Consider the following 55,903-nt stretch of genomic DNA (forward strand, 5'->3'; position numbering starts at 1 on the left):
CCGGCTGGCATTACCACGGTCTCGATTCCTCCCAGGGCCTCTGGGTCTTTACTCCCCGACCAAGGCCCAGGCTTTAACGCAGATAAGCATAGAGCAGAACTCCAACGTCTAAGGGTAGAACATCAGGCGAAAGAAGCACAACGACTAGCTAGTCTTCCTACCATCCCAAAACGCCATCAGAAAATTCTGGGTTATAAGGCCCAACTCACCCCGACTCAGAATGCTGATTTATTACAGCGGGGACTAACCCAAGCTGAGATTGACTTTGCCCTTTCTAAGCACTGCTCTTTGCCTGTCAGGGTGGTTATGGCATCACAGCGCTAGATTCCATCACCAGAATGTTCTGCGGTGCCCAGCGAGCTTTAGACGACCGTACTCAACGGAAATATGACTGGGCCATTTTTGCCGGACGTAACCACCTCAAGGAAACAGGTGAAAATCCCTTATTCGTTTGGCGATCGCCCCAGTTCAACCCAAGCCAACCCTACGAGGTGAAGTTCTGCGAGGGAGCACTCAAATCCCTAATCCGAGCCTTCCTCGAATGGCGGCATAATCCCCAGGTGATTCTGGTGGGTGCAGCAGGCGGTATTTTTGGGAGCAGTCTGTCCAGCGATTGTTAGGGTCTATGACAAAGTTCGGCGTTTTACCCTCCTTCCTGATGCTGATAGCCAGAATCTGAAGAAGAAAAACCTCTATACAGGCTACGGCAAACTGGTGAAAGCCATCCCCGTCATCAAGTTCGCCGATTGGGACAGTGGCGGATAAGGCTAAAAAAGACTGTGATGAATACTTTGGCCGCTACAGGAGGAGATCGCCCTGGGATTGGCTTAAACCCTTTGCCTTTGAGAAAACTCGAAGAAAAGCCAAGGAAAGACTAGCAACCAGTGACCAGCTCACCGCTGACTTGGTACTTTCCCAGGAACAATTTGAAGCCCTCAAGCGGGTGATATTTCCCTGCGAGACTTAACCAACCAGTCTCGGGATGTATTCCTCCAAGCAGCACGAGGTCTTGGCAAAACGGAATTTGCGGGACGCTATGTTAACGCTTGGCTCCGAGGCATTGCTCCATTCCACCGAAAAGCTCTGGCTATTGATGGCGGTGGTAAATTGGGCTTTACCTACCGGACTGATCTGACTATTCACAATGGTCAATTGTTTGATGGCCATGGCCAGTTCACCGACCACCTCGCCTACTGTTCTGAATCTCGCCTTAGCCTAACCCGCCCGATCAATAATCTTCTAGACCGGGGTGCGGGTTGCTTTATTGATGAGTTTGACCAACAGCTTAAAAACCTGTTGATGTCCGCCACCCATGGCAGGGATGGTCAACGGCAAACCAATATCCAAAATTTTTGGCAAGATACTATCCGCGCTAAGGAGACCCTCGGCGTCAGTGCTGACCTCACTGATTTTGAGGTGAAACTCTTTGAGAAACATACAGGCCGCAAGCCTTTTGTCGTTAAGGTCGAACATGTCAAAAAACAACGAATTGATACAGTCTTTGAACATGAAGCCCAATGGTGCAGAAGTTCTACCAGTTACAGGATGAAGGCCAGCGAGTCTTGGTTCTCTGTAGCCGTAAATCTGATGCAAAACTTCTCGCCCATGCCTGCGGTGCCATGGCTATCCATGCTGACAATGCCCATGGGTACAAAGATTTTCTGAGTAATCCTAACCAATGGTTACGACAAAACCGCCCGGGACTATTCGCCGTTTCCCCGATCCTTGGTACTGGTTTTTCCATCACTGCCGATGCTTTTGATGCGGTACTGCTCTATGGCTGGGCTGATAACCTCACTGCGGCTGATTTGATGCAGTTTCTCGACCGCTATCGCCTTAATGTTCCTCGCTATATTTGGGTAGAGGAAACCAACCATCAATATAATCAGCTCACCCCAGACGCTTGTTTTAAAGCTCGACTGGCTAAAGCAAAAGCAAGTCGTCTTGATGATGAGTGGCGCTGGATTGATCCAGGTGATCCCTACTTCCACTACCAGGCGGAAAAGAATTGGTCACTGGCTCACCTTCGGGCAGACCTGCTGGCTCGACTAGAACGGGATACAAAGACCGTCAACTATGAACTGTGTCAGCTTCCAGCGGATGAGGTCAAAGACATCATAGCCGGGTCGCTGCTATCCGTAGCGAGTTTAAAAAGCATGATGCAACCCTCACAGCCCAAGCCAATAACCTCACCCTAGAACAGGCTAAACAATACCGAGACAGGGAAGATGAACTGACAGAAGTGGAACGGCGATCGCTCTATAAATTTGACCTGGCTGATTGGCGTGTATCTGAACCCGAAACAGTCACTGCTGATGATGTCCTTAAAGACCGGAAGGGGCGGCGGCGAAAGGAATTAGAAAAGCTAGAAATGCAAGCTTTCCCTCAAATTGCCCAGGCCCTCGACCAAGCCAGCATCCACAAACAAAAGGGTGGAGTCTGTCAGCAAGATATTTCCCACCATAGCCTCAGGGTTCAAACCCTCGAAAATATCGGCATTGGCAAAATCCTTGACCACGTTTTATCAGGCCAGGAGTGGCATGCCAATCACCCCATCGTTAGAGAAGCCGCGCAGATTCTGGCGAGTCAGCGTGATGAACTAGCTTTGATGGGAGTTAGGCTGACCTGCGGGAAAAATGCCACCCCATCAGCCTACTTTGGAGCACTCCTCAGAATTTTTGGCTTACGGACTGAGTCAAAGCAAATTACGATGAACAATCGCCGGATACGAGTCTATTGTCTTGATGGAGATAACTTAGCTCTCACCAAAGCGGATTTAGTCGCTCGATTACCCCGAAATATTGAGCGGTATGGTGAGTTACAGATGAACTCTGAAACCCCGTGGATACAGGAGATTTATAGTCTGCACACACCTTTTGAAAATAATAATAATCGGGGTGTGTGCAGCCGTTAAATTCACTACAGGATATTGGTTGTAGTAATCTTGAACCTGAGCCAGATCCACTACCTCCACTCATAGAAAGAACTCAAAAAGCACCCATTGAGCTTTGCCATGGGTCAAGAACTGTCATCGAGGGTTTAATTCGTGCCTACAACGTCAAAACCATCAGGAAAATTGCTCTGTGGTTCGACAATTATGCTGGCTCTGAGTGGGTTGATGCCTTTAATTTATGATTTTTACTGCGCTAAAAACACTACAAAAACTAGATTTATATCCCTATACTCCTGAGATACTTAAATCTTCATGATTAAAAGGTTTCTCGTCGGGAGAAAGTCGCTTCTGGAAGAAGGATTTCATCAAAATAGAAGCGACTCGTGCACTATTGTGAGGCAGTCTACTTATTTTTCATTGCTTCAACCTGGGCGATCGCCGCTTCTCGAAAGAAGAGAGTCGATTGTGTTTCCACTGGACGAGTACTTACGGTCGAGAAAATGAGAGTCGCTCCCATGAGCGCCATGATGGCATTCTCCGCAAAGCTCACAATTCCTAGGGGTGCTTTAGAATTCCCACCAATGCAAGCACAATTCAACGCAATTTTATCAATATAAACTGCCTTGAAAACCGATACCGCACCACTCATACCAATTGCCAAAGAGCTGATACCGGTTGCTAAAGGAGCGATTCCCGAAAGAAAGCCCAGACCGATCAACAATTCCGCAAAAGGATAGACCTTGCCATAGGGTTTAAACTTTTGAGTCACGAGATCGTATTTCGCAAAGCTTTCCGAAAAGGAATTAATATCCATCAACTTCAAGGAAGCCAACATCGATAAAGAAACACCCATAAAACCAGAAACACCGATCGATGTCGCCGCAGCAATCAAACCAGCAGTGGAGAATAAAGCCGCCACAGGTGTATAGGAATAATCTGGTTTTTCAGGTTCAATATCAAAATAATCAGCTAAATCGCTATACCCACCAATGCGATAGTCACCAAAAAAGATTTGTGGCGTTGTAGGTACATCATGCTTTGTTTTAAAAGCAGCAACTTCTTCTGGTGAAGTTAAGCGTACATCTTCAAAATCAATGCCATGTTCGTTAAGAAGATTAATTGCCCTCAATCCCCAAGGACATTCATGTTCAGAAGTTGACATACGATATAGTCTGACGGCTTTTGGCTCAATACTTACGTTGCCGTGAGGGCTTGTCATAGTTTTTGTGATTGTAGACATGGGTTTGTCTCCTTCAATAGAAAAGGTAGTTGTTAGTTCCATGCATCAACCCTAAACCCTGTAGTGAGCTGTAGAGTCAAGAGGATCAATGGCTTTTTTTGAAAAAATCTTTTTGCTTTACTCTCTAGTTAGGTGCAAGGTTTAAGATGGAAGAAAATAAAAGGAATTTTCTATGGCGGTTATTACTGGCTTAAAAATAGGCGATGTGGCGAAACAAACAAAAGTAGCTGTAGGAGCATTACGCTATTACGAAGATCAAGGACTGATCAATTCGGAGCGGGGTGATAATGGCTACCGTTACTACTCACCAAACATTGTGCAGCAGGTGCGATTCATTAAAAAAGCCCAATCCCTCGGTTTATCCCTGGAGATATTCGAGAAATTTTGACGGTACATCGCCGTGGTGATCTACCTTGTGATTTTGTTCAGCACCTATTGCAAGAAAAGATTCAGCAGCTTGAGGTAAAAATTCAAGAAATGATCCTTTTTAAAACTGAGTTAGAGGCTTATCGCGACCGTTGGAGCAGTGATCAGATTCATTCACAGCCGGAAGATATTTGTCCTTTGATTGAAATGGTTCCCTTAACGCAGGTATCTGATCGTAAATAGGTGTGACGAGAATGTGACATTGTCTTTTTGGGGTAGCCGATGAGGTGCTTGGGTTACGATGAGTCGCTTTGGTAATCTTCCCATTCGGTTGGCGATCGCCTGTGGTGTTTGACGGATACCCTCGCAAAGGACAGTAGATAGCTTAGGCCCAACTAAGTATTGTGATTTTCTAGAATGGTTTTCCTGCGAGGTAAAGGTAAGTGAAGAGTAAATGTACTACCTTGGTTAGGGCGACTGATGAGGTGGATATTGCCTTGGTGAGCGCGGGCGATCGCCTGGGCAATGGCCAGCCCTAAACCTGTACCTCCGGTATGGATGGCACGGTCTGCATGCACCGATAGAAACGATCAAAAATATATTTCTGGTCTGCAAGGGGAATACCAACACCTGTATCGGCGACCTCTACTAAAATTTCTCGGCTTTGGCGTCTGAGGGTAAGGGTGATTATGCCGCCAACGGGGTGTACTGAATAGCATTGGCAATCAAATTGGCGAGGAGTCGATATAACTGCTCTTCGTTGCCAAGGATTTCAAAGGGGTCATTTGGAGGGATCTCAGCGAGGAGGGTGAGGTGGGCGGCGATCGCCATTGCTGAGAATTCTTCGATCAAGTCTGTGGCGATGGTCGCCAAGGAGCAGGGTTGCTGGAGGGGTATCGGTTCCAAATCTAGGCGCGACAACAGCAATAAATCCTGCACCAAGTGGGCAAGACGATTATTTTGACGCTCAATAATTTTTAAAGTTTGACGACTGTCTACCTCCGTCAGTTGTGGTTCCCCAAGGATAAAGTCAATGGTCGAACGAATCACCGTCAGCGGCGTGCGGAGTTCATGGGCGGCGTCGGCGGTAAATTGTTGAATCTGTAGATAGCCGCGGTAGGCCGGAGCCATCGCTAAATTAGATAGCCACCAACTGGCGGCGAGGACTAAAACCATAACAGTGGGTAGCCCCAGCATTAACTGCCAGCGCAGGTGGTGGAGAACCGTTTCATATTCTGTGAGCGATCGCCCCACTTGGATATAACCCCAGGGTTGCTGATCATTGGTTTTAAGGAATAGTGTAATTTCGCGGTAGGCAATTCCGTCAGTGTCTATGCGAGTTTGGGGTTGTTCTGACGAGGGAGAATAAGCATTTTGTTCGTAATCTGGCACCTGACCCACAGTTGCCAACAGTTTGCCTGTCTGATCAATGAAACGCACATAATAATTTTCTTGCTGCACCATCCCCACAATGTGGCGTTGCTCACCAGCAATTGCTGTTTCACATGACTTATCCGCTACACACACCACACCTGGTAAAAAATGTTCTACCACGGGTTCTACTTGGCCCACCTCTGCTAAAGCAGGTTCAATGCCGTCATGGAGAGTTCCGGCAATGGTTACTAATTTCCGGTTCAGAGATTGCCACTGGTCATGGGCGATCGCCCGATAGAACCCCAGCCCAAAGACTAATAAAATCAGCCCCATCGTCCCAGCGTACAACCCCGCTAGTCGTTGTCTAGTCCGTAAAAAAGCCGGGTTACGATTCATTGACCGCCTTTCCCGGAGCCAAGCGATAGCCCAAGCCATGTACCGTTTCAATCAAATCTTCCGCCCCACAGGCTATCAATTTACGCCGCAGCAAACGCATCTGCGCCGACACCACATTGCTTTTTAGGTCAGCATCCATTGACCACACGTGGTACAAAATTTGATCTCGGCTCAAAATTTGTTGGGGATGTTGCATCAAAAATTCTAACAACTGAAATTCTTTTGCTGTCAGTGTAACTGTTGCACCGTTGTCCGCCCTAATCGTGAAACTGTCATAGTCCAAGGTGAGGGGCCCCAAAGTTAAGCGCCGTGATTGGAGGTGGGGCGATCGCCGTTGTAAGGCCCTCAGTCGCGCCAACAATTCCGCATTACTAAAAGGCTTTACTAAATAATCATCCGCCCCAGCATCCAGACCCTGCACGCGATCTTCTACTCGATCCTTTGCCGTCAACATCAACACCGGCAATGTATAGTTTGTCTCCCGCAACCGCTGACAGAGCGCTAACCCCGACAACTTCGGCAGGAGCCAATCTACCACCAATACCGTATATTGCGCCCAAGGACTTTGCAGATAATCCCATGCCGCCTCGCCATCCCTCGCCCAATCCACAATATATTTTTCCCGCGTCAGGGTGCGCTCAATAATTGCCCCTAAATCTGGCTCATCTTCTACCAATAAAATTCTCATTGCCCTCGTTTCTACAAAATTTCATTGCCATTTCATTTTTGCCCACTACCATCAAGACCATCATCACAAATTTAATCGAGATTTCATGCGTCAATATATCTTTGCTCTCTTAACTTCCCTGGCTGTTCTCCCCACAATCACACCAGCGGCGATCGCCCAGTCGACCCATGGCAATATGCACCATGCTGAACCCATGGGGACTATGGAAACCATGGACCATAGCGAGCACATGGAAAATATGCACCATGCTGAGCAGATGGAGTCCATGGAAGAAATGAATCACGCAGAACACATGGAAGGCATGAACCATTCTGAACATATGGAGCATTCTCCAGAAGCAAATTCTGACTGTTCCCATAAAACCATGGCAGAACCGACTAGCAGTCTGAACAATACTGATCTCGTCGCCCATGCTGGCCATCAACATGGTCGCCGTAAAACTCCTCCCACAAACAACGGATAACCCAATTCATTAGTTCGGGCTAAATCAGGTGGGGGTTATTCGCCCCTACCCAAGCCCCAATAGCCCCGTTGTTCCCCTGGTATTTAAGAGATCTAGCCCAAGACCATGCGTTTTTTTAATCAGTCTTATATTCGCTATATTCACTATGCTCTTGTGCCTATTATTCTCCTGCCTTTCCTCCTGACTCTGATTACAGGTTCCCTCTTTCAAGTTGCTGTCCTAACCGACAAAGTTGATCAGTACATTTGGCTGCTGGACTTGCATCGAGGCACATTCGGCAATGTCAATCTTGATTTTATTTATCCATTCTTAAATGCTTTTGGCCTGCTTTTCATGGTCGTGACAGGTTTTGTCCTGTGGCTTTTGAAATTTTTGAAAATGATCCAAAAAAGAAAAACAATTTAACTGTTTAATCTCAGTAAATCAAAGAAATAATTATTAAAAATTGACCACGATCAACCCCTACGGATAACAAAATCTGTGATGAAGGAACGATATACAGCTATCAGTCGGCGACAACTATTAAAATTAGCAACGGGATTTGGCGTTAGCGTCGGTTTACATCCCCTACTCCACCGATCAGCCCGTGCCACGGGGGTTGCTTCACCGATGTTAGGGGAACTCCTGCCGATAGATCGCTATCCAGATCAGATTGATCTCAGAGTCTTTCAGGAGCAAATCAAAATCGGCGATCGCCAAAGTAATGCCATCACCGTCAACGGCACAGTCCCCGGCCCGGTGATTCGCCTCAAAGAAGGACAAATCGCCAAGATTAATGTGAGCAACGAACTCGACAGCGAAACATCGATCCATTGGCATGGGTTAATCCTGCCTGCCACCATGGACGGCGTACCGGGCATTAGCTTCAACGGCATCAAGCCCAAAACCACCTTCAGCTACGAATTTCCCGTCAACCAAAACGGCACCTACTGGTACCACAGCCACAGTGGCTTACAAGAACAACAGGGACATTTTGGTGCCTTAATCATCGACCCACTGAAACCCGAACCCTTTAGCTATGACCGCGATTACGTCGTGATGCTCTCGGACTGGACAGAAGAAGATCCCCATCAAGTTCTGAGTAATCTGAAGAAAGTCAGCACTTTTTATAACTACCAACAACGCACGATCGCCCATTTTGGCGAAGATACTGACTGGGCAAAGATGCGCATGGATCCTACTGATATTGCTGATGTCACTGGGGCAACCTATACCTATCTGATGAATGGCATGGCGCCAGCGAATAACTGGACAGCATTGTTTAAACGGGGAGAAAAAGTCCGTCTGCGATTTATCAATGCCTCTGCCATGACCTATTTCGACGTGCGAATTCCGGGGCTAAAAATGACTGTTGTGCAGGCGGATGGTCAAAACGTTCAACCTGTACCCGTTGATGAATTTCGGATTGCGGTGGCAGAAACCTATGATGTGATCGTCGAGCCAGAGGAAAGCAAACCCTACAGCATTTTTGCAGAAACAATGGATCGTAGCGGCTATGCTAGGGGAACTTTATCGCCTCAAATGGGCCTGGTTGCGGCGATCCCTCCCTGAGAACTCGTCCCCTCCGCACAATGGAAGATATGGGCATGGATCACGGTTCCCACGGTGACCATGGGGGACACGGCTCGAAACAGCAAGCCAAACCCACTGACCATAAGAACTATCAAATGGAGCATTCTGGGCATGAGATGAATGCCATGCCCAATGAGGATCATTCCCATTCTGGGCACAATATGCCTGAGATGAGTCCGTCATCAGCGATGGATCACTCCAGCCACGATATGCACAACATGGATACAGCCCCAGCGATGGGTCATTCTGGACATGGTATGCACCAGATGGATCATGGGGGCCTGATTTAGGTGAGGCGGTGCCCCATGGCCCAGATCACCATGGGGTCGGTAATGCAGGTGTACCGATGATGGTGAAAAATCGTCTCCATGAGCCGGGAATCGGTTTAGAAAGTATCCCCGACCATAAAGTCTTGGTCTATACAGATCTACGTAGTTTAGAACCAGGATCTGATCGGCGATCGCCCGAGCGAGAGTTAGAGCTACATCTGACGGGCAACATGGAACGATATATGTGGTCTTTTGACGGCAAAAAATATTCTGAATCACCCATTTTGCAGTTCTACTATGGCGAACGGTTACGCCTAACTTTTGTTAATGACACCATGATGGAGCACCCGATCCATCTCCATGGCATGTGGATGGAAATTGACAATGGTGCAGGGGCTTATAAACCTCGCAAACATGTCCTCAATGTCAAACCTGCCGAAAAATGTTCCGTTGAAGTCAATGTGGATGTGACAGGAAACTGGGCTTTCCATTGCCATCTGCTCTATCACATGGAAGCAGGTATGATGCGCACCGTCACAGTTGTAGAACGTCCCCTGGGAGAACAGTCGTGAAGCATTATCTTTTAAACAAAACCCTAGGGGCGATCGCCTTCAGTTTAGGACTGCTGCCCATGAACCCAGCCGCCGCTGAACACGGTCCATTACCAGAAACGGCGATCGCCCAACATAACCATGGCGCTGATCATTCAGATATCCCCCCAAGATTTACCCCCCTCCCCGGCGTAGAACCGAAGTATCACGGCGATGAAACCTATGGACTCTTGCTCTTTGAACAATTGGAATACCGTAACCAATCAGGGGAAAACAGTGTGAATTGGGAAGTTAACGGCTGGCGTGGCGGTGATTACCAGCGGCTATGGCTTAAATCTGAAGGTGAAATTGGTACGGAGACAGGCGACGGCGAACAGGAAACCCAAGTGCTCTATTCCAAACTAATCGCACCATTTTGGGAACTGCAAACGGGACTTCGTTATGACTCCGAATGGGAAGAAAATGGCAGCAAAGATCGTTTTTTAGGCGTGATTGGCCTTCAGGGTTTGCTGCCCTACAAACTAGAAACCGATGCTGCACTATTTATCAGTGAAGCTGGGGATATTTCTGCCCGTTTTAGTCTAGAACGACAATTACTGCTCACCCAACGACTAATTCTGCAACCAGAACTAGAAGTGAATCTTGCGGCTCAATCCGTGGAGGAATTCGGCGTCGGTTCTGGTTTGAATGATATTGGCCTGAGTGCCCGTCTCCGCTACGAAATTAGTCGCAATGTTGCTCCTTATGTGGGAATAGACTGGTCACGCAAATTTTTTGGATCTGCGGACTACAGTCGAGCAGAGAGTGAAGACGTGGAAACTTGGGCGGCTGTGGGAGGAATAAGACTTTTATTCTAAAAAAACGATAAATCGTTCACTAATGAATTGGAAAGAACTAAATGATTAATATGAGAACAGCATTATTAATGTTATTAGCTACACTGGCAATTCCTCATTCGGCTTATTCTCATAAGCAAAAATATCATATCAAGAAGCCAAAATCTTCTAAGTCAGTGCTTAAAAAAGATGATGTTTTTGAACGACAAGAAGTACATCAAAATATCACTAAAAATCATAAAGTGGGTGAGCAAAATCAAAAGAGTCCCCCACCAAATACCCAAATCCCAGATGGTTTAGGAGAACTCCTATTTGCGATGACTATCGCAGTTCCGGCCACTCTCTATGGTCTCAGTAGCAGCAACGATTAATAGATTTTGATATGAATAAGTGTTTACTTAATAATCTATTTGAATCACATTAAGATGCTGCCGCTAAAATCACTGGGGGGATGTTAATGCTGGTACATTCCCAGCTCCAGCCTCGCATTATACCGCCACGCCCGATCATTCCCCCCATCAATAGAACTCCAACAAGTAAAGAAACAAGAACACCGCCAGCAAATCCAGCTGCAATAAAAGCTAAAACTTTGGTATCCATGGTCAAACCTCTTTTTAATTTAAGACTCCTAAAGAGAGACCTGTAATGGCCTAAAAGGCATACTATGATCATAGATCCAATAGTCAGCTTTAACGTGAGTTCGGGTTAAGCCGAAGGCTGTAATGCCCAGTCTAACTGTAGCGAGGGCTTTTTCGGCTGATGGCAGTAGGCGATTAAGCCACAAAGTATATTCACAAAGCAATTCACCGGACTACGATGGCGGGAATGCTCAATTTGTGAAATATTCTTTAACTGGTCAATCACTGTCTCAATAATGAAGCGCTTTCTCGATAATAATTTATCTGTCAAACGCATTAATCTGTTCTTCATGTTGCGTTTTGGCTTCGCAAAAAACTCAATCCCATAGGTTTCCCGTAACTTCTCCGTTAACGGTTGAGAAACGTAGCCTCTGTCTGCAAAGACTTTGCCAAATAATTGCTGCACTAACTCCTCTACGGGTTTTCTGTCATCTACATTACCTGCGGTGATTTGAACATTGAGCAACTCTCCCAGTTCATTGACCACTAAATGAAGCTTAAAACCATAGAACCAACCCACGGAAGTTTTGCCGAGAGCCACAAGACCATCAAAGACCTTGTGACTGTGAATACGCCTACTGTGACAGACTTTTAGGCTTGTCGCATCAATGAAACTGATACCTGTGCAGCTCCCGAAACAATGCTTTAAATACACACATAAAGGCACAATCGTCGAAGGTATCCACTCGATAAAACGCTGATAGCTGACGAGGTGTGGAAAGGCTTCTCGCCAATGTTGACAAACATACTTTTCGTAGAAATGTTTGAAATTACGGTAGGATTCGCGATGAAAGGAGATCAAGATTGTCAGAATTTCGCTGAGGCATAAACGACGGGAGCGAAGTCGAGTCACTGTACCGCCTTGAATTAACTCTTGATGCCAGAGAGGCTCAAAGATTTGACAGAAGTCATCCACATTACAGAAAAGTTCTTCTAGACTAGACATGGGGTGAGTAGATTGGTTTAGTTTGGACACTTCCAGACTACTCTACCCCTCTTCCCTTATCCCGAACTCACGTCAGCTTTAATCTTTCCCCTAAAGAAAAGGTAAGACAACGCAAAACAATGCAGAATTATCTCGAAAATTGTAATGAATCATTCCCATTCTCAGGATCACCATTCCAAGCATCAGAATCATCATAAAGGCAGTAAACATGGGCACCATGGTGGCCACAGCGGCCATGGACACCACAGTCCAGGGATGTTTAAACAGCGTTTTTTTGTCTCACTAATTTTGACGCTACCAATCTTATATTTTTCCCCACAGCTTCAAGGCTGGCTGAACTATGAAGCGATCACCTTTCCTGGCTCTGGGTGGATTAGTCCGATTTTGGGGATTGCCCTCTATTTCTATGGTGGTTGGCCTTTCCTCCAGGGAGCATGGCATGAATTTAAAAGTAAGATTGGCATGATGACGCTGATTGCTCTGGCGATCACCGTGGCTTTTATCTACAGTGTGGCTGTCTCCCTAGGTTTAGAGGGCATGCCTTTTTACTGGGAACTGGCAACATTAATTGACATTATGCTGCTAGGCCACTGGATCGAAATGGCTTCGGTACAGGGAGCCAGTAAAGCCCTGGAAGAACTCTCTACTTTAGTACCTAATGAAGCTCACCGTATGCAGGATGGGCAAATTGAGGATGTGCCTGTAGATGAAATTCAGACCGGAGATGTGATTCTGATTCGTCCAGGAGAACAAATTCCCAATGATGGGGAAGTGATTGAGGGGCACACCAGTATTAACGAGTCATTTTTAACGGGGGAATCAAAGCCTGTTCATAAAGAAGTTGGTGATGAAGTTGTGGCGGGCTCTGTGAATACAGATGGCTCTGTGCAAGTGAAAGTGACGCGGATTGGAGAAGATACTGCCATCAGTCAAATTATGCGATTGGTGGAAGAAGCTCAATCGTCCCGAAGCCGCTACCAAGTATTAGCCGATCAAGTTGCCTACTGGCTGACCATCATCGCGATCGCCTCTGGTACCCTCACGTTTATTGTCTGGCTCAGTCTCACTGATCTCATTTTTTCTATCAATCGAGCGGTCACAGTCCTAGTGATTACTTGTCCCCATGCCCTAGGGTTAGCGATCCCTTTGGTGATCGCCAATTCCACGGGGTTGGCTGCCCGCAATGGCATTTTAGTCCGCAATCGAGACTCTTTAGAACGAGCAAAAGATATTAAAATTGTCGCTTTTGATAAGACAGGAACATTGACCCAAGGCCAATTTGGGGTGCAAGCGGTTACCGCGGATGGCATGGAAGATGATCAGGCATTGGCGATCGCTGCCGCCTTAGAAAATCCATCCGAGCACCCTCTAGCGAAGGCCATTGTTGGTGCAGCCAAAGATGATCAGTTGCAACTCCCCCAGATGCAAGATTTTCAAACGATTACTGGACGGGGAGTGCAAGGCATCATTGAGGGTCAAGCCTATTATGTAGGGCGTCCTGAGTGGGTAACAGAGAGAAACTTATCTTTTCCTGATTCGTTACAACAAGCGCTAGATAGAGCTGATGATCGTGGTGAAAGTGCTGTTGTCTTGATGGCGGATGATCGTGTTATTGCCGTAATCTCCATGGCTGACCAAGTTAGGAAACGTGCTCGTACCACTATTGAGCGTCTCCATCAGATGAATATTCAGACAGTGATGATCACGGGTGATGCAGAGGCTGTAGCTCGGGCCGTCGCTGAGGATTTAGGCATTGATCGCTATTATGCTCGTGTATTACCAGAAGACAAGGTTAAGCGTATTAAAGACCTCAAAAAAGATGCCCCCACTGCGTTTGTCGGAGATGGAATCAATGATGCAGCAGCACTCCTGGAAGCCAACATGGGGCTGGCGATTGGAGCAGGTACTAATGTGGCAATCGAATCTGCTGACTTGGTATTAGTGGAAGATGATCCTTTGGATGCGGTGAAAGCTCTAGTGCTAGCCAAAAAGACCTACAGCAAGATGCTGCAAAATTTATTTTGGGCCACAGGGTACAATATTGTCGCAATCCCCTTAGCAGCCGGGATATTATCGAAATGGGGAATTGTGCTCTCCCCTGCAGTGGGAGCCTTACTGATGAGTCTTTCTACTGTAATTGTGGCGGTTAATGCTGTGCTGTTGCGCCGTGTTAAGCTGGCATGATGATTACCTGATTCTTCTTTCGTGTGACCTAATTTTTTTTAAAGAGAGAAGATAACTACTTGATTGAGTTGGCCCTTACCACTGTTTTTACTTGTAAATAAACGAAGTCTGATTGTGTGGATGAAATTTGGTGAGAGTGCTTTAACCCGAATTATCGTAAGCTTCCTGAAATCGCTGAAACTACTGCTATACATGGCTTTTAGGAAAAATAGCTGCAAATTATCGTAAGCCTGGGCTATTTTTTGTCTACTCTTAAATTAATTCTATCGCCGGGGATCATTGCCCCATAAGTTTTTCAGAGGGGCGATCGCCGAGAAATATGCTTTGTGGAACGTTATTAGATTTCATCATCACTGCTACTCATTTGCTTTTCAAAAGATTGCCGTACTAGACCAATGACATAGGGAAGTTGCTCTAAATTTTCTAAACCAACTTCGACATCACCATTTCCCCAACGACCTAAATTAGTTACATCTTTGCATAAGCCTTTAGGATCACTGATTTCAGGAAATTTCATATTAAGGGATAATCTTAATCGTTTGGCTTGAGGTACGACATCAACAAAGTTAGTTTCTGCTTTATAAGCCACATAAAGCTTTAAAAACTCTTCTGCAATGCAAGGGTCGAGAGCTAAAACTTGATTTCTGAATTCTTGAAATAGTTTTTTAATATTACCGGAAAGTAAGTGCGGATGATCATCAATGGAATAATTGTCATTACTCTGATCCTTTTGTTGATAAACATCTAAAATATCCTGACCAAGTTTAGGAGAAGACCAAACTACAAGTGCTTTATTGGATAGTGTTTCAGCTCTTTTGATAATTTCTTCTTCAGTCCATTCTTTAATTTGACCTAATCCCTGATTTAGTGATAAAGGACTATATTTAAATCCAATTTCTTTTGCTGTTCCACCATCAACTTCTATTGTTAATTCTCTTTTTTCTGGAAATGGACGATCACTATATTCTGAGTTATAAGCTGTAAGTGTTAGGTTTCCTAATGTATGTAACCATTTCGCTTGAATTGCTTGCCAATTTTCGCCAAGAGCTTTCTGCCACTCATCAGATAATTTTTTATTCTGTGGCATGATATGTTCAATTGTATATTCATCGACAATGACTGACGATTTTTTGTTATGATTTTCTAAGCGACGAAGCCAATATGAACGGTTACGAAAGTTATATAAGTCACGAATTGCTAGTTCTCTCTTAAACTCTTCATCACTAGGAAATCTTCTGTAAGAGGGAAGGGTCAAAAATCGAGCTTTAATGCTTTCTATATACCTGTCTTTTTTGAGGAATTTATGAAAATTGGCAAATGTTTTATTCAATGAGTTTGTGGGAATTGAACAAATAGCTCTACGAAAAACATAACTTTCAATGAGCCTCGTAGCTTCTAGCAATTCATTTTTAGAAAGAATTTTATTCTGATAATCAGCGTACAATTCGAGGAGTAGTGGGTAACATACATCGACTTTTAATTCTCTTAAATCTCTGAAAGCATTTTTCAAGTCTTTGTCTGTTTCTCTCCCAAGAGCAATGGCACAATAATATTTTGAGAATCGATATAAATCTTCGACGGTTTTATTTATGATATTGGAATCTATAATCTTTGAATTTATAAGTTTTTTGAATGTGACATACACATCCGTTTTCTTAGGCAATTCGCCTAACTTTACTGTTAAATAATATCGCATGAAGCTGTCAAAGTAGCTACTATAAGCTTCTTGACCAAATTCCAACTCCATTCTACGCCAATAATTTTCATAGAGACTCGTTTGCTGTTCCGGTTCGAGTCCCATAAGGATAAAATTACGTATTAAATCAGCTTGGCTCAACTCTCGCCCTGTTGAGTTCATGCTTTCAAATATGAGTTGAGGATTATCAGATTTTCGGTCTAAGGCAATGTCAACAACCATTAATTTTTTCAGACCCTTGCACAACTGGTAAAGATTATTATTAATTCCCCTAATCTTTTGAGTAAAAAAATCAAAGTTAGTGGAAATTTTAAGAGATTTGTTATGTGGAAAATCCTGATTCTTCAGCAACGATAGCCATGTATCTTTATCTGTTTGAGTTAATATTAGCTTATATTTTTCAGAAGGATCATCAGGATAAGGATTCGTGAGATATTTGCCACGAATTTGAGAAGAAGAAAATCCCTTTGGTATTTTTTCTTCGGAATAATTTTCCAATTCTCTTGCTAAAGCTTCTAATAAAATAGAAATAGTTGTCAGTCGTTGTTGACCATCAATGATCAATAGGGGAGAAGTTGCACTTTCATTCGACATTATATAAACAACTGAACCTATAAAGTGTACTTCTATTTTGTCACTTTTTCCTGCTCTAATAATGTCATCCCACAACTGTTGACATTCTTTGATTTCCCATGAATAAGTACGTTGATAGATGGGGATATTTAATTGCAGTGAGGTTTGCAGAAATTTTAGTAACTGTGTTGCTTGTGCTTTCATTGAAATTTTGAAATTATTAAGAATCTTGGATGATGTATGTAATCGCCGTCTATTTATGAATTCTGCTTTGTGAAGTAATCAGTCATTACTCGCTCTACCAAATCGGACATATCTTCTTTTTGACTGACAGCGTAAAGTTTGATTTGGTGATGTAGCTCGTTACTGAGATAGAGAGTTGTTCTGGTGAAATCAGGACTAGCACTTTTCCCAATAGGTCGTTTGTTCTTGTTGAAGTGTGTTTTCGGAGGCATTCTGTGTTCCTCAAAGGCGATCGCCACCTATACTTTAACCTTTATTGCAATTTATAAATGTTTAAATGTTTAAAGTTTTATTCGTATTACACTATGTCTTAAGTGACATTTTATATGTCGGCGATCGCTCCCATTCCACGTCTAATTAATGTCGGCTATCTACGATAACTGTGACTTTCCATTACTCCCAGAACTTAAGCACTGCCTGAAGGAAGGCTACCGCTCTGATTTCTGCGTGGGTTACTTCAACCTGCGGGGTTGGCATGAACTCGAAGATGAAATAGAGCAGTTCGGGGTAATAGGAGGGCAAAATTGCCGCTTGTTGATTGGCATGCAAAAGCTCCCTAATGATGAGTTAAAGCAAAAATTTGCAATCGGACGTCGTAAGGAACGTATCTCCAATGAAACAGCCAATAAATTAAAGAAAATTATGGCCCAACAGTTTCGGGAGCAATTGACCTATGGTGTTCCCACTGCAAGAGATGAGGCAACTCTAAAGCGTCTACAGGCACAATTACAGGCCAATAAGTTAGAGGTACGTTTGTTCTTGCGTCATCTCCTCCATGCCAAACTTTATCTGATTTATCGCGAAGATAAAATCACGCCACGCATTGGTTATGTGGGCAGCAGTAATCTTACCTTTTCTGGTTTGAGTGGCCAGGGTGAACTGAATGTTGAGGTGACTGATCGGGATGATACAAAAAAGCTGGAGGAATGGTTTCAAGACCGCTGGGAAGATAAGTTTTCTCTCGATATTTCCCAAGACCTGATTGAGGTCATTGACGAAAGTTGGGCTGGTCGCCAGCTCAAGCCCTTTTACATTTATCTCAAGATGGCTTATCACCTCTCGCAGGAGGCGCGGGATGGTTTAAGTCGGTATCAAGCCCCGAAGAATTTTGGTTTATTGGAGTTTCAGGAACAGGCTGTACGGGTGGCGATGCAGCATATCGATAAACGCAATGGGGTGATTATTGGTGATGTGGTTGGTTTAGGAAAAACCTTAGTGGGCACGGCGATCGCCCATGTATGCGAAGAGGAATACGGGACAAGCACCCTAATTATCTGCCCTAAAAATCTAGAGTCAATGTGGCAGAGCTACGTGGAACGGTATGGTCTACGTGGAAAAGTAGTTCCCATTAGCCAAGTGGAGAAAGTTTTACCAGAGGTTCCGGCCCGTTTTCGTTTGGTACTGATTGACGAAAGCCATAACCTCCGTAACCGTGAGGGGAAACGTTACCAGGCGATTAAAGAATATATGGAACAGAGTGGGGCACGGTGCATCATGCTTACGGCAACGCCCTACAACAAAGGCTACTTAGATTTATCGTCTCAACTACGCTTATTTTTGCGGGAAGAAGCTGATTTAGGGATTAAGCCAGAAGCTTATATTCGCGAGCTTGGGGGGGAAATGCAGTTTCGGCGGCGTCACCAAGCCCCTGTGCGATCGCTCATGGCATTTGAACATAGTGATGAGCCAGAAGATTGGCAGCAGCTCATGAGTCGCTATATGGTGCGACGGACGAGGGGATTTATCAAAAACACCTATGCCAAGCAAGATGAGCGCGGTTCCTATCTGGAGTTTCCTAATGGCGATAAATTTTATTTTCCTATCCGTCGCCCCTGTACGGTGAAATTCAATACAGTCGGTGATTCAGACCCCTATGCGCGGTTGTATGGCGATCGCGTGGTGGACATCATCAATAGCCTTTGCTTACCTCGATATGGTCTAGGTAATTACGTGATTCAACCGCCTAGCAGTCGCAAAAAAGCCCGGACGAAATCCCCTGGTCAGATGAGTTTAGAAACTGGCTTTGAGCATTTGGACATCACCGAAGCGGAGCGAAAAATCCTCGCGAATCTTTCCCATGCGGGCCAGCGGTTAATGGGCTTCTGCCGGACAAATCTGTTTAAACGCCTCGAAAGCAGTGGAGCCGCATTTATCCAGTCCATTGAGCGCCATATTCTGCGGAATTATGTTTATCTCCATGCGATCGCCAATGAATTAGAGATTCCGATTGGGACGCAGGATGCCGCATTGCTGGATGATACTACCGATGAAGATCAAGATTCTTTGTTGGGACAGGATTGGGAAACAGCAACGGAATCAAGCGAAGATAGTTTTGACGAGGATACCTTTACGCCGAGTGTGGAACTGAAACAACGGGCTTCCATTATCTATGAGCTTTACAAAACCCAATACCCCCGTCGATTTAAGTGGATTCGTTCTAATTTATTTCAGCCAGAGTTGGCCCAGGATTTAGCCCAGGATGCTCAAGCTTTGGTGCAGATTCTCAAAATTGCAGGACGTTGGGAACCGGATCAAGATGGAAAATTGACGGCTCTCGCGGAGTTGTTAACGCAGCAACACCCCGATGAAAAGATTCTAATTTTTACGCAGTTTGCAGATACCGCCCGATATTTAGCAGAGACTTTAGGGGCTAAGGGCATCACTCATATTGGGCTCGCAACGGGAAATACGCAAAATCCAACCCTGTTGGCCCAACGGTTCAGCCCGAAAAGTAATGGCAAGAATATTCCATCGGCGGAACAGCTACGGATTCTCATTGCCACGGATGTGCTGAGTGAAGGCCAAAACCTACAGGACAGCAGAATTATCCTCAACTATGATTTGCCCTGGGCGATTATCCGGCTCATTCAGCGGGCAGGTCGTGTAGACCGGATTGGACAGGAAGCGGATGAAATTTTTTGTTATTCCTTCCTACCAGCAGAGGGGGTTGAACAATTAATCAATCTGCGGGGTCGGTTGCGTGATCGCCTCCAAGAAAATCAGGAAGTGGTCGGTACAGATGAAGCTTTCTTTGAGGATGAGGAAGAGCGGTCAATGCTACTCAATCTCTACCATGAAAAATCGGGTGTCCTCGATGATGATGACGATGAAGGGGAAGTCGATTTAACTTCTGAGGCTTTACAGATTTGGCAAACGGCAATCGATGCGAACCCTAAATTAAAACGATTAATTGCAGAACTTCCGGATGTGGTGTTCTCGACCCGTCGCCATGAACCAAATACTTTAGATCCAGAGGGTGTCTTGCTTTATTTGCGCACCTCGGAGGGAACAGACGCTTTGGCCTGGGTAGATAAGTATGGTAACAGTGTGACCCAATCCCAGATGCGTATTCTGCGGACGGCCCGCTGCAGCATTGAGACTCCAGCTCAAGCACGCCACCCCCAGCATCATCATTTAGTCCAAAGAGCGTCCCAGTTGATTACAGAACAAACCAAAAAAGTGTCTGGTGTTATGGGGAGTCGGCGTGGAGTCAGGGCAAGAGTCTACGACCGTCTGATGTTTTACTGTCAAAAAGTGCAAGAAAAAACACCCTTATTGGCTCAAGGTCAGACTTGGGAACAGTTGGAACAAGCTATCGAGATGATTCACACCTATCCCCTGAAGCAAAATGCGATCGCCTCTTTGAACCGAGAATTGAGGGCTGGAATTTCTGATGAAGATTTGGCCCAAAAAGTGACTTACCTCATGGAGCATGATGCCCTCTGTGTGGTGACAGCGGACGGTACATTCGAGGGGGCGAGGGTCATTTGTTCGATGGGCTTATTTCAGGGCTAGGATCGTCAAATTACTGCTTAACTACATTGAGGAAAAAATGATGACAACAACACAGATGGAAATTGTCGAAATGCTGGAGGCTTTACCAGAAACCGCTTTAGATGAGGTGCGGGGCTTCTTGCTGACATTACAGGATCGTTACCGTACAGAACGTGCCACAACGCTCAGTGAGGGGATGGCCTATATCGAGCAAGTTCGCGGACAGATGAAATTTGATATGACCACCGATGAGATTATGGCGTTGACAAGGGGTGAGGATGATTAAGATTTTGGTAGATAGTAACGTCTTAATTGATGTCTTTTCGGATGATTCTGCTTGGTTTGCTTGGTCACATCAACAGCTTGCCCATTTTATTGATCGGCCTGAAATCTATCGGCTTGTGATTAATCCTGTGATTTATGCGGAAGTATCCATTGGGATTGAGTCTACCCAGAAGCTTGACCAACTCCTACCGCCCAAATACTACACCAGAGAACCACTGCCTTATGATGCAGCTTTTATTGCTGGGAAGGCTTTTTTACAGTACCGACGCAATGGCGGCAAAGGGCGATCGCCGTTGCCAGATTTTTATATTGGGGCACATGCTCTGACGGTGGGTTATCGGCTGTTGAGCCGCGATCGCCAACGTTACCAAACCTATTTTCCTGATCTTGATTTGATTGCACCCTAGGGGAACTACTGATGAAACTAAACCGCAAGCGTACTGAAAAATATCTCAAAAATTTTGATTTTGAATCCCTTTTTATTGAAGAGTTGGGCTGGGATACAGTCGATGCGGTGACGGTTCCCCTAGAGGTGGATGAGGCTTATTTTGAAGCGATCGCCATTGCCCAGAAGCGTGGTTTTACGGTTTATCAGTGTATCTGCGAGAAGATTCCCCTGCGAAAAATTCAAAAGGAACTGGATACCCAATTGGCTACGGTGTCGAAATCCCATTTGTTGATTTTTAGCGATGAGGCACAGACGGAACAGGTCTGGATGTGGGTAAAGCAGCAGGGTAAAAAGCGTAAGCCTGTTTTTCATCCCTATAAAACAAAGCAGTCGGCGGAGGGGATGATCCAGAAGCTGGAGCCGTTGGTTTTTAGCTTGGATGAAGAGGATTCAGCAACCCTTGTTCAGACTGTTGGAAAAGTGGGTAGGGGTTTCAATATTGAGGAAGTAACCAAGCAGTTTTTCCAAGATTTTGAGGGGTTACATCAGAATTTTTGTCTGGAGATTGAGGGGATAGAGGATGAGGGCGATCGCCGTTGGTATGCGTCGGTGGTGTTGAACCGTTTAATGTTCGTCTATTTCCTCCAGAAGCGGTATTTTCTGGATCAGGAGAACCCCAATTATTTGGACGATCACCTCAAGGATTGTCAGGCGCAGGGGGAACCCTTTTATGGTTTCTTGACGGATTTATGTTTTGAGGGATTTGCGAAACCGGAGGATGATCGGGCGGGTGACATCAAGGCTCGGCTAGGGAAAATCTGTTATCTCAATGGGGGTCTATTCCTGCGCCATTCCATCGAGCAAAAGTATGCTCAGATTTCCATTGGCGATCAGGCATTTGAGGAGGTTCTAAAACTATTTTCGTCCTACTCGTGGCACTTGGATGACCGCCCGGATGCGGAGAAGGACAGCAACGAGATTAACCCTGATGTGTTGGGCTATATCTTCGAGAAATATATTAACCAGAAGGAGTTTGGGGCTTATTACACCCGCCCGGAGATTACGGAATATCTTTGCGATCGCACGATCAATAAGGTGATTGTGGATAAGGTCAATAAGGCAGCAGGTAAGGATTTCAAGGATATTGAGGCGTTAAAAAGTAATCTAAATAATGAGCTTTGTCATCTGCTCCTAGAAAAGATTTTGCCGACCTTGACGCTACTGGATCCGGCTTGTGGGTCGGGGGCATTTCTGGTGGCGGCGATGAAGACTTTAATTCCGATTTACCAGACCATTATCGGGAAGGTAACGTTCTCTCATGATGAGGAGCTAAAGGCTTGGTTTGAGGAGATGCAGCAAGCCCACAGTTCGCTGGATTATTACATCAAGAAGCGCATCATTACGGACAATCTCTATGGGGTGGACATCATGGAGGAGGCAACGGAAATTTGTAAGTTGCGGCTCTTTCTCTCGCTGGTGTCTTCGGTGGAGAAGGTGGATGACCTCGAACCGCTGCCGAATGTGGATTTTAATATCATGGCGGGCAATTCCCTCATTGGTTTGATTCGGGTGGATGGCAATGCGTTTGATTCTCTTAACTCTCCCTTGATAAGGGGGCGGGGGGGAATCTTCCGTTCAAGGGAATCTTTTAAATGCGCTGGCGGCTTCGGAATATCAGCGAATCCTAGAGGATAAAAATAAGAGTATTGACCTCTACAAGAAACATGCTTTTCTGCCGGATAGGTCGAGGAGTGCGGATGAACGGTCAAAGGATCAGAGTGTGTTGGCGTTGCGGAATCATATCGATAAGCTCAATGCGGAATCTCAGGCGAAGTTAAATCAGCTTTTGTTGAAGGAATTTAGCTGGAAACTGGGGATTAAGTATGAGGAAGCTCAGCTTAATTCCAAGAAAACAAAAAAACGGGATGTGACAATTGCTGATATTGATGCGCTGGAGCCGTTCCATTGGGGTTATCACTTCGATAAGGTGTTTGAACGGGGTGGGTTTGATGCGATTATTGCGAATCCGCCTTGGGAAATTTTTAAGCCGCAAGCTAAGGAGTTTTTCGCCCATCATAGTAATTTGGTGACGAAAAATAAAATGGATATTAAAACCTTTGAGAAGGAACAGAAAAAGCTTTTGCAAAATCCAGAGATTGCAGCGGCTTGGTTAGCTTATAAAAATCGATTTCCCTATGTAAGTAGTTATTATCGTTCGGCGGAAGATTATCGTAATCAAATTTCTGTGGTGAATGGTCGTAAACAGGGGACGGATATTAATCTCTATAAGCTATTCCTAGAGCGGTGTTTTCATTTACTGCGGGATAGTGGAGAATGTGGCATTGTCATCCCTAGCGGTGTTTATACGGACTTGGGCACAAAGCAACTACGGGAAATGCTCTTTTCTCAAACTGAAGTGACGGGTTTATTTTGTTTTGAGAATCGAAAATCAATTTTTGAAGGGGTTGATAGTCGTTTTAAATTTGTGGTGCTGAGTTTTGAAAAGGGCGGTAAAACCCAAGCTTTTCCCACAAGGTTCATGCGCCATGAGGTGAAGGAATTACAGGATTTTCCGAACTCGGATGATATTGAATTGGATGTGGATCTAATTCGTCGCTTGTCGCCGGATTCTTTGTCGATTATGGAGTTTAAACAGACGATCGATGTGGGAATTGCGGAAAAAATGACTCGTTTTCCTCTCCTCGGTGAACAAATCGAAGGGAAATGGAATTTAAAGCTTACTCGTGAATTAGATCCAACAAATAAAAAATATAGTTATCTTTTACAATCAGAATTCTTTCAAGAATCATTCCCTATTTATGAGGGGAAAATCATACATCAGTTCGACCATAAATTTGCTTTAGATCAGGTCAAAAATTGGCTAAAAAAAGAAGACGAAAAAGAATTCAGGCAAATAATTTTAGGAGAACGCGAGTCCGATCTTGGTCAAAAAATGGACTATCAAGATTATCGATTGGGTTTTCGTAAGATTGCTAGAAATACTGATATTAGAACAATGATTTCTACAATTATTCCAGCAAATAATTTTTGTTCTGAAAATTTCCAAGTTGCTCTAAGCTTTGATGAAAATGGAAATCGTAGAATTAAATATGCAGAAATGTTAATGCTCTGCGCTTTATGGAATAGCTTTGTCGTTGATTTTATGTTACGTCAACGGGTATCAGCAAACATCAATTTTTTCTATGTTTACCAATTAACAATTCCCCGCTTACAAAAAGGCGATCAATGGTTTGATGAGATAGTAGAGAGAGCCGCGAAACTGATTTGTACCACCCCCGAATTTGACGATCTCGCCGCAGAAGTCGGTTTAAGCTCCCATAAAAACGGCGTAACCGACGAAGCAGAACGAGGCAAACTCCGCGCCGAACTTGATGGCATCATTGCCCACCTCTACGGACTCACAGAATCAGAATTTACCCATATTCTCAGCACCTTCCCATCGTTGCCGAAGAAACCAAACAAGCCGCCCTCACCGCCTTTAAAGACCTTGCCGACGACCCCGAAATCGTTGCCCTAATCATGTCCGGCGAAAGCAAGACCCTTGAATTCAAGTCCACCACCTTCTATGACATAAAGACCGAGGACTTTAGTAATAAAAAATTCCGTTGCCACGACATCCTCAAAGCAGTAGCCGGATTCCTCAACTCCCATGACGGCGGCACATTACTCATCGGCGTAGAAGATGACGGCAATATCTTGGGCTTAGAAGACTATGACTACCAAGACAAAAGCATCAAAAATAAAGACAACAAACAGGATGCCTATGGCTTGTACCTAGAGAACAACCTGATTTTCCCTGAACTCGGTAAAGACATTTCCCCATTTATCAACCTCAGCTTTCATAGCCTCAAGGGCAAAACCATCTGCTGCATCAAAGTCAAACCCTCATCCCACCAAGTCACCTTCAATTACCTCGACCAAAAGACAGGCAACAAAACCAATACCTTCTTTATCCGTAGCGGTCGCCAAACCAGCAAACTCACCGACCCAGTAGAAATTGCTAATTACTGCAAAGCCCGCTGGAAATAACCTGCTATGAGGCCTAAAGGTAGCGAAGCTGCAACGAAGTGCCACGCAACTCCTGTAACCTTTACCATGTAGTCATTTCAGAAAAATTTTCATACTATTGCACCCTAAGAAGGTGTGACTAATGCCCTATAGTCTGAAATTCTGCCGAGTCGCCGAATGAGTAGGCGATCGCCCCTGACTAAAGCGTTATTACAAATCCGTTCTTCCCTTTTTCCGAGAAGAAATCTGCACCTCTAGCTTTTGCCGCGTTACTAAACCCTTTCACCTCCTTGGGAAACTCAGTCTTAGTGTTTGTATTGATTAGAATGGCTAAGTCCTCTAACCTCCTGGGGTGATTGGCAACGGCTTCACATACCGCATCAATAATTGAACTAGCAGCAGCATCAGCAAAGGGTGCTATCGGTGCGCCGCCACGGTAAATCCCTGATGAGAGCATCGTGATACGGAAGCCACTGATTTTTTTATCACTCTGGGTAATCTCATTCATCGCGTCCCTATAGATTTGGGTATAACAAGCGTATTCATTGGATGTCAAACCTGCTGCGGTTAGCCTTGGCCCCACGGAATACATCATACCGATACACTCTTTTTCCACTTCTTCAGAAGGCTGGACTGATACCAATAAAGATGTCAGAACTGGGGGAGATGGTGGATTGTTAGAGTGTTTTGCCCAACAACCGTCACCGAACTTTGCATCATAGGCCAACCTAAGTTCTTCGTTGACTGTCGAGATTTGACTTCTCAGCCCTTTTGCAAAGGCACCATTCAGCCCTCCACCACCGACTTGATAGTAGATGCCGTAGTTTGTACTGCCAGCATTTTGCGAAACGATGGGGCCAGATACTAATGTACTTTCAGACAATGCGTTGATGTATCCACCTTCAGCGTTACTTTCAAAAAAAAAGGAGATTTGTACCATGGCTAACTTTATTACAACAATTTTAGGGAGAGATAGAATAAGGCGATCTCCCAGGAAACCAGAGTCATGTGCCCTGAGTTCATCCTAACCTCGATTTTCCTGCCGAGCTAAAGCCTGTTCAATTAGATTTGGATTCTCCTCAAGTTGGTCTAAAAAGGTGGCGATCGCCTAAAACTCATTATCACTTAAGTTCTCTTTAACTCTCTTATCAATCAATGTCTCCAAATTTTTGATTATTCTGCCTAGATCACGCCGAATTTTCTGTAGTTCTGGAGCTTGAGTATCCTCCATAGTTCGCTCCATGATCTTCCTATGGAATTTCTCAGATTGTCGAAGGAAGGTCTCATACTGTTTAAGGTCTTTAGAAAGTGCGCATGGGTGCTCACTTTTTTCTGAGGGTTCATTTAAGATTTCTGTAATGCGACGGCGACTCAGACGAAAAACAGACATCAGCTCCCTATTCAAAGACTTTTGCCCATCCGCTGGTCTGCCCCGAAGCCGTTCATATCCAGCTTCTTCTAACTTTCGGGCAGCTTCTCGAATTTCCTCTGTTGTGTAATTTTTCCGTTGCGTATTTTCCTCTACTTCAATTTGCAGCGCATCAACAACATCAGTTGTGGCATCAATATCAATGATATAAACAGGAACGCCATTTTTAAATAACTCGGCGAATCTATCAGGCCATGCTTGCCTAATGAATTGCAAGGCAACTCTACGATGCCCCCCAGCTAAAAGTCGATAATGGCGGTCTACTGTCAGTGGCGCAATCAAACCAATAACAGCGATGCTTTCTGCTAACTCTTGAGCGTGTTTTTCGTTAATCACTCTTGTATCTGACCCGATGCGATCTGATATTTGTTCTAAAGGAACAAATTGTTTGTTTTGATTCTGTTCTGTGAGAAGAGTACGGGCTGCATCAGGGGTCGCTGACCGTTTGATTGCCTTACTAAGATCTAGGGGAGAACGTTTGGACATAACTAAATTAAATCTCTGTTTTAAGCCAATTCCATACTTGAGTAATTTCTTGTGCTGCTTTTCCTTCAGGGGCAAGTTCAGTAACGCCAATGCCTTGGGTAGCAGCGGTTTGAAAGTCTGCTCTAGAACAAATTGCTGTAGGAACAATTGGAAATCCCAAGTCCGCTTCTTGGAGATTCTTGATTAGATCTTGGGCGTTACTGTTGGGATGAAGAAGATTGAGAACAACTGCTGCTGGTTTTTGAGTGAGTTTCACAGCCGATAGGGTTGTCGATACAGAATCAAGCTCAAATTGTCCATAGCGCAAAACGACTAGGGCAAAATCAGAGGCTTGGATCACTTCGATAATATTGGCATCGAGAGTACCCGGAGTATCAATAAAATTCCAATCAGTGTTTGTTTGCTTAATCGTAGCAACTGCTCGTCTCGCTGGTATGGCAATCACTGGAGGAGTATCTTGTTTGCGGCGATCGCCCCAATCAGCTAAGGAAGCCTGATCGTCACAATCAAGGATTGTTGCATCTCCAGCAATTACGGCAAGATTGGAACAAAGGGTACTTTTCCCTACTCCTCCTTTCCTGCTGACAATTGAGACTGTTTTGGGCATTGATCCAAAGTTTTTAGAGTTCGATATCTCTAAGAATAAAAGCTGAACCTCAAAAAAGGAAAAAGTTTTACATCAATATCGACAATGATGGCGATCACCCCACATCCCTGGTTTAAGTTCGAGGGGACAGGAAATAAGGTGTCGTCCGCGCAAAGCGCCGATGACGGTTGTCTTTGATTATTCAAAAAGCCGCATACTGCCGCTTTACCTGTCCCCATTCAGGTTATTGCCTACCTTCCGCTCACTGCCCACCAAGTCTCATCCTGCTATCCCAGAAAGTCCTGTTCCCGAAAGGTTACTTGCCGCCAACGTGACTGCTACTTTCTAAATCCCAATCCCCTACTGATGGGTATAGGCGGAGCGACAGGATAGAAATAAGGATGCCGCACGATTGCGGCGTAATTACGCTTCCTTAGCCGCGAAAAGGCATTTTAGCAACACCAGTCCGCCGGAGTCCGTTAGCCCGTGTCTTTTTACGTTGGCCTCCTACGTCGGCGATCTTCGGCTGTCGGGCAGTTTTTATACGTTGGGGCCTAAGCAAGCTACGTCCCTATCCCGGCGTTTGTGGCGTGCTTTTTTTGTTTCTTGGGCGGCACGTCGCTAGTAGAAAGAGAGAGGGTGGGTTGGAGGGGGTAGGGGCGCGCGTAGCGTGTGCTTTTGCCCTTTTGTGTGTTGGTCGGCTGTTTTCGTGGTCGGGGCTGTTTGTTTTTGCCGTAGCCCCCTGCCGCTCGTGGGCCTTGCGGCCCTGCGGGTTTAGATCAAAGTTAGCTGTCTTTGTTCTGCCCAGCTCGGCACTTGGCTACCGTCGAGAGGGTAGATTGTCACCCTTAGCCCTTTCTTTACGGCATAGGCGATCGTCCCCCAGGTTCCTGACCCATGGCCGCTGAAGGGTTTAGCCGGGGTGCAGCTTTCTGGACAGGGTTTATTCGGGAAGGCGATTAGCTCAGTGGCATCGTTTACCATGCGTTGACTGCGAGCGGCGAACTGCCATCTTTCTCGGCCTTCTACATGGTAGATGGTGAGGTCTGTTTTTCCTGCGTAGTGTTCTGCTACTAGGGCGTCTAGTCCTTTGGCATCTCCCACCCCGACCGCTGGAGGGTTTGCGGGGAGTAGGTTTAGCACTTGTTTTGTTTCTTGCGGTGTGAGTTTTCTAGGGCCGCTAAATGCGAGCATAGCTTGTTCTCTCTCTTTATTAGCTACCTCTATATTTTACCTTGTATACAAGGCTTATTAGTTTATTTTTATATTAGATTTTCTTATCTATTTTTTGTTTATTTTCCTTGTATACAAGGGTATAATGTAAGAACAGGCGAGGAGAGAACTGCAATTCTCAACCCCGCCCTAACAACCACAACTAGGAGAAGCTAGTTATGACTGCTTTAGATATTTTACGGCAGCTATCGGAGATGGCTGACCGGACGGCCTATAACACTACGATTGGCCGTTACCAGTTTGAGTCTAGAGACGAAGAACTTCCGGCAGGGGTTCGGGTTTGCTGGAATACCCGTTATCGTTTCAGCTTTACCGCTGTTACCAGTTTTCATGGGGAAATTTGCGCCGAATCAGACATGGAGTTTTCCCAGCCCCTCACCAACGCAGACATCGAGAATGAATGGCGTGACCTTGCCTATGGTTGCAGCTATTTTGAGGCGCACAGCTTAGAGATTAAATATCCTTGCTGTGACCTGTTTCCTTCTGATTGGTTGCCTTACTAGGGGAGGGATTGGTGATGCTTTATTTCGTCCATGATTCCCAGGGCGGCCACTTAACCACTAGCCCCCATCCCGCTGACTTTGCCGAGCCTATTGTGATCATCCGACGCGGCGATCGCCCGGCCATTGTTGACCACGGGAAAGCAGTAATCGCCCTATTCAAACAGCACCCCAAAAATACAGCGCATATTCCCTTAGAGGATCTGCCCTTTTAGTCACCTGTTGGAGGCACTGTCCCCCTCAACTTTTCAAGAATTTTAGGAATTTAAAAATTATGTTGACTCTGACCGATACCCCTCGGATCTATGTGGCTTGCCTTGCGGCCTACAACAACGGCTTTTTACATGGAGCTTGGATCGATGCTGACCAAGACGCCGATGATATTCAAGCGGAAGTACAGGCCATGCTCAAGACTTCCCCGGCTTGGCAACTTGGCGACATTTGCGAGGAATGGGCGATCCACGACTATGAAGGATTTGGCGACATCCAGATCAGCGAATGGGAAGATTTCGAGACTGTGGCCGCTTTAGGAGAGGCGATCGCCAACCATGGCCCTGCCTTTGCTGCTTTTTATGGCACTGCTCGATATGGTGATGTTGCCTCAACAGTTGAAGCTTTCGAGGATGCTTATCAGGGTATTTACGACGACAAAGAAGACTTTGTTTATTCCCAGCTTGAAGACCTTGGCACCCTTGACGCCTGGGAGAAAGCCGGAATGATGACCTGCTACATCGACTTTAAGGCGATCGCCCGTGACTGGTTCATTTGTGACTACTTCTCAGAACCGACATCCAAAGGTCAAGTTTACGTTTTCGCCTACCTATAACCATCACCCCCAAAACCTAGCCCTCCTTGGGGAGGGTTGGGAGGGGTCATATTCACTTCTCAGGAATCACAACGATGAAATATCAAGACTGGCTTAATTTATTGACAACCCTTGAAACCGCCAACAAGCATCTGTATCCCTTGACCCTAGATATTGAAGCAACTATCGACAGCGACATTGTAAAAGTGATTTTTACAGCCCCCAACGGAAAACGCCAGACAGATTACTTCCCAGCCTGTGAAGCTGTGGCGATCACCCAAGAAGTCGCCAACGGGAATCTATTCACAATCATTTGGGGCTGGATGGAGTATGGCGCACTCCCACGGGAACAAACCCAAGCACACCTGAACGAACTCCATGCCGAAGATGAACCGAACCGTGCCTGTGATGAAGCCTATCTGATGGCTTATGAGTAACACCCATGCGCTCCTATTAATCCTTAGCCTGCCCTAGCAGGTGAGAAGGAGTCAGTCAGACCCACAAACGAACCATGAACAAACCCAACGCTAAAGCCATGGCCCAGGAACTTATCAAACTCCGCAACTACATCGAGCAGCACTATTCCCGCACCTGGAATGTAGAACAAGCCCTTGGTAAACCTGGCACCACCCGACTCTACAAACTTTTTGAACAAGCAGAAGAAATTCTATTGGAAGACTAAATACTATGACTACCACCACAACCCCTCAAACCCAACGCCCCAGCAGCATTGGCGAATGGACATTGAAGCAAACCATTGAGACTTTATCCCGACCTATCCCTGATGCCCTCCTAGGCATCAAAGACCGGAATATCACTTACTTACCCTGGCACAATGCCGTGAAGATTCTGGATAAATATTGCCCTGCCTGGACTTGGGAAATTGTGAAGATGGAAACCACAGGCGATCGCCTTTTCCTCACAGGACGGTTAACCTTGACTGTTGCCGAGGGACGAGTCTATCGAGAAGCCACTGGCACCGAAACTCTCAAATTAGTCAAGCGCAGCGGAGAAGTGGTCGAGCATCCCTATGGCGATCCATCCAGTAATGCCGAGAGTATGGCTTTCCGACGAGCCTGTGCCAAGTTTGGCTTAGGACTCTACCTCTACCAATAACGATAAAATTCGACCTAGGTAAGTCATCAAACTGCCTGTCCCCACTCACACAGGTAAAACATGGACACACATGAGCACAAGCAACTAGCGGATATCCTATCTGGCTATTTTGAAGCCCTCGACTTCTGCACTATCGATAATCCGGACTTCTGGGAAGATACCGACATCTCCCAGGAAGACTACCAAGGCTATGACTCTGCCATGAAGTTTGAAGCCACTACCCTATGCGAAAAGTTCTACAAAGATAATCATCCCCACTTGAAAACCCTAGATATAGAGCAATTACGCCGCATTGGTAATGATCTATATTTCACAATCCAAGGCCATGGCGTTGGCTTCTGGGAAAAAGACAGAGGCTATCCCCACGGTGATATTTTTGACGCCTGGGTAACGACCCACTTCCCCAAGGGTAGAGATACAGAATACCTCTCCGATGATGGACATCTTTGCTCAACAGCAGGTGATGCCATCGAATATTTATGATCACCTTGCAAAAATCTGACTTGGGCACAACCTTTTGCTAAAGTGCCCAGTTTTCTCTTGATACAAACGATATGGACACAAAAACCGCTAAAGCCCTCGGCCACGAGTTCACTCACACCGCCCTCACTGAACTCAACCCAGACGATGACCCCACAGCATTTAAGCGGTTCATCCTTGGCCACCAAGCAACCCCCCAAATTCGTAACGCCCCACCCCCAATCAAACAAGCATTCAAAGAGGGCATTATCGAAGCGATGCTTGAAATCGCATTAGTAGAACATGAAAATATTCAAGAATGATATTATGTCCTTGTAGACTAGGCTTTTTGTGAATAAATATGCGCAATCCTCATCCCACAATGACTGAAAAGTTTTGGGAAGTCGCCGAACGTAAATTATCCGATCTCGATAAAAAAGAAAAGATGGCCTCAGTCAATTACTGCATTCGAGTGCCCCAGGATATTGCTGATGTCCTCACTCGCGAAGATGGGACTAAAAATACACCCTTGATGCGGCGTATCCTCGTTAAGGTAATTCGTGAGCATCCCGACCTTCTAGAAGAAATCAAACAGGAATTAGGCGACGTCTGAGCACTCAACTTATTTGTTAAGTCAGGTGTTTTCTAGGAACAGTGAAGTGCTGAACCTGATTGCTCTTGGTGTTGATTTTTGTATATTTGTCTATCTATAATACCTCCGTATCTTTTGTATACACCTATACATATTTTTTACGGAGGTTCCCTTTTTTTCAGGGTGCATAGACATGGGTGAAGAAAGATTTGAGCAGTGGCTAAAATCCCTCCCACCAGAACCTGGGACACCATTGCTCGACTATCTGAACGATCTACAACAATGCTCAGACACTGCGAACTCTTCGGCGGCATTGGGGGCTTCTCCCACGCGATCGCCAAATATTATTCCGAAAGCATCAAAACCACGGACTACTGCGACATCGACGAACAGGCGCGCAGCTTCGCTGTCCCCGGAGGGAGCGCCGTTTACTCGGAATTCTTCCCCAAAGTCACCATTCACAAAGATATCCGCACCTACCACCCCCAACAAAAAGAATTCGATCTCATCACCTGCGGCTTCCCCTGCACTGGAACGTCCCAGGCAGGCAGCAAAACCGGACTCCATCACCCCGAATCACAATTATGGCGCGAAGGACTGCGTATCCTCTGCCAAGTCCGACCCCAATATTTCATCTGGGAACAACCTGTGGGCATTGCCACTAGAGGTTTACGAGCAATTCTTGGGGGATGCCGAATGGCTGGCTATCAAACAACGGGTTTTACAATCGCCGCTAGTGAACTCGGCGCATCCCACCGACGGGAAAGAACATTTGTTATTGCCTACCTTGACCACGGGCAGCGGCACGAAGCGCAATGCTGGTCAGACGAAGTTAGAACAAAGGCTGAAGCAATTAAGCATTATTCCCCCTGGCTATCAATTCAGCCCCGAGGCGATGGCGATGTATATGGGTTTTCCGTGGAATCTCTTCAGCTCAATCACCGGACAACGCTTCACCCAACTGCCTACCTCGTTCCCAGCGGCCTCAAAGGACGTAACGATGTCCGCAGACTTGCCGGGAAAACTGTCACCCCAGCCCAAGCGGCGATCGCCCTCTACTTCGTTGACTGGCACCACCAACAAAAGACGCGGTAGACCACGGGGCAGTAGTGGGAAAGCCTCTGGCTGTTTAGTCCCCTTCACTGAAGCCCGCCGTGGCAAAACCTATCCCATCATTCAAGGGGAACGGGTATCCAAAGATATTGCCCTCGATTATCCCCATCACTACCGCTGGTTTTATCAATGGAGAGAGTGGCAGGAGAATCAGCAACGATGGTTAACGAGGTCAAAACGCATCAAGTTTCACCAAGTCACAGCGGTACATCAATTGATCCAAGCCAATCAAAATGTGGTTCGTATCTTGAACTTTATTGAGACAGGCAGACTTGAATAATCTGGTGTAAGACAAAAATTCCCGCCTCAATTGCCAAAGTCCGTCCGGTTCCGGATTTGGTGTAAGACAAAAAATAATCGTGCAGACAAATGAACAACAACGACATTCTTCAATCCCTAATCAACCACGACTCTAAAATCCCCCTTTCCCTAAGTGCTTTTGAGATATTCGTGCTTGTTGCCTATCTCCAGACAGCACAACACTGGATTCGTGGTGAAAGTGGCCTCATGGTGCGGAGTCTTGTGGAGAAGCTGATCAATGCTGTTTCCCAATCAATTCCAGAAGCCAGGGCAATGCTTGAGCAACGTGAGTTCGGGTTAAGCCGAAGGCTGTAATGCCCAGTCTAACTGTAGCGAGGGCTTTTTCGGCTGATGGCAGTAGGCGATTAAGCCACAAAGTATATTCACAAAGCAATTCACCGGACTACGATGGCGGGAATGCTCAATTTGTGAAATATTCTTTAACTGGTCAATCACTGTCTCAATAATGAAGCGCTTTCTCGATAATAATTTATCTGTCAAACGCATTAATCTGTTCTTCATGTTGCGTTTTGGCTTCGCAAAAAACTCAATCCCATAGGTTTCCCGTAACTTCTCCGTTAACGGTTGAGAAACGTAGCCTCTGTCTGCAAAGACTTTGCCAAATAATTGCTGCACTAACTCCTCTACGGGTTTTCTGTCATCTACATTACCTGCGGTGATTTGAACATTGAGCAACTCTCCCAGTTCATTGACCACTAAATGAAGCTTAAAACCATAGAACCAACCCACGGAAGTTTTGCCGAGAGCCACAAGACCATCAAAGACCTTGTGACTGTGAATACGCCTACTGTGACAGACTTTTAGGCTTGTCGCATCAATGAAACTGATACCTGTGCAGCTCCCGAAACAATGCTTTAAATACACACATAAAGGCACAATCGTCGAAGGTATCCACTCGATAAAACGCTGATAGCTGACGAGGTGTGGAAAGGCTTCTCGCCAATGTTGACAAACATACTTTTCGTAGAAATGTTTGAAATTACAGTAGGATTCGCGATGAAAGGAGATCAAGATTGTCAGAATTTCGCTGAGGCATAAACGACGGGAGCGAAGTCGAGTCACTGTACCGCCTTGAATTAACTCTTGATGCCAGAGAGGCTCAAAGATTTGACAGAAGTCATCCACATTACAGAAAAGTTCTTCTAGACTAGACATGGGGTGAGTAGATTGGTTTAGTTTGGACACTTCCAGACTACTCTACCCCTCTTCCCTTATCCCGAACTCACGTTTGAGCAGGGAAATCAGCCTGGTTATGACATCACCAAGGAATATTTTGAACAATAGTTTTTGTAAGGAGAAATTACTGGATGCTGATAGCTGGCTTGTCTTGGTTATCGTCCAGTTTTTTCTCCCTTGTGAATAGCCCCTGATTTCATCCATCTCCTTCAAATATCAATGGGGCGATCGCCAACATTCTCAACTAACCTTCTTTCGCCATTGGTCGCGCCGGAAAGTGAATATTCCGCTGATGATTATTTTTCCGGTCGCTATTAAGCTTCCGGTCTGACTAGGAGGGGATCAACGCTTTAGTTTCCGGTTATGCTTAAATATGGCCGAAATCAGCACCGGAATATTTCCCGGAATCCTGACCGGAAAGTCCACCGGAAAATGCGGCCATATTATGGATCTATAGAAAATAAAAAAATTTTCATGTACGACCGGAATCAAGCCCAGCGGAAACTCGGCATCGGAAAGTCCCAATATTATGCCTACCTCAAGGCCACCGGAATCAAACCGGAACGTCGTGATGGCCGGACAACCATTACCCAGGCGGAACTGGAAACATTATTGGCCTACAAGGAATCTCTAAACACATCGTCGGAATCTACGCCGGAAACTACTAAGGATTTATCAGAATCCCAACCGGAATCTATAGCCCCAATGCCACCGGAAAAAGAAGATTCTTCTCCTGTAAATCCGCTGGAATCTCAACCGGAAAAGTCTGATGTAATTCCTCCACCTCCCCCAAATTCCGGTGCTATTCTAGACCATCAGCATGATGATATTCCAGTCACTTTTGATGAGGCTATTACTGATAGTCCGGTCGAAGAAAATCAAGCTATTCCAGATATTCCAGTCGCCCAGGATGGGGAACTTTCAACGGATTCCGGTGATGAGTTTCCGGTGCTCTATGAGGAGGAGATAATCTCTGAATTTCCGACCACCTCCATGGATAACCTCGACCTTTCCGATGAGTCCGATCTTGATGCTCTCATTCGCATTGCCCAGGCCAAGAAAGCGAAGCAGATTCTCCAGCCGGAATTGGTGATGGCTCACCTCGTCGAGCAGATGACGGAGGATGATCTACCGGAAGATTTACGCCGCAAGATTGAGCAGACCCGGAGGGCGATCCGTGACCCTTTAGCCAATCCCGCCGCGATCGCCAGCCAGATCCTTACCAAATATCGCAGCGGGTCAATCCAGAAAACCTAAGTCAAATCATCTCCATCATCCAGGAAGGCCACCATTGTCTTGTCCTGGGGGAAGCGGGTTTATTTGAAGGTCTACCGGAGGCGATCGCCGCTGCGGTGGACATTGAACCCTGGGCGATTGTCGCGTACCAGGGCAGCACGAAAACATTCCTCATGGAGCTGGCCAAGCAGTTTCGGGTGGACACCACGGAACCCAAGTACAACAAAGAGGGAGAGGTGATTGGCGATCGCCAGTTGACGGCGGATGAAATCAAAGAAAAGTTAGCCCAGGAAATTGAGAAGGGCAGCCTGCTGATTATTCCCGAAGCGAAACGCCTACCTGCATCTATTCGCTATTGGCTCGAAACTCTCATGCGCATGGGTAAGGTGATTGTCGTGGCGATCGCCGTCGCAGTGATTAAGCGGGACATCTATCTGCAAATGCTGGAAGTGGAATTAGAGCGGCCCTCCATTGAGGCGATCCGAGGTGTGATTCTGGAGGAAGCTGAAAAAAATGACTTATCCCTCACTGACCACCAAATCGCCAAGCTGTTAACCGTTGCTGGTCGCAATCCTCTTTTGGCGAGAAAGGCAGTCAGGAATGAGAAATTAGGTTTGAATCCAGAGCCGGAGCACAGTCTGTATCTCGACATTAGTCCCATCATCATCTCGGCTTTGATGGCCTTCTCCATCGTTCGGTTCATTGGTTTGGGCACTGGCGATCGCGGTCTTTACGTCATTGGCGGCATTGCTCTCGTCCTGGGCGTCATGCTCCGGCAAATTGGCAAAATTCGTGGTGCTCGCAGGAAATACGGCCAATGATTTTTGTCTTACACCAAACTGGAGGAAACACCATGATGTCCGTTACCCATGCCATTCTTGGCGTTTGTGGCGCATCCCTACTGTTGCAAACTGCTGACCCCGTTGTTCTAGGATTATCTATTATTGGCTCACAAATCCCTGACCTCGACAGCTCCCGCAGCCTCGTGGGTCAGGTGTTTTTTCCTATCAGTCACTGGCTAGAAGACAGGTATCCACACCGCACCATCACCCACTGTCTTTTATTTAATCTTGTCCTAGTGGTGATCGCCTGGGCACTCTGGTACATCCTGGATATCCCTACCCCCTGGGCGATCGCCTTACCCTTGGGTCACTTTTTGGCTATCTTCTCAGATACCTTTACGAAACAGGGCGTGCAGTTGTTTTATCCCTTGCAAGCATGGTGTGTTTGCGGCATGAATCCCAAGCGGCGCATGAAGACCGGGGGCAAGGCTGAATATTGGGTCTTGGGGATCGCTGTCTTAATTCTGTTCCTCAACCTGAATCTTTTGAATAATGGTGGTTTCCGCGATGTTGCCAGCCGCACTCTCAATCTACGAGACCACAGCATCAAAGCCTACAATGCCAATGCTGCCCAGTATGCGACTTGGCTCCATGTGGAAGGGGTTTGGGCCAGTGACCGTAAACCGGTAAATCAAACATTTTTTATTGTGGCTGAGGATAATGGTTATCTCGTCACCGATGGCCAGGGTGTTTATAAGGTAGCTGAGAATGGCGATATTATTCCCACCCTTGTACGCCTAGATATTCGTAATGAACAGACCACCGAAACCTTTACCCAGGGTTTTAATGATGAGCCGTTAGGGGAAGGGTTAGAGGCGATCGCCCAGCGTTATTCCAATAGCCTCGTTCTGGTTTCCGGCAGTGTCACCATTGATTTCCCTGATGAGTTACCCAGTTCCTTACCCCCAGAGGTTCAGGTTTATGGCACCAGGGTCAATCTCACCTATGCTGACTTGAATCAGGCGCTTTCAATTCTCCAAGACCAATGGGCGATCGGCCAGCTCGACTTTAAGGTATTCGCCCCAGCACCCACATTCTCCAGTTCTCCCCTTGAGGGGAGCTAGAAGGGGTGTTCTCTCCTCTGGGGAGATGCCGATAGGCAGAGGGGGTATTTTTTGTCTTACACCAAACCAACGCACCCTTAGAGAATCGTGAATTTCCCTTGAATTTCACCGTAAATTGGCATAAGAGAGGGTTAGGTCGCTGTTTTGTGATTTTTTGTCTTACACCAGAAAATGATGCTGAATTTTGCCGCACACAAACTAAAGCCCAGTGAACCCATCCGCTACCTGTTTTCAGTGATGGTGATCTTTATGAGTTTCGGTGCCTTTCTCCTCCCCCTCGGTTCCATCGCCCAACAGCAACAGGATGACGAGCTGGAGGTAACTGAAGAAATCGCCAATAGCCCGAGTCGCTATACTTTCAAGGTCAAGCTCACTGAACTGGACAACCTCAAGGTGAAAGAAGGAGATACCGTGGCAATTAACCAGGTCATTGCTGATCGCCCCCAGGAGCGAGATCGCCTTTTGGTAGAAAAACAGCGATTACAATTGGCGATCGCCCGCCTCGAAACCCTTAAAGTCACACCACCTTTGGCCCCCCGTGCTGTTCCCATAACCCCGGAGCTGCCTCCTGTCAGTTACGAAACTCACAAAGCCAACATCGCCCAGGCCACCACCAAATTAGAATTAGCCAAATTGGCGATCGCCGACCAGAAATCTCTCATTGAAGAAATTGCCCAACTCAATGAACCTTTGCTTGTCACCCACGAGAAAGCGAAGCTCGAAACCCTTAAGGTTGACCAACAGACTGCTGAACTAGAACTCAACAAGGCGATCGCCAACCTCAAGGATGCCCAGGCCCAGCGCCAACACCAGGAATATCTCTCCTCCCTGGCGATCGCCGAACGCATCGAACGTGCCAATGCCAACGCCCTCGCCTACCAGCAACAACTCCAAGAGTTCGAGAACCAACAGCGCAGCCGTGCCTACCAACTCAGTGACCTCAATACCAAACTCGCCGATGTGGACAGTCGCCTTGCCCAAGTCTCTACCGTTCGTAGCCCTTACCCTGGCACTGTGCGCCGCATCAGGTGGTTGGAGCAGAGTGAAGGCACAATCAACGCCGAAATTACCCTACGACTTGACAACCCTGACCCAATGCCAGATCGAGAATGACCCCGATTTAGCACTCATTGCCCAAGCTAAAAATGTGGAAGCATCCCGTTTAGAGAACCTTGAAGCCTCCGCTGACTACCAACGTGATCGCCGCTGGACTACTTGGTTAAATCCCAATCCCATCGGCATTATTCAAAATCTTTTCGGGGGTGGCGATCACCAACGGGCCGAACTACAAATCCGCACCACGGAAGCCCAAGCTGATGCCAGTCGCCTCAATCTAATCGAAGCTGACATTAGAACTGAGATGAGGAAAAAGGCGATCGCCGAACAAATCCAAGCCGACCTTGATCAACTGGCCGACCTAGAAGCAGAATTAATGGCCGAGCAAAAACGCCTTCAACTTTTTGAAATTTACTTCCAACGGGGTCAGGGCAGCCCTGCCGAATATCTCGACTTTCAAAATCGTTTGGCCCAGCTAACCGCAGAAAAAGAGAAATTAGCCGCGACGATTAACGACATCTGCAACAACACAGATTTAAGACAATGATGCTAAATTCTCCGGGTTAGACAAAAGGATTAACAATGGTGAGCTGATCATAAATCCGCTGATTATTGTGTAAGTCTTCACTAAATAACTGACTACACCGAGATTCTAGGGCACTCGCAACAATCAGACTATCGAAATAACTAAACTGATACCGTTGGGCAATTCCCAAAGCTTGGTTAATCGTTTCAGTCGAAACCGTCGCCACTTGAAATTGCTGAGTCAGTTCAGTGACTACATCAGTAATTTGGTTATAGTCCAGCTTAAATTTGCGACGCAGCACATTAATCGTTTCATTTAAAACTTGGGTACTAATCCAAATGAGTGGCGCTTGGGTGCAGGCGATCGCCCGTTGTTGTTTGTGGGGTTCATCCTGCGAGTAGATATAAATCAGGATATTTGTATCCAGAAAAACCCTATCGCTCATTCGCCTCTAACCGATCAAACTTAAAACCTTGAGTATTGAGGGCGATCGCCTGAAATTGACGCTGAGGGGGCGTTGGCTCCTCAGAATCCTCCAGCACAATAATCCGAATTGTTTTCCCTTCAAGTTGTGGCGTGTATTCAGCAGGAAGATTCACAATCCCATTGTGGATAGTCGTTTTGAACTCAATAGCTTGCATGATACGGAAGTAATGGGAGGATGCTATTCAGTTTAGCCTGTATCACAGTCCAGAAAACCTCAATGATTTTTACTTTGCCCTTGACCCAGGCCTCCAGCTCTAGGCCATAGCCAAGGATTTTTCATTTTTTCCCTAGTCCCTAAAATATGGTGCGCTATGCGCGGTTTATAACCGTATCGCTCTACGCCGCGAAGGCACGTGCCCCCTTGGGGGCTTTATGCTGGCGAACTTGAATATTCCCAAAAGGTTCACTGCCTCGCCACAGGTTATTGAGGCCACACAGGTTTTCTATTTTCCCCGCCAAATACCCGCTACAAAGCCTATACCGAGCTGCGGCGCTGATATTGATTTCGGTCTGGCCCTATGCGCGACTTCCAGAGGCACCGTTACTGGTGATTTGACAAGGTTATTTTCCGCGCGGCCAGGGTGCATTTTCCTCGCGCACTCCGGGCTTTCCGCTGGTCGTTACTGAATAGCCACAGGTTACTGAGCGGGGGAGGAAAACCCCTTGCGGTGTGGCCGCGTTGTTGTTTTTTGGGGGTTTTGCCCGTGTTTTTGTTCTGTTGGTTTCTCGTTTCTGTCTTGTTTCTCGTTGTCTTTGGACCTCGGCGAGCTCAGTCGAGCCGTCGTTCCGGTTCTGCTGGCTCGGCTCCGGTTCCCCCAGCGGTGTCTCGTCCTGCTGTTGCGCCCTCTGTCGTTTCTGGCCCTGCTTGTTCCCTGGCGGTGCGGGCTGCTGTCGTTCCGTCGTCTTGTTGCCTGCTCCTCTCCCGGTCTGGTCGCCCTCTCTCCAGTGGTGCCCTTGCTGCCCGGGTCGGTCGGCTCCGTCGCTCCGGTGTTCTTGTCTAGTTGACTTCGGCGAGCTCAGTCGAGCCGTCGTTCTGGGGGTTCGCCCCCTTTTCTTTTTTGTCCTTTCGTTACTGAGGTTTTTGGCGTGATTCGTCGTTCTTTTGCTGTCGGTCGTTCTGGCTCTCGTGTTCTTGTCCCCTTCCGTCGGGTTGCTGGTCTTGCCCTGTCCTGCGGTTGTGTCGGTTGGTCGGTGCGGGCTTCGTCTCGGGCGTTTTCTGGTTCGGTGGTCTGGGCTGAGTTCGCTTCTCCTGGGGTGGCGGCTCGGTTCGGGTTCCGGGCTTCCCGCTTGGTGGGTGTTCCGGTCTGGGTGCGTCCTGGGGTCTGCTCTGTCTCTGGCCCGGTCTGGGTTGTTTCGGTGCCTGTGGCCCGTTAGTTTCTCTGGGGGCTTCCCCCTTTTTTTGTGGGGTGATAGTCTAATCAGACAGCCTTAGTTCACTTGTATGCTATGAAGGAAGTTCAGCGGTTACTTGCCCTTACCACAACCATCATTAAACATCCCGTCCGAGCAATTCCAATCCTAATCGGCATCGGCCTAATCTTTTTTGGCGCACAAAACTACGAACCCCCCACCGAACCCAATGAGGCGCTCAGCTCTGCTGTTCCCGTAGGGAGCGCCACAAAACCAACTAACACCACAGACCCTTGCCCTTTACATCTGCCCAATGGCCTACCCACAGGAACCCCAGCCACCAACGATTTAATCGTGCGGGATATCTACTGTCTCAGTTCCAATGACGATACCAAGTTCGCCGACTGGGTGGCCTACAGACTAGATCAGGAAACTATGACAGGTAGTTCTGACCAAGACCGGGAATGGGAGGCTGATCCTAAGATTCACCGTAATGAAACCCTCGAACCCGAAGACTTTCGCGGAGCCTACAAATGGGGTAACTATGACCGGGGCCATCTAGCTCCCCTCGCCTCATTCCGGGGTAAGAATTGGCAACAGGTTAACTATCTCAGCAACATTACCCCCAGAAAGCCAGCCTGAACCGGGGCGCTTGGAAAGAACTCGAAGAATATGAACGAGATCTCGTCAAGCAATACGGTGAGGTTTATGTGATCGTGGGAACCGCCTATGATAATCAGCCCCTCAGCCTAATCAATGCCGACGAACCGAACGATATTCCTGATTATTTCTGGCGGATTATTCAATATGACAGGAAACTCGAAGCCTATCTCTTTCCCCAGGACACTCCATCCGGCACTGACTTTCGCCTGGGTAAAACCACTGTCCATGAAGTAGAGCAGTGGAGTGGCTTAAATTTTGGCTTACAAAAATGATGGCATATATGCTACCTTTTAAGTATGGCTACCCGTATTGTTGTCGATACTAATGTCTTTGTCAGTGCTCTAATCAGTGCATCTGGAGATAGTCGAAGGGCTCTCCGGCTTTGTCTCCAGGGAAAATATCAGCCTTTAATGGGCAATACACTTTTCACTGAATATGAGTCTCTCCTCAATCGGGCAGACATCATGGATAAATCTCCCTTAAATCAGCAAGAGATTCAGGCATTGCTGGCAGCCTTTATCAGAATATGCGAGTGGATATCTGTTTATTATCTCTGGCGACCCAATCTAAAGGACGAAGGAGATAATCACTTGATTGAATTGGCGATCGCCGGAGACGCAGCAATAATTGTGACGAACAATACCAAAGACTTTCAAGGTGCAGAATTAATCTTTCCCCATTTATCCATCCTCAGACCCATGGAGCTACTCTAAATGGCAACCCTGACAATTCGCTTACCCGATGATAAACACTTACGCCTCAAGCAACTTGCAAAAAGCCGAGGGATCAGTCTGAACAAGCTCATGGAGGAATTTTCTAATATTGCCCTCGCGGAGTTTGATGCCTATACTCGCTTCAAAACCATGGCGGTTATGGGGGACCCTCAAGTCGGCCTAGCTCTGTTGGATCAACTTGATCAGCATTTTGCCACTGAAGACTGAAAAAATTAACATATCCCTTTTCGTACAACTGAGTAGGCAATTCCCCCTGGATATAGTAAAAATCGATGTGCCAAGGCGAGAAATTTATAGTAATTTTATTATTAACACTAAAACTCGTAGAAATTACGGGTGAATATCTCCAAAAGGGAATCAAAAACCATGCCTAAGCTGCCGAGGCAGCAAAAAACCCCTCAATCATCCGCCGTCGCCAAACATTGGAATGATAAGAAGGGCTTTTTGACTGTTATCCATTTGCCCCATCTCTGGGGACTTACCGCTCAATTATTAAAACTGAATCAGCGGGGGGTACTTGTATGTTAACCCCTCAGCGAACTTTTGACGATAGAAATTCCTTAAATTTTGCCGGAAAATTCATTCCGACGAAGCGTCATCACCCCTGTCCCGTCTGTCATGACACCTCCGGCAAGTGTCGCACCAAAGAAAATTCAGACCTTGTCCTCTGTATGGTCTGGCCCGATGGGAATGTTCCCGGCTGGCATTACCACGGTCTCGATTCCTCCCAGGGCCTCTGGGGTCTTTACTCCCCCGACCAAGGCCCAGGCTTTAACGCAGATAAGCATAGAGCAGAACTCCAACGTCTAAGGGTAGAACATCAGGCGAAAGAAGCACAACGACTAGCTAGTCTTCCTACCATCCCAAAACGCCATCAGAAAATTCTGGGTTATAAGGCCCAACTCACCCCGACTCAGAATGCTGATTTATTACAGCGGGGACTAACCCAAGCTGAGATTGACTTTGCCCTTTCTAAGCACTGGCTCTTTGCCTGTCAGGGTGGTTATGGCATCACAGCGCTAGATTCCATCACCAGAATGTTCTGCGGTGCCCAGCGAGCTTTAGACGACCGTACTCAACGGAAATATGACTGGGCCATTTTTGCCGGACGTAACCACCTCAAGGAAACAGGTGAAAATCCCTTATTCGTTTGGCGATCGCCCCAGTTCAACCCAAGCCAACCCTACGAGGTGAAGTTCTGCGAGGGAGCACTCAAATCCCTAATCCGAGCCTTCCTCGAATGGCGGCATAATCCCCAGGTGATTCTGGTGGGTGCAGCAGGCGGTATTTTTGGGGAGCAGTCTGTCCAGCGATTGTTAGGGGTCTATGACAAAGTTCGGCGTTTTACCCTCCTTCCTGATGCTGATAGCCAGAATCTGAAGAAGAAAAACCTCTATACAGGCTACGGCAAACTGGTGAAAGCCATCCCCGTCATCAAGTTCGCCGATTGGGGACAGTGGCGGGATAAGGCTAAAAAAGACTGTGATGAATACTTTGGCCGCTACAGGAGGAGATCGCCCTGGGATTGGCTTAAACCCTTTGCCTTTGAGAAAACTCGAAGAAAAGCCAAGGAAAGACTAGCAACCAGTGACCAGCTCACCGCTGACTTGGTACTTTCCCAGGAACAATTTGAAGCCCTCAAGCGGGGTGATATTTCCCTGCGAGACTTAACCAACCAGTCTCGGGATGTATTCCTCCAAGCAGCACGAGGTCTTGGCAAAACGGAATTTGCGGGACGCTATGTTAACGCTTGGCTCCGAGGCATTGCTCCATTCCACCGAAAAGCTCTGGCTATTGATGGCGGTGGTAAATTGGGCTTTACCTACCGGACTGATCTGACTATTCACAATGGTCAATTGTTTGATGGCCATGGCCAGTTCACCGACCACCTCGCCTACTGTTCTGAATCTCGCCTTAGCCTAACCCGCCCGATCAATAATCTTCTAGACCGGGGTGCGGGTTGCTTTATTGATGAGTTTGACCAACAGCTTAAAAACCTGTTGATGTCCGCCACCCATGGCAGGGATGGTCAACGGCAAACCAATATCCAAAATTTTTGGCAAGATACTATCCGCGCTAAGGAGACCCTCGGCGTCAGTGCTGACCTCACTGATTTTGAGGTGAAACTCTTTGAGAAACATACAGGCCGCAAGCCTTTTGTCGTTAAGGTCGAACATGTCAAAAAACAACGAATTGATACAGTCTTTGAACATGAAGCCCAATGGTGGCAGAAGTTCTACCAGTTACAGGATGAAGGCCAGCGAGTCTTGGTTCTCTGTAGCCGTAAATCTGATGCAAAACTTCTCGCCCATGCCTGCGGTGCCATGGCTATCCATGCTGACAATGCCCATGGGTACAAAGATTTTCTGAGTAATCCTAACCAATGGTTACGACAAAACCGCCCGGGACTATTCGCCGTTTCCCCGATCCTTGGTACTGGTTTTTCCATCACTGCCGATGCTTTTGATGCGGTACTGCTCTATGGCTGGGCTGATAACCTCACTGCGGCTGATTTGATGCAGTTTCTCGACCGCTATCGCCTTAATGTTCCTCGCTATATTTGGGTAGAGGAAACCAACCATCAATATAATCAGCTCACCCCAGACGCTTGTTTTAAAGCTCGACTGGCTAAAGCAAAAGCAAGTCGTCTTGATGATGAGTGGCGCTGGATTGATCCAGGTGATCCCTACTTCCACTACCAGGCGGAAAAGAATTGGTCACTGGCTCACCTTCGGGCAGACCTGCTGGCTCGACTAGAACGGGATACAAAGACCGTCAACTATGAACTGTGTCAGCTTCCAGCGGATGAGGTCAAAGACATCATAGCCGGGGTCGCTGCTATCCGTAGCGAGTTTAAAAAGCATGATGCAACCCTCACAGCCCAAGCCAATAACCTCACCCTAGAACAGGCTAAACAATACCGAGACAGGGAAGATGAACTGACAGAAGTGGAACGGCGATCGCTCTATAAATTTGACCTGGCTGATTGGCGTGTATCTGAACCCGAAACAGTCACTGCTGATGATGTCCTTAAAGACCGGAAGGGGCGGCGGCGAAAGGAATTAGAAAAGCTAGAAATGCAAGCTTTCCCTCAAATTGCCCAGGCCCTCGACCAAGCCAGCATCCACAAACAAAAGGGTGGAGTCTGTCAGCAAGATATTTCCCACCATAGCCTCAGGGTTCAAACCCTCGAAAATATCGGCATTGGCAAAATCCTTGACCACGTTTTATCAGGCCAGGAGTGGCATGCCAATCACCCCATCGTTAGAGAAGCCGCGCAGATTCTGGCGAGTCAGCGTGATGAACTAGCTTTGATGGGAGTTAGGCTGACCTGCGGGAAAAATGCCACCCCATCAGCCTACTTTGGAGCACTCCTCAGAATTTTTGGCTTACGGACTGAGTCAAAGCAAATTACGATGAACAATCGCCGGATACGAGTCTATTGTCTTGATGGAGATAACTTAGCTCTCACCAAAGCGGATTTAGTCGCTCGATTACCCCGAAATATTGAGCGGTATGGTGAGTTACAGATGAACTCTGAAACCCCGTGGATACAGGAGATTTATAGTCTGCACACACCTTTTGAAAATAATAATAATCGGGGGTGTGTGCAGCCGTTAAATTCACTACAGGATATTGGTTGTAGTAATCTTGAACCTGAGCCAGATCCACTACCTCCACTCATAGAAAGAACTCAAAAAGCACCCATTGAGCTTTGCCATGGGTCAAGAACTGTCATCGAGGGTTTAATTCGTGCCTACAACGTCAAAACCATCAGGAAAATTGCTCTGTGGTTCGACAATTATGCTGGCTCTGAGTGGGTTGATGCCTTTAATTTATGATTTTTACTGCGCTAAAAACACTACAAAAACTAGATTTATATCCCTATACTCCTGAGATACTTAAATCTTCATGATTAAAAGGTTTCTCGTCGGGAGAAAGTCGCTTCTGGAAGAAGGATTTCATCAAAATAGAAGCGACTCGTGCACTATTGTGAGGCAGTCTACTTATTTTTCATTGCTTCAACCTGGGCGATCGCCGCTTCTCGAAAGAAGAGAGTCGATTGTGTTTCCACTGGACGAGTACTTACGGTCGAGAAAATGAGAGTCGCTCCCATGAGCGCCATGATGGCATTCTCCGCAAAGCTCACAATTCCTAGGGGTGCTTTAGAATTCCCACCAATGCAAGCACAATTCAACGCAATTTTATCAATATAAACTGCCTTGAAAACCGATACCGCACCACTCATACCAATTGCCAAAGAGCTGATACCGGTTGCTAAAGGAGCGATTCCCGAAAGAAAGCCCAGACCGATCAACAATTCCGCAAAAGGATAGACCTTGCCATAGGGTTTAAACTTTTGAGTCACGAGATCGTATTTCGCAAAGCTTTCCGAAAAGGAATTAATATCCATCAACTTCAAGGAAGCCAACATCGATAAAGAAACACCCATAAAACCAGAAACACCGATCGATGTCGCCGCAGCAATCAAACCAGCAGTGGAGAATAAAGCCGCCACAGGTGTATAGGAATAATCTGGTTTTTCAGGTTCAATATCAAAATAATCAGCTAAATCGCTATACCCACCAATGCGATAGTCACCAAAAAAGATTTGTGGCGTTGTAGGTACATCATGCTTTGTTTTAAAAGCAGCAACTTCTTCTGGTGAAGTTAAGCGTACATCTTCAAAATCAATGCCATGTTCGTTAAGAAGATTAATTGCCCTCAATCCCCAAGGACATTCATGTTCAGAAGTTGACATACGATATAGTCTGACGGCTTTTGGCTCAATACTTACGTTGCCGTGAGGGCTTGTCATAGTTTTTGTGATTGTAGACATGGGTTTGTCTCCTTCAATAGAAAAGGTAGTTGTTAGTTCCATGCATCAACCCTAAACCCTGTAGTGAGCTGTAGAGTCAAGAGGATCAATGGCTTTTTTTGAAAAAATCTTTTTGCTTTACTCTCTAGTTAGGTGCAAGGTTTAAGATGGAAGAAAATAAAAGGAATTTTCTATGGCGGTTATTACTGGCTTAAAAATAGGCGATGTGGCGAAACAAACAAAAGTAGCTGTAGGAGCATTACGCTATTACGAAGATCAAGGACTGATCAATTCGGAGCGGGGTGATAATGGCTACCGTTACTACTCACCAAACATTGTGCAGCAGGTGCGATTCATTAAAAAAGCCCAATCCCTCGGTTTATCCCTGGGAGATATTCGAGAAATTTTGACGGTACATCGCCGTGGTGATCTACCTTGTGATTTTGTTCAGCACCTATTGCAAGAAAAGATTCAGCAGCTTGAGGTAAAAATTCAAGAAATGATCCTTTTTAAAACTGAGTTAGAGGCTTATCGCGACCGTTGGAGCAGTGATCAGATTCATTCACAGCCGGAAGATATTTGTCCTTTGATTGAAATGGTTCCCTTAACGCAGGTATCTGATCGTAAATAGGTGTGACGAGAATGTGACATTGTCTTTTTGGGGTAGCCGATGAGGTGCTTGGGGTTACGATGAGTCGCTTTGGTAATCTTCCCATTCGGTTGGCGATCGCCTGTGGTGTTTGACGGATACCCTCGCAAAGGACAGTAGATAGCTTAGGCCCAACTAAGTATTGTGATTTTCTAGAATGGTTTTCCTGCGAGGTAAAGGTAAGTGAAGAGTAAATGTACTACCTTGGTTAGGGCGACTGATGAGGTGGATATTGCCTTGGTGAGCGCGGGCGATCGCCTGGGCAATGGCCAGCCCTAAACCTGTACCTCCGGTATGGATGGCACGGTCTGCATGCACCCGATAGAAACGATCAAAAATATATTTCTGGTCTGCAAGGGGAATACCAACACCTGTATCGGCGACCTCTACTAAAATTTCTCGGCTTTGGCGTCTGAGGGTAAGGGTGATTATGCCGCCAACGGGGGTGTACTGAATAGCATTGGCAATCAAATTGGCGAGGAGTCGATATAACTGCTCTTCGTTGCCAAGGATTTCAAAGGGGTCATTTGGAGGGATCTCAGCGAGGAGGGTGAGGTGGGCGGCGATCGCCATTGCTGAGAATTCTTCGATCAAGTCTGTGGCGATGGTCGCCAAGGAGCAGGGTTGCTGGAGGGGTATCGGTTCCAAATCTAGGCGCGACAACAGCAATAAATCCTGCACCAAGTGGGCAAGACGATTATTTTGACGCTCAATAATTTTTAAAGTTTGACGACTGTCTACCTCCGTCAGTTGTGGTTCCCCAAGGATAAAGTCAATGGTCGAACGAATCACCGTCAGCGGCGTGCGGAGTTCATGGGCGGCGTCGGCGGTAAATTGTTGAATCTGTAGATAGCCGCGGTAGGCCGGAGCCATCGCTAAATTAGATAGCCACCAACTGGCGGCGAGGACTAAAACCATAACAGTGGGTAGCCCCAGCATTAACTGCCAGCGCAGGTGGTGGAGAACCGTTTCATATTCTGTGAGCGATCGCCCCACTTGGATATAACCCCAGGGTTGCTGATCATTGGTTTTAAGGAATAGTGTAATTTCGCGGTAGGCAATTCCGTCAGTGTCTATGCGAGTTTGGGGTTGTTCTGACGAGGGAGAATAAGCATTTTGTTCGTAATCTGGCACCTGACCCACAGTTGCCAACAGTTTGCCTGTCTGATCAATGAAACGCACATAATAATTTTCTTGCTGCACCATCCCCACAATGTGGCGTTGCTCACCAGCAATTGCTGTTTCACATGACTTATCCGCTACACACACCACACCTGGTAAAAAATGTTCTACCACGGGTTCTACTTGGCCCACCTCTGCTAAAGCAGGTTCAATGCCGTCATGGAGAGTTCCGGCAATGGTTACTAATTTCCGGTTCAGAGATTGCCACTGGTCATGGGCGATCGCCCGATAGAACCCCAGCCCAAAGACTAATAAAATCAGCCCCATCGTCCCAGCGTACAACCCCGCTAGTCGTTGTCTAGTCCGTAAAAAAGCCGGGTTACGATTCATTGACCGCCTTTCCCGGAGCCAAGCGATAGCCCAAGCCATGTACCGTTTCAATCAAATCTTCCGCCCCACAGGCTATCAATTTACGCCGCAGCAAACGCATCTGCGCCGACACCACATTGCTTTTTAGGTCAGCATCCATTGACCACACGTGGTACAAAATTTGATCTCGGCTCAAAATTTGTTGGGGATGTTGCATCAAAAATTCTAACAACTGAAATTCTTTTGCTGTCAGTGTAACTGTTGCACCGTTGTCCGCCCTAATCGTGAAACTGTCATAGTCCAAGGTGAGGGGCCCCAAAGTTAAGCGCCGTGATTGGAGGTGGGGCGATCGCCGTTGTAAGGCCCTCAGTCGCGCCAACAATTCCGCATTACTAAAAGGCTTTACTAAATAATCATCCGCCCCAGCATCCAGACCCTGCACGCGATCTTCTACTCGATCCTTTGCCGTCAACATCAACACCGGCAATGTATAGTTTGTCTCCCGCAACCGCTGACAGAGCGCTAACCCCGACAACTTCGGCAGGAGCCAATCTACCACCAATACCGTATATTGCGCCCAAGGACTTTGCAGATAATCCCATGCCGCCTCGCCATCCCTCGCCCAATCCACAATATATTTTTCCCGCGTCAGGGTGCGCTCAATAATTGCCCCTAAATCTGGCTCATCTTCTACCAATAAAATTCTCATTGCCCTCGTTTCTACAAAATTTCATTGCCATTTCATTTTTGCCCACTACCATCAAGACCATCATCACAAATTTAATCGAGATTTCATGCGTCAATATATCTTTGCTCTCTTAACTTCCCTGGCTGTTCTCCCCACAATCACACCAGCGGCGATCGCCCAGTCGACCCATGGCAATATGCACCATGCTGAACCCATGGGGACTATGGAAACCATGGACCATAGCGAGCACATGGAAAATATGCACCATGCTGAGCAGATGGAGTCCATGGAAGAAATGAATCACGCAGAACACATGGAAGGCATGAACCATTCTGAACATATGGAGCATTCTCCAGAAGCAAATTCTGACTGTTCCCATAAAACCATGGCAGAACCGACTAGCAGTCTGAACAATACTGATCTCGTCGCCCATGCTGGCCATCAACATGGTCGCCGTAAAACTCCTCCCACAAACAACGGATAACCCAATTCATTAGTTCGGGCTAAATCAGGTGGGGGTTATTCGCCCCTACCCAAGCCCCCAATAGCCCCCGTTGTTCCCTGGTATTTAAGAGATCTAGCCCAAGACCATGCGTTTTTTTTAATCAGTCTTATATTCGCTATATTCACTATGCTCTTGTGCCTATTATTCTCCTGCCTTTCCTCCTGACTCTGATTACAGGTTCCCTCTTTCAAGTTGCTGTCCTAACCGACAAAGTTGATCAGTACATTTGGCTGCTGGACTTGCATCGAGGCACATTCGGCAATGTCAATCTTGATTTTATTTATCCATTCTTAAATGCTTTTGGCCTGCTTTTCATGGTCGTGACAGGTTTTGTCCTGTGGCTTTTGAAATTTTTGAAAATGATCCAAAAAAGAAAAACAATTTAACTGTTTAATCTCAGTAAATCAAAGAAATAATTATTAAAAATTGACCACGATCAACCCCTACGGATAACAAAATCTGTGATGAAGGAACGATATACAGCTATCAGTCGGCGACAACTATTAAAATTAGCAACGGGATTTGGCGTTAGCGTCGGTTTACATCCCCTACTCCACCGATCAGCCCGTGCCACGGGGGTTGCTTCACCGATGTTAGGGAACTCCTGCCGATAGATCGCTATCCAGATCAGATTGATCTCAGAGTCTTTCAGGAGCAAATCAAAATCGGCGATCGCCAAAGTAATGCCATCACCGTCAACGGCACAGTCCCCGGCCCGGTGATTCGCCTCAAAGAAGGACAAATCGCCAAGATTAATGTGAGCAACGAACTCGACAGCGAAACATCGATCCATTGGCATGGGTTAATCCTGCCTGCCACCATGGACGGCGTACCGGGCATTAGCTTCAACGGCATCAAGCCCAAAACCACCTTCAGCTACGAATTTCCCGTCAACCAAAACGGCACCTACTGGTACCACAGCCACAGTGGCTTACAAGAACAACAGGGACATTTTGGTGCCTTAATCATCGACCCACTGAAACCCGAACCCTTTAGCTATGACCGCGATTACGTCGTGATGCTCTCGGACTGGACAGAAGAAGATCCCCATCAAGTTCTGAGTAATCTGAAGAAAGTCAGCACTTTTTATAACTACCAACAACGCACGATCGCCCATTTTGGCGAAGATACTGACTGGGCAAAGATGCGCATGGATCCTACTGATATTGCTGATGTCACTGGGGCAACCTATACCTATCTGATGAATGGCATGGCGCCAGCGAATAACTGGACAGCATTGTTTAAACGGGGAGAAAAAGTCCGTCTGCGATTTATCAATGCCTCTGCCATGACCTATTTCGACGTGCGAATTCCGGGGCTAAAAATGACTGTTGTGCAGGCGGATGGTCAAAACGTTCAACCTGTACCCGTTGATGAATTTCGGATTGCGGTGGCAGAAACCTATGATGTGATCGTCGAGCCAGAGGAAAGCAAACCCTACAGCATTTTTGCAGAAACAATGGATCGTAGCGGCTATGCTAGGGGAACTTTATCGCCTCAAATGGGCCTGGTTGCGGCGATCCCTCCCCTGAGAACTCGTCCCTCCGCACAATGGAAGATATGGGCATGGATCACGGTTCCCACGGTGACCATGGGGGACACGGCTCGAAACAGCAAGCCAAACCCACTGACCATAAGAACTATCAAATGGAGCATTCTGGGCATGAGATGAATGCCATGCCCAATGAGGATCATTCCCATTCTGGGCACAATATGCCTGAGATGAGTCCGTCATCAGCGATGGATCACTCCAGCCACGATATGCACAACATGGATACAGCCCCAGCGATGGGTCATTCTGGACATGGTATGCACCAGATGGATCATGGGGGGCCTGATTTAGGTGAGGCGGTGCCCCATGGCCCAGATCACCATGGGGTCGGTAATGCAGGTGTACCGATGATGGTGAAAAATCGTCTCCATGAGCCGGGAATCGGTTTAGAAAGTATCCCCGACCATAAAGTCTTGGTCTATACAGATCTACGTAGTTTAGAACCAGGATCTGATCGGCGATCGCCCGAGCGAGAGTTAGAGCTACATCTGACGGGCAACATGGAACGATATATGTGGTCTTTTGACGGCAAAAAATATTCTGAATCACCCATTTTGCAGTTCTACTATGGCGAACGGTTACGCCTAACTTTTGTTAATGACACCATGATGGAGCACCCGATCCATCTCCATGGCATGTGGATGGAAATTGACAATGGTGCAGGGGCTTATAAACCTCGCAAACATGTCCTCAATGTCAAACCTGCCGAAAAATGTTCCGTTGAAGTCAATGTGGATGTGACAGGAAACTGGGCTTTCCATTGCCATCTGCTCTATCACATGGAAGCAGGTATGATGCGCACCGTCACAGTTGTAGAACGTCCCCTGGGAGAACAGTCGTGAAGCATTATCTTTTAAACAAAACCCTAGGGGCGATCGCCTTCAGTTTAGGACTGCTGCCCATGAACCCAGCCGCCGCTGAACACGGTCCATTACCAGAAACGGCGATCGCCCAACATAACCATGGCGCTGATCATTCAGATATCCCCCCAAGATTTACCCCCTCCCCGGCGTAGAACCGAAGTATCACGGCGATGAAACCTATGGACTCTTGCTCTTTGAACAATTGGAATACCGTAACCAATCAGGGGAAAACAGTGTGAATTGGGAAGTTAACGGCTGGCGTGGCGGTGATTACCAGCGGCTATGGCTTAAATCTGAAGGTGAAATTGGTACGGAGACAGGCGACGGCGAACAGGAAACCCAAGTGCTCTATTCCAAACTAATCGCACCATTTTGGGAACTGCAAACGGGACTTCGTTATGACTCCGAATGGGAAGAAAATGGCAGCAAAGATCGTTTTTTAGGCGTGATTGGCCTTCAGGGTTTGCTGCCCTACAAACTAGAAACCGATGCTGCACTATTTATCAGTGAAGCTGGGGATATTTCTGCCCGTTTTAGTCTAGAACGACAATTACTGCTCACCCAACGACTAATTCTGCAACCAGAACTAGAAGTGAATCTTGCGGCTCAATCCGTGGAGGAATTCGGCGTCGGTTCTGGTTTGAATGATATTGGCCTGAGTGCCCGTCTCCGCTACGAAATTAGTCGCAATGTTGCTCCTTATGTGGAATAGACTGGTCACGCAAATTTTTTGGATCTGCGGACTACAGTCGAGCAGAGAGTGAAGACGTGGAAACTTGGGCGGCTGTGGGAGGAATAAGACTTTTATTCTAAAAAAACGATAAATCGTTCACTAATGAATTGGAAAGAACTAAATGATTAATATGAGAACAGCATTATTAATGTTATTAGCTACACTGGCAATTCCTCATTCGGCTTATTCTCATAAGCAAAAATATCATATCAAGAAGCCAAAATCTTCTAAGTCAGTGCTTAAAAAAGATGATGTTTTTGAACGACAAGAAGTACATCAAAATATCACTAAAAATCATAAAGTGGGTGAGCAAAATCAAAAGAGTCCCCCACCAAATACCCAAATCCCAGATGGTTTAGGAGAACTCCTATTTGCGATGACTATCGCAGTTCCGGCCACTCTCTATGGTCTCAGTAGCAGCAACGATTAATAGATTTTGATATGAATAAGTGTTTACTTAATAATCTATTTGAATCACATTAAGATGCTGCCGCTAAAATCACTGGGGGGATGTTAATGCTGGTACATTCCCAGCTCCAGCCTCGCATTATACCGCCACGCCCGATCATTCCCCCCATCAATAGAACTCCAACAAGTAAAGAAACAAGAACACCGCCAGCAAATCCAGCTGCAATAAAAGCTAAAACTTTGGTATCCATGGTCAAACCTCTTTTTAATTTAAGACTCCTAAAGAGAGACCTGTAATGGCCTAAAAGGCATACTATGATCATAGATCCAATAGTCAGCTTTAACGTGAGTTCGGGTTAAGCCGAAGGCTGTAATGCCCAGTCTAACTGTAGCGAGGGCTTTTTCGGCTGATGGCAGTAGGCGATTAAGCCACAAAGTATATTCACAAAGCAATTCACCGGACTACGATGGCGGGAATGCTCAATTTGTGAAATATTCTTTAACTGGTCAATCACTGTCTCAATAATGAAGCGCTTTCTCGATAATAATTTATCTGTCAAACGCATTAATCTGTTCTTCATGTTGCGTTTTGGCTTCGCAAAAAACTCAATCCCATAGGTTTCCCGTAACTTCTCCGTTAACGGTTGAGAAACGTAGCCTCTGTCTGCAAAGACTTTGCCAAATAATTGCTGCACTAACTCCTCTACGGGTTTTCTGTCATCTACATTACCTGCGGTGATTTGAACATTGAGCAACTCTCCCAGTTCATTGACCACTAAATGAAGCTTAAAACCATAGAACCAACCCACGGAAGTTTTGCCGAGAGCCACAAGACCATCAAAGACCTTGTGACTGTGAATACGCCTACTGTGACAGACTTTTAGGCTTGTCGCATCAATGAAACTGATACCTGTGCAGCTCCCGAAACAATGCTTTAAATACACACATAAAGGCACAATCGTCGAAGGTATCCACTCGATAAAACGCTGATAGCTGACGAGGTGTGGAAAGGCTTCTC

The 55,903-nt window shown here is 46.5% G+C and carries 66 protein-coding genes and 4 pseudogenes (1 of these 70 cut by a window edge); 50 read left to right on the forward strand and 20 right to left on the reverse strand.

All coding sequences use genetic code 11. The features are described from left to right. From FEK30_RS16605 to FEK30_RS00460, 7 genes are all read left to right on the forward strand, one after another. The coding region (locus tag FEK30_RS16605; RefSeq protein ID WP_168191083.1) for a hypothetical protein at positions 1-324 on the forward strand (324 nt) is incomplete at its 5' end. A 14-nt stretch (positions 325-338) separates the two neighbouring features. Continuing rightward, positions 339-620 (forward strand): hypothetical protein, encoded by a 282-nt coding sequence (locus tag FEK30_RS00440; protein WP_138071089.1) that lies wholly within the window; start codon positions 339-341, stop codon positions 618-620. A 134-nt stretch (positions 621-754) separates the two neighbouring features. Continuing rightward, the gene (locus tag FEK30_RS00445) at positions 755-967 is read left to right on the forward strand and encodes a hypothetical protein (RefSeq protein WP_138071091.1); all 213 of its coding nucleotides are present in this window, start codon (positions 755-757) and stop codon (positions 965-967) included. Positions 968-982: 15 nt separating this feature from the next. After that, a complete protein-coding gene (locus FEK30_RS16610) occupies positions 983-1,135 on the forward strand; it encodes a hypothetical protein (protein WP_168191084.1) in 153 nt (50 codons plus the stop codon). Then, the gene (locus tag FEK30_RS00450) at positions 1,108-1,665 is read left to right on the forward strand and encodes a hypothetical protein (protein WP_138071093.1); all 558 of its coding nucleotides are present in this window, start codon (positions 1,108-1,110) and stop codon (positions 1,663-1,665) included. The genes FEK30_RS16610 and FEK30_RS00450 overlap by 28 nt, the downstream gene beginning before the upstream one ends. After that, the gene (locus FEK30_RS00455; RefSeq protein ID WP_138071095.1) at positions 1,620-2,198 is read left to right on the forward strand and encodes a hypothetical protein; all 579 of its coding nucleotides are present in this window, start codon (positions 1,620-1,622) and stop codon (positions 2,196-2,198) included. The genes FEK30_RS00450 and FEK30_RS00455 overlap by 46 nt, the downstream gene beginning before the upstream one ends. A 44-nt stretch (positions 2,199-2,242) precedes the next feature. Continuing rightward, entirely contained in the window at positions 2,243-2,914 is a 672-nt protein-coding gene (locus tag FEK30_RS00460; RefSeq protein WP_138071097.1) for a hypothetical protein, read from the forward strand. A gap of 382 nt (positions 2,915-3,296) precedes the next feature. On the opposite strand, the gene FEK30_RS00465 is transcribed toward FEK30_RS00460, so the two are convergent. Continuing rightward, a complete protein-coding gene (locus FEK30_RS00465; protein ID WP_138071165.1) occupies positions 3,297-4,112 on the reverse strand; it encodes a MauE/DoxX family redox-associated membrane protein in 816 nt (271 codons plus the stop codon). 193 nt (positions 4,113-4,305) lie between these two features. On the opposite strand from FEK30_RS00465, the pseudogene FEK30_RS00470 reads away from it, so the two are divergent. Further along, a pseudogene (locus FEK30_RS00470) lies at positions 4,306-4,742 on the forward strand (heavy metal-responsive transcriptional regulator). Positions 4,743-4,894: 152 nt separating this feature from the next. On the opposite strand, the gene FEK30_RS16885 reads toward FEK30_RS00470, so the two are convergent. Genes FEK30_RS16885 through rppA (FEK30_RS00480) form a run of 4 tightly spaced genes read right to left on the reverse strand, consistent with a single transcriptional unit; the run spans position 4,895 to position 6,957 of the window. Further along, entirely contained in the window at positions 4,895-5,077 is a 183-nt protein-coding gene (locus tag FEK30_RS16885; protein WP_220094713.1) for an ATP-binding protein, read from the reverse strand. Further along, positions 5,035-5,247 carry an ATP-binding protein gene (locus FEK30_RS17265; RefSeq protein WP_397428996.1) on the reverse strand — a complete coding sequence of 71 codons (213 nt, stop codon included), beginning with the start codon at positions 5,245-5,247 and terminating at the stop codon, positions 5,035-5,037. Before FEK30_RS17265 ends, FEK30_RS16885 begins: the two co-directional genes overlap by 43 nt. Next, the gene (rppB, locus tag FEK30_RS00475; protein WP_220094714.1) at positions 5,187-6,269 is read right to left on the reverse strand and encodes a two-component system sensor histidine kinase RppB; all 1,083 of its coding nucleotides are present in this window, start codon (positions 6,267-6,269) and stop codon (positions 5,187-5,189) included. The genes FEK30_RS17265 and rppB (FEK30_RS00475) overlap by 61 nt, the downstream gene beginning before the upstream one ends. Then, positions 6,259-6,957 (reverse strand): two-component system response regulator RppA, encoded by a 699-nt coding sequence (gene rppA, locus FEK30_RS00480; protein ID WP_138071099.1) that lies wholly within the window; start codon positions 6,955-6,957, stop codon positions 6,259-6,261. The genes rppB (FEK30_RS00475) and rppA (FEK30_RS00480) overlap by 11 nt, the downstream gene beginning before the upstream one ends. 85 nt (positions 6,958-7,042) lie before the next feature. Between rppA (FEK30_RS00480) and FEK30_RS00485 the strand changes: the two genes are divergently transcribed. The 5 genes and pseudogenes from FEK30_RS00485 (at position 7,043) to FEK30_RS00510 (ending at position 11,019) form a co-directional block, all read left to right on the forward strand. Then, the gene (locus FEK30_RS00485; RefSeq protein WP_138071101.1) at positions 7,043-7,420 is read left to right on the forward strand and encodes a hypothetical protein; all 378 of its coding nucleotides are present in this window, start codon (positions 7,043-7,045) and stop codon (positions 7,418-7,420) included. A gap of 105 nt (positions 7,421-7,525) precedes the next feature. Next, the gene (locus tag FEK30_RS00490; protein WP_062436890.1) at positions 7,526-7,825 is read left to right on the forward strand and encodes a hypothetical protein; all 300 of its coding nucleotides are present in this window, start codon (positions 7,526-7,528) and stop codon (positions 7,823-7,825) included. A 78-nt stretch (positions 7,826-7,903) separates the two neighbouring features. Continuing rightward, positions 7,904-9,833, forward strand: a pseudogene (locus FEK30_RS17195) (copper resistance system multicopper oxidase). Next, a complete protein-coding gene (locus FEK30_RS00505) occupies positions 9,830-10,669 on the forward strand; it encodes a copper resistance protein B (RefSeq protein WP_138071105.1) in 840 nt (279 codons plus the stop codon). The pseudogene FEK30_RS17195 and the gene FEK30_RS00505 overlap by 4 nt, the downstream one beginning before the upstream one ends. A gap of 50 nt (positions 10,670-10,719) precedes the next feature. Next, positions 10,720-11,019: a hypothetical protein gene (locus FEK30_RS00510; protein ID WP_138071107.1), complete on the forward strand. Its 300-nt coding sequence runs from the start codon at positions 10,720-10,722 to the stop codon at positions 11,017-11,019. Between the two features lie 49 nt (positions 11,020-11,068). On the opposite strand, the gene FEK30_RS00515 is transcribed toward FEK30_RS00510, so the two are convergent. Then, positions 11,069-11,248, reverse strand: coding sequence for a hypothetical protein (locus FEK30_RS00515; protein WP_138071109.1), 180 nt, complete (start codon positions 11,246-11,248; stop codon positions 11,069-11,071). 105 nt (positions 11,249-11,353) lie between these two features. Further along, positions 11,354-12,232, reverse strand: coding sequence for an IS982 family transposase (locus FEK30_RS00520; protein WP_138071026.1), 879 nt, complete (start codon positions 12,230-12,232; stop codon positions 11,354-11,356). A 144-nt stretch (positions 12,233-12,376) separates the two neighbouring features. Here FEK30_RS00520 and FEK30_RS00525 point away from each other — a divergent pair, with 144 nt between their 5' ends. Continuing rightward, on the forward strand, positions 12,377-14,416 hold the full coding sequence (locus FEK30_RS00525; protein WP_138071111.1) for a copper-translocating P-type ATPase: 2,040 nt from the start codon (positions 12,377-12,379) through the stop codon (positions 14,414-14,416). Positions 14,417-14,753: 337 nt separating this feature from the next. On the opposite strand, the gene FEK30_RS00530 is transcribed toward FEK30_RS00525, so the two are convergent. After that, complete coding sequence (locus tag FEK30_RS00530) at positions 14,754-16,889, reverse strand: GmrSD restriction endonuclease domain-containing protein (RefSeq protein WP_138071113.1); 2,136 nt, start codon at positions 16,887-16,889, stop codon at positions 14,754-14,756. Between the two features lie 399 nt (positions 16,890-17,288). Between FEK30_RS00530 and FEK30_RS00535 the strand changes: the two genes are divergently transcribed. The 4 genes and pseudogenes from FEK30_RS00535 to FEK30_RS17270 all read left to right on the forward strand — a co-directional run bounded on the left by FEK30_RS00535 (position 17,289) and on the right by FEK30_RS17270 (position 25,425). Beyond that, on the forward strand, positions 17,289-20,723 hold the full coding sequence (locus tag FEK30_RS00535) for a helicase-related protein (protein ID WP_138071116.1): 3,435 nt from the start codon (positions 17,289-17,291) through the stop codon (positions 20,721-20,723). Between the two features lie 37 nt (positions 20,724-20,760). Continuing rightward, entirely contained in the window at positions 20,761-20,988 is a 228-nt protein-coding gene (locus tag FEK30_RS00540; RefSeq protein ID WP_138071118.1) for a hypothetical protein, read from the forward strand. Beyond that, entirely contained in the window at positions 20,981-21,394 is a 414-nt protein-coding gene (locus FEK30_RS00545; RefSeq protein ID WP_138071120.1) for a type II toxin-antitoxin system VapC family toxin, read from the forward strand. Before FEK30_RS00540 ends, FEK30_RS00545 begins: the two co-directional genes overlap by 8 nt. Positions 21,395-21,405: 11 nt before the next feature. After that, positions 21,406-25,425, forward strand: a pseudogene (locus FEK30_RS17270) (Eco57I restriction-modification methylase domain-containing protein). Between the two features lie 178 nt (positions 25,426-25,603). On the opposite strand, the gene FEK30_RS00555 reads toward FEK30_RS17270, so the two are convergent. From FEK30_RS00555 to FEK30_RS00570, 4 genes are all read right to left on the reverse strand, one after another. Beyond that, positions 25,604-26,344: a hypothetical protein gene (locus FEK30_RS00555; protein WP_138071122.1), complete on the reverse strand. Its 741-nt coding sequence runs from the start codon at positions 26,342-26,344 to the stop codon at positions 25,604-25,606. Between the two features lie 168 nt (positions 26,345-26,512). Further along, positions 26,513-27,319, reverse strand: a complete 807-nt coding sequence (locus FEK30_RS00560; RefSeq protein WP_138071124.1) for a ParB/RepB/Spo0J family partition protein — start codon at positions 27,317-27,319, stop codon at positions 26,513-26,515. Between the two features lie 7 nt (positions 27,320-27,326). Beyond that, on the reverse strand, positions 27,327-27,926 hold the full coding sequence (locus FEK30_RS00565) for a nucleotide-binding protein (RefSeq protein WP_062436859.1): 600 nt from the start codon (positions 27,924-27,926) through the stop codon (positions 27,327-27,329). A gap of 753 nt (positions 27,927-28,679) precedes the next feature. Then, the gene (locus FEK30_RS00570; RefSeq protein WP_062436943.1) at positions 28,680-29,099 is read right to left on the reverse strand and encodes a hypothetical protein; all 420 of its coding nucleotides are present in this window, start codon (positions 29,097-29,099) and stop codon (positions 28,680-28,682) included. 197 nt (positions 29,100-29,296) lie between these two features. Here FEK30_RS00570 and FEK30_RS00575 point away from each other — a divergent pair, with 197 nt between their 5' ends. The 12 genes from FEK30_RS00575 (at position 29,297) to FEK30_RS00625 (ending at position 34,338) form a co-directional block, all read left to right on the forward strand. Beyond that, positions 29,297-29,641: a hypothetical protein gene (locus FEK30_RS00575; protein ID WP_138071081.1), complete on the forward strand. Its 345-nt coding sequence runs from the start codon at positions 29,297-29,299 to the stop codon at positions 29,639-29,641. 14 nt (positions 29,642-29,655) lie between these two features. Then, entirely contained in the window at positions 29,656-29,853 is a 198-nt protein-coding gene (locus FEK30_RS00580; protein ID WP_138071083.1) for a hypothetical protein, read from the forward strand. Positions 29,854-29,912: 59 nt separating this feature from the next. Further along, complete coding sequence (locus FEK30_RS00585; protein WP_138071126.1) at positions 29,913-30,464, forward strand: antirestriction protein ArdA; 552 nt, start codon at positions 29,913-29,915, stop codon at positions 30,462-30,464. A gap of 74 nt (positions 30,465-30,538) precedes the next feature. After that, a complete protein-coding gene (locus FEK30_RS00590) occupies positions 30,539-30,880 on the forward strand; it encodes a hypothetical protein (RefSeq protein ID WP_138071128.1) in 342 nt (113 codons plus the stop codon). Positions 30,881-30,954: 74 nt separating this feature from the next. Continuing rightward, positions 30,955-31,125 carry a hypothetical protein gene (locus FEK30_RS16615; RefSeq protein WP_168191085.1) on the forward strand — a complete coding sequence of 57 codons (171 nt, stop codon included), beginning with the start codon at positions 30,955-30,957 and terminating at the stop codon, positions 31,123-31,125. A gap of 5 nt (positions 31,126-31,130) precedes the next feature. Beyond that, complete coding sequence (locus tag FEK30_RS00595; RefSeq protein ID WP_138071130.1) at positions 31,131-31,559, forward strand: DUF1071 domain-containing protein; 429 nt, start codon at positions 31,131-31,133, stop codon at positions 31,557-31,559. 60 nt (positions 31,560-31,619) lie between these two features. Further along, positions 31,620-32,042 (forward strand): hypothetical protein, encoded by a 423-nt coding sequence (locus FEK30_RS00600; RefSeq protein WP_138071132.1) that lies wholly within the window; start codon positions 31,620-31,622, stop codon positions 32,040-32,042. 71 nt (positions 32,043-32,113) lie between these two features. Then, positions 32,114-32,341, forward strand: a complete 228-nt coding sequence (locus tag FEK30_RS00605) for a hypothetical protein (protein WP_138071134.1) — start codon at positions 32,114-32,116, stop codon at positions 32,339-32,341. Positions 32,342-32,400: 59 nt separating this feature from the next. Further along, a complete protein-coding gene (locus FEK30_RS00610) occupies positions 32,401-32,631 on the forward strand; it encodes a hypothetical protein (RefSeq protein ID WP_138071136.1) in 231 nt (76 codons plus the stop codon). 261 nt (positions 32,632-32,892) lie between these two features. After that, the gene (locus FEK30_RS00615) at positions 32,893-33,705 is read left to right on the forward strand and encodes a DNA cytosine methyltransferase (RefSeq protein ID WP_138071138.1); all 813 of its coding nucleotides are present in this window, start codon (positions 32,893-32,895) and stop codon (positions 33,703-33,705) included. Next, positions 33,674-34,003 (forward strand): hypothetical protein, encoded by a 330-nt coding sequence (locus tag FEK30_RS00620; RefSeq protein ID WP_138071140.1) that lies wholly within the window; start codon positions 33,674-33,676, stop codon positions 34,001-34,003. The genes FEK30_RS00615 and FEK30_RS00620 overlap by 32 nt, the downstream gene beginning before the upstream one ends. Positions 34,004-34,092: 89 nt before the next feature. Continuing rightward, positions 34,093-34,338 (forward strand): hypothetical protein, encoded by a 246-nt coding sequence (locus FEK30_RS00625; protein ID WP_138071142.1) that lies wholly within the window; start codon positions 34,093-34,095, stop codon positions 34,336-34,338. On the opposite strand, the gene FEK30_RS00630 is transcribed toward FEK30_RS00625, so the two are convergent. Further along, on the reverse strand, positions 34,321-35,199 hold the full coding sequence (locus FEK30_RS00630) for an IS982 family transposase (protein WP_138071144.1): 879 nt from the start codon (positions 35,197-35,199) through the stop codon (positions 34,321-34,323). The genes FEK30_RS00625 and FEK30_RS00630 overlap by 18 nt on opposite strands. A 495-nt stretch (positions 35,200-35,694) precedes the next feature. On the opposite strand from FEK30_RS00630, the gene FEK30_RS00635 reads away from it, so the two are divergent. From FEK30_RS00635 to FEK30_RS00655, 5 genes are all read left to right on the forward strand, one after another. Continuing rightward, entirely contained in the window at positions 35,695-36,477 is a 783-nt protein-coding gene (locus FEK30_RS00635; protein ID WP_255447809.1) for a hypothetical protein, read from the forward strand. Positions 36,478-36,572: 95 nt separating this feature from the next. Then, positions 36,573-37,277 carry a hypothetical protein gene (locus FEK30_RS00640; protein ID WP_223209959.1) on the forward strand — a complete coding sequence of 235 codons (705 nt, stop codon included), beginning with the start codon at positions 36,573-36,575 and terminating at the stop codon, positions 37,275-37,277. A gap of 32 nt (positions 37,278-37,309) precedes the next feature. Next, positions 37,310-38,362 carry a metal-dependent hydrolase gene (locus FEK30_RS00645; RefSeq protein ID WP_138071146.1) on the forward strand — a complete coding sequence of 351 codons (1,053 nt, stop codon included), beginning with the start codon at positions 37,310-37,312 and terminating at the stop codon, positions 38,360-38,362. A 171-nt stretch (positions 38,363-38,533) separates the two neighbouring features. Next, positions 38,534-39,475: an HlyD family secretion protein gene (locus FEK30_RS00650; protein ID WP_138071148.1), complete on the forward strand. Its 942-nt coding sequence runs from the start codon at positions 38,534-38,536 to the stop codon at positions 39,473-39,475. Then, positions 39,441-39,965 carry a hypothetical protein gene (locus tag FEK30_RS00655; protein ID WP_255447810.1) on the forward strand — a complete coding sequence of 175 codons (525 nt, stop codon included), beginning with the start codon at positions 39,441-39,443 and terminating at the stop codon, positions 39,963-39,965. The genes FEK30_RS00650 and FEK30_RS00655 overlap by 35 nt, the downstream gene beginning before the upstream one ends. A gap of 16 nt (positions 39,966-39,981) precedes the next feature. Here the strand turns inward: FEK30_RS00655 and FEK30_RS00660 are convergent, their stop codons facing one another. Then, positions 39,982-40,389, reverse strand: coding sequence for a PIN domain-containing protein (locus tag FEK30_RS00660; RefSeq protein ID WP_030008261.1), 408 nt, complete (start codon positions 40,387-40,389; stop codon positions 39,982-39,984). Beyond that, a complete protein-coding gene (locus FEK30_RS00665; RefSeq protein WP_030008262.1) occupies positions 40,379-40,585 on the reverse strand; it encodes a hypothetical protein in 207 nt (68 codons plus the stop codon). The genes FEK30_RS00660 and FEK30_RS00665 overlap by 11 nt, the downstream gene beginning before the upstream one ends. Positions 40,586-41,011: 426 nt before the next feature. On the opposite strand from FEK30_RS00665, the gene FEK30_RS00670 reads away from it, so the two are divergent. The 6 genes and pseudogenes from FEK30_RS00670 to FEK30_RS00695 all read left to right on the forward strand — a co-directional run bounded on the left by FEK30_RS00670 (position 41,012) and on the right by FEK30_RS00695 (position 47,019). Beyond that, a complete protein-coding gene (locus FEK30_RS00670) occupies positions 41,012-41,431 on the forward strand; it encodes a hypothetical protein (protein WP_168191086.1) in 420 nt (139 codons plus the stop codon). An 85-nt stretch (positions 41,432-41,516) separates the two neighbouring features. Continuing rightward, on the forward strand, positions 41,517-41,804 hold the full coding sequence (locus tag FEK30_RS00675; RefSeq protein WP_138071152.1) for a hypothetical protein: 288 nt from the start codon (positions 41,517-41,519) through the stop codon (positions 41,802-41,804). Between the two features lie 72 nt (positions 41,805-41,876). Then, positions 41,877-42,715, forward strand: a pseudogene (locus FEK30_RS00680) (DNA/RNA non-specific endonuclease). A gap of 24 nt (positions 42,716-42,739) precedes the next feature. Beyond that, positions 42,740-43,156: a putative toxin-antitoxin system toxin component, PIN family gene (locus FEK30_RS00685; protein WP_030008265.1), complete on the forward strand. Its 417-nt coding sequence runs from the start codon at positions 42,740-42,742 to the stop codon at positions 43,154-43,156. Then, positions 43,157-43,384 carry a toxin-antitoxin system HicB family antitoxin gene (locus FEK30_RS00690; RefSeq protein WP_030008266.1) on the forward strand — a complete coding sequence of 76 codons (228 nt, stop codon included), beginning with the start codon at positions 43,157-43,159 and terminating at the stop codon, positions 43,382-43,384. A gap of 314 nt (positions 43,385-43,698) precedes the next feature. After that, positions 43,699-47,019: a hypothetical protein gene (locus FEK30_RS00695; RefSeq protein ID WP_138071154.1), complete on the forward strand. Its 3,321-nt coding sequence runs from the start codon at positions 43,699-43,701 to the stop codon at positions 47,017-47,019. Between the two features lie 161 nt (positions 47,020-47,180). On the opposite strand, the gene FEK30_RS00700 is transcribed toward FEK30_RS00695, so the two are convergent. Continuing rightward, on the reverse strand, positions 47,181-47,996 hold the full coding sequence (locus tag FEK30_RS00700; protein WP_138071165.1) for a MauE/DoxX family redox-associated membrane protein: 816 nt from the start codon (positions 47,994-47,996) through the stop codon (positions 47,181-47,183). Positions 47,997-48,189: 193 nt separating this feature from the next. Here FEK30_RS00700 and FEK30_RS00705 point away from each other — a divergent pair, with 193 nt between their 5' ends. Beyond that, entirely contained in the window at positions 48,190-48,627 is a 438-nt protein-coding gene (locus tag FEK30_RS00705; protein WP_138071157.1) for a heavy metal-responsive transcriptional regulator, read from the forward strand. Between the two features lie 153 nt (positions 48,628-48,780). On the opposite strand, the gene rppB (FEK30_RS00710) is transcribed toward FEK30_RS00705, so the two are convergent. Together rppB (FEK30_RS00710) and rppA (FEK30_RS00715) are read right to left on the reverse strand one after the other, a co-directional pair. Further along, positions 48,781-50,157, reverse strand: coding sequence for a two-component system sensor histidine kinase RppB (rppB, locus tag FEK30_RS00710; protein ID WP_138071159.1), 1,377 nt, complete (start codon positions 50,155-50,157; stop codon positions 48,781-48,783). Then, on the reverse strand, positions 50,147-50,845 hold the full coding sequence (gene rppA, locus FEK30_RS00715) for a two-component system response regulator RppA (protein ID WP_138071099.1): 699 nt from the start codon (positions 50,843-50,845) through the stop codon (positions 50,147-50,149). Before rppA (FEK30_RS00715) ends, rppB (FEK30_RS00710) begins: the two co-directional genes overlap by 11 nt. A gap of 85 nt (positions 50,846-50,930) precedes the next feature. Here rppA (FEK30_RS00715) and FEK30_RS00720 point away from each other — a divergent pair, with 85 nt between their 5' ends. From FEK30_RS00720 to FEK30_RS00745, 8 genes are all read left to right on the forward strand, one after another. Continuing rightward, entirely contained in the window at positions 50,931-51,308 is a 378-nt protein-coding gene (locus tag FEK30_RS00720) for a hypothetical protein (protein ID WP_138071101.1), read from the forward strand. 155 nt (positions 51,309-51,463) lie between these two features. Further along, complete coding sequence (locus FEK30_RS00725; RefSeq protein WP_255447811.1) at positions 51,464-51,715, forward strand: PepSY domain-containing protein; 252 nt, start codon at positions 51,464-51,466, stop codon at positions 51,713-51,715. A 78-nt stretch (positions 51,716-51,793) separates the two neighbouring features. Beyond that, on the forward strand, positions 51,794-51,943 hold the full coding sequence (locus tag FEK30_RS16620; RefSeq protein WP_168191087.1) for a hypothetical protein: 150 nt from the start codon (positions 51,794-51,796) through the stop codon (positions 51,941-51,943). A 50-nt stretch (positions 51,944-51,993) separates the two neighbouring features. After that, on the forward strand, positions 51,994-53,001 hold the full coding sequence (locus FEK30_RS17275; RefSeq protein WP_339374212.1) for a copper resistance system multicopper oxidase: 1,008 nt from the start codon (positions 51,994-51,996) through the stop codon (positions 52,999-53,001). Positions 53,002-53,069: 68 nt separating this feature from the next. Continuing rightward, entirely contained in the window at positions 53,070-53,723 is a 654-nt protein-coding gene (locus FEK30_RS17280; RefSeq protein WP_397428994.1) for a multicopper oxidase domain-containing protein, read from the forward strand. Next, the gene (locus FEK30_RS16625; RefSeq protein WP_168191088.1) at positions 53,720-53,896 is read left to right on the forward strand and encodes a hypothetical protein; all 177 of its coding nucleotides are present in this window, start codon (positions 53,720-53,722) and stop codon (positions 53,894-53,896) included. Before FEK30_RS17280 ends, FEK30_RS16625 begins: the two co-directional genes overlap by 4 nt. Positions 53,897-53,931: 35 nt before the next feature. Continuing rightward, positions 53,932-54,456: a copper resistance protein B gene (locus tag FEK30_RS00735; RefSeq protein ID WP_168191089.1), complete on the forward strand. Its 525-nt coding sequence runs from the start codon at positions 53,932-53,934 to the stop codon at positions 54,454-54,456. A 151-nt stretch (positions 54,457-54,607) separates the two neighbouring features. Next, positions 54,608-54,907, forward strand: a complete 300-nt coding sequence (locus FEK30_RS00745; RefSeq protein WP_138071107.1) for a hypothetical protein — start codon at positions 54,608-54,610, stop codon at positions 54,905-54,907. Between the two features lie 49 nt (positions 54,908-54,956). Here FEK30_RS00745 and FEK30_RS00750 read toward each other — a convergent pair whose 3' ends face one another. Further along, complete coding sequence (locus tag FEK30_RS00750) at positions 54,957-55,136, reverse strand: hypothetical protein (protein ID WP_138071109.1); 180 nt, start codon at positions 55,134-55,136, stop codon at positions 54,957-54,959. 105 nt (positions 55,137-55,241) lie between these two features. Beyond that, a protein-coding gene (locus FEK30_RS00755) for an IS982 family transposase (RefSeq protein ID WP_138071026.1) crosses the window boundary here: on the reverse strand, positions 55,242-55,903 show its 3' portion. The gene runs 217 nt beyond the window's last position; 662 of the gene's 879 nt are visible here — the last part of the coding sequence; its start codon lies off the right edge, out of view — the gene reads right to left on this strand; the stop codon is at positions 55,242-55,244.

Origin of the sequence: Picosynechococcus sp. PCC 11901, from assembly GCF_005577135.1 — a bacterium.
Taxonomy (GTDB): domain Bacteria; phylum Cyanobacteriota; class Cyanobacteriia; order Cyanobacteriales; family MRBY01; genus MRBY01.

Excerpts from the sequence above, each read along its gene's own strand:
- FEK30_RS00650 (WP_138071148.1), top strand. The coding sequence starts at position 38,534 with ATGATGCTGAATTTTGCCGCACACAAACTAAAGCCCAGTGAACCCATC.
- FEK30_RS00455 (WP_138071095.1), top strand. The coding sequence starts at position 1,620 with ATGGCTATCCATGCTGACAATGCCCATGGGTACAAAGATTTTCTGAGT.
- FEK30_RS16620 (WP_168191087.1), top strand. The coding sequence starts at position 51,794 with ATGAAGGAACGATATACAGCTATCAGTCGGCGACAACTATTAAAATTA.
- FEK30_RS00600 (WP_138071132.1), top strand. The coding sequence starts at position 31,620 with ATGGACACACATGAGCACAAGCAACTAGCGGATATCCTATCTGGCTAT.
- FEK30_RS00575 (WP_138071081.1), top strand. The coding sequence starts at position 29,297 with ATGACTGCTTTAGATATTTTACGGCAGCTATCGGAGATGGCTGACCGG.
- FEK30_RS00745 (WP_138071107.1), top strand. The coding sequence starts at position 54,608 with ATGAGAACAGCATTATTAATGTTATTAGCTACACTGGCAATTCCTCAT.
- FEK30_RS00490 (WP_062436890.1), top strand. The coding sequence starts at position 7,526 with ATGCGTTTTTTTAATCAGTCTTATATTCGCTATATTCACTATGCTCTT.
- FEK30_RS00535 (WP_138071116.1), top strand. The coding sequence starts at position 17,289 with ATGTCGGCTATCTACGATAACTGTGACTTTCCATTACTCCCAGAACTT.
- FEK30_RS16610 (WP_168191084.1), top strand. The coding sequence starts at position 983 with ATGTATTCCTCCAAGCAGCACGAGGTCTTGGCAAAACGGAATTTGCGG.
- FEK30_RS00690 (WP_030008266.1), top strand. The coding sequence starts at position 43,157 with ATGGCAACCCTGACAATTCGCTTACCCGATGATAAACACTTACGCCTC.
- FEK30_RS00590 (WP_138071128.1), top strand. The coding sequence starts at position 30,539 with ATGAAATATCAAGACTGGCTTAATTTATTGACAACCCTTGAAACCGCC.
- FEK30_RS00585 (WP_138071126.1), top strand. The coding sequence starts at position 29,913 with ATGTTGACTCTGACCGATACCCCTCGGATCTATGTGGCTTGCCTTGCG.
- FEK30_RS00540 (WP_138071118.1), top strand. The coding sequence starts at position 20,761 with ATGATGACAACAACACAGATGGAAATTGTCGAAATGCTGGAGGCTTTA.
- FEK30_RS00555 (WP_138071122.1), bottom strand. The coding sequence starts at position 26,344 with ATGGTACAAATCTCCTTTTTTTTTGAAAGTAACGCTGAAGGTGGATAC.
- FEK30_RS00565 (WP_062436859.1), bottom strand. The coding sequence starts at position 27,926 with ATGCCCAAAACAGTCTCAATTGTCAGCAGGAAAGGAGGAGTAGGGAAA.
- FEK30_RS00595 (WP_138071130.1), top strand. The coding sequence starts at position 31,131 with ATGACTACCACCACAACCCCTCAAACCCAACGCCCCAGCAGCATTGGC.
- FEK30_RS00720 (WP_138071101.1), top strand. The coding sequence starts at position 50,931 with ATGCGTCAATATATCTTTGCTCTCTTAACTTCCCTGGCTGTTCTCCCC.
- FEK30_RS00465 (WP_138071165.1), bottom strand. The coding sequence starts at position 4,112 with ATGACAAGCCCTCACGGCAACGTAAGTATTGAGCCAAAAGCCGTCAGA.
- FEK30_RS00520 (WP_138071026.1), bottom strand. The coding sequence starts at position 12,232 with ATGTCTAGTCTAGAAGAACTTTTCTGTAATGTGGATGACTTCTGTCAA.
- FEK30_RS00695 (WP_138071154.1), top strand. The coding sequence starts at position 43,699 with ATGTTAACCCCTCAGCGAACTTTTGACGATAGAAATTCCTTAAATTTT.
- FEK30_RS00580 (WP_138071083.1), top strand. The coding sequence starts at position 29,656 with ATGCTTTATTTCGTCCATGATTCCCAGGGCGGCCACTTAACCACTAGC.
- FEK30_RS00570 (WP_062436943.1), bottom strand. The coding sequence starts at position 29,099 with ATGCTCGCATTTAGCGGCCCTAGAAAACTCACACCGCAAGAAACAAAA.
- rppB (WP_138071159.1), bottom strand. The coding sequence starts at position 50,157 with ATGAATCGTAACCCGGCTTTTTTACGGACTAGACAACGACTAGCGGGG.
- FEK30_RS00700 (WP_138071165.1), bottom strand. The coding sequence starts at position 47,996 with ATGACAAGCCCTCACGGCAACGTAAGTATTGAGCCAAAAGCCGTCAGA.
- FEK30_RS00660 (WP_030008261.1), bottom strand. The coding sequence starts at position 40,389 with ATGAGCGATAGGGTTTTTCTGGATACAAATATCCTGATTTATATCTAC.
- rppA (WP_138071099.1), bottom strand. The coding sequence starts at position 50,845 with ATGAGAATTTTATTGGTAGAAGATGAGCCAGATTTAGGGGCAATTATT.
- FEK30_RS00485 (WP_138071101.1), top strand. The coding sequence starts at position 7,043 with ATGCGTCAATATATCTTTGCTCTCTTAACTTCCCTGGCTGTTCTCCCC.
- FEK30_RS00645 (WP_138071146.1), top strand. The coding sequence starts at position 37,310 with ATGATGTCCGTTACCCATGCCATTCTTGGCGTTTGTGGCGCATCCCTA.
- FEK30_RS17280 (WP_397428994.1), top strand. The coding sequence starts at position 53,070 with ATGGATCACTCCAGCCACGATATGCACAACATGGATACAGCCCCAGCG.
- FEK30_RS00685 (WP_030008265.1), top strand. The coding sequence starts at position 42,740 with ATGGCTACCCGTATTGTTGTCGATACTAATGTCTTTGTCAGTGCTCTA.
- FEK30_RS00615 (WP_138071138.1), top strand. The coding sequence starts at position 32,893 with ATGCTCAGACACTGCGAACTCTTCGGCGGCATTGGGGGCTTCTCCCAC.
- FEK30_RS00630 (WP_138071144.1), bottom strand. The coding sequence starts at position 35,199 with ATGTCTAGTCTAGAAGAACTTTTCTGTAATGTGGATGACTTCTGTCAA.
- FEK30_RS00605 (WP_138071134.1), top strand. The coding sequence starts at position 32,114 with ATGGACACAAAAACCGCTAAAGCCCTCGGCCACGAGTTCACTCACACC.
- FEK30_RS00665 (WP_030008262.1), bottom strand. The coding sequence starts at position 40,585 with ATGCAAGCTATTGAGTTCAAAACGACTATCCACAATGGGATTGTGAAT.
- FEK30_RS00530 (WP_138071113.1), bottom strand. The coding sequence starts at position 16,889 with ATGAAAGCACAAGCAACACAGTTACTAAAATTTCTGCAAACCTCACTG.
- FEK30_RS00610 (WP_138071136.1), top strand. The coding sequence starts at position 32,401 with ATGACTGAAAAGTTTTGGGAAGTCGCCGAACGTAAATTATCCGATCTC.
- FEK30_RS00525 (WP_138071111.1), top strand. The coding sequence starts at position 12,377 with ATGAATCATTCCCATTCTCAGGATCACCATTCCAAGCATCAGAATCAT.
- FEK30_RS00635 (WP_255447809.1), top strand. The coding sequence starts at position 35,695 with ATGTACGACCGGAATCAAGCCCAGCGGAAACTCGGCATCGGAAAGTCC.
- FEK30_RS00515 (WP_138071109.1), bottom strand. The coding sequence starts at position 11,248 with ATGGATACCAAAGTTTTAGCTTTTATTGCAGCTGGATTTGCTGGCGGT.
- FEK30_RS00625 (WP_138071142.1), top strand. The coding sequence starts at position 34,093 with ATGAACAACAACGACATTCTTCAATCCCTAATCAACCACGACTCTAAA.
- FEK30_RS00705 (WP_138071157.1), top strand. The coding sequence starts at position 48,190 with ATGGCGGTTATTACTGGCTTAAAAATAGGCGATGTGGCGAAACAAACA.
- FEK30_RS00510 (WP_138071107.1), top strand. The coding sequence starts at position 10,720 with ATGAGAACAGCATTATTAATGTTATTAGCTACACTGGCAATTCCTCAT.
- FEK30_RS00440 (WP_138071089.1), top strand. The coding sequence starts at position 339 with ATGTTCTGCGGTGCCCAGCGAGCTTTAGACGACCGTACTCAACGGAAA.
- FEK30_RS00750 (WP_138071109.1), bottom strand. The coding sequence starts at position 55,136 with ATGGATACCAAAGTTTTAGCTTTTATTGCAGCTGGATTTGCTGGCGGT.
- rppB (WP_220094714.1), bottom strand. The coding sequence starts at position 6,269 with ATGAATCGTAACCCGGCTTTTTTACGGACTAGACAACGACTAGCGGGG.
- FEK30_RS00545 (WP_138071120.1), top strand. The coding sequence starts at position 20,981 with ATGATTAAGATTTTGGTAGATAGTAACGTCTTAATTGATGTCTTTTCG.
- FEK30_RS00560 (WP_138071124.1), bottom strand. The coding sequence starts at position 27,319 with ATGTCCAAACGTTCTCCCCTAGATCTTAGTAAGGCAATCAAACGGTCA.
- FEK30_RS16615 (WP_168191085.1), top strand. The coding sequence starts at position 30,955 with ATGAACAAACCCAACGCTAAAGCCATGGCCCAGGAACTTATCAAACTC.
- rppA (WP_138071099.1), bottom strand. The coding sequence starts at position 6,957 with ATGAGAATTTTATTGGTAGAAGATGAGCCAGATTTAGGGGCAATTATT.